Origin of the sequence: Brasilonema octagenarum UFV-OR1 (assembly GCF_963888615.1) — a bacterium.
In the GTDB taxonomy this organism is placed as follows: domain Bacteria; phylum Cyanobacteriota; class Cyanobacteriia; order Cyanobacteriales; family Nostocaceae; genus Brasilonema; species Brasilonema sennae.
This window is the reverse complement of record NZ_CAWPKW010000252.1, coordinates 1-50112: the sequence shown is the minus strand read 5'-3', so window position 1 is coordinate 50112 and position 50112 is coordinate 1. Positions and strand designations below refer to the sequence as shown.

40 protein-coding genes and 1 pseudogene are annotated in these 50112 nt (G+C 41.5%); 28 read left to right on the top strand and 13 right to left on the bottom strand.

The annotated features are described in order from the left end of the window. Positions 1 to 838: 838 nt before the first annotated feature. Positions 839 to 1522: an HAD family hydrolase gene (locus AC5590_RS20735; RefSeq protein WP_169265335.1), complete on the bottom strand. Its 684-nt coding sequence runs from the start codon at positions 1520 to 1522 to the stop codon at positions 839 to 841. 212 nt (positions 1523 to 1734) lie between these two features. Here AC5590_RS20735 and AC5590_RS20730 point away from each other — a divergent pair, with 212 nt between their 5' ends. Continuing rightward, a complete protein-coding gene (locus AC5590_RS20730; RefSeq protein ID WP_169265334.1) occupies positions 1735 to 2505 on the top strand; it encodes a glucosamine-6-phosphate deaminase in 771 nt (256 codons plus the stop codon). A 134-nt stretch (positions 2506 to 2639) separates the two neighbouring features. On the opposite strand, the gene AC5590_RS20725 is transcribed toward AC5590_RS20730, so the two are convergent. Both AC5590_RS20725 and AC5590_RS20720 read right to left on the bottom strand, forming a co-directional pair. Beyond that, positions 2640 to 2936 carry a GNAT family N-acetyltransferase gene (locus AC5590_RS20725; protein WP_216670027.1) on the bottom strand — a complete coding sequence of 99 codons (297 nt, stop codon included), beginning with the start codon at positions 2934 to 2936 and terminating at the stop codon, positions 2640 to 2642. Positions 2937 to 3101: 165 nt separating this feature from the next. After that, a complete protein-coding gene (locus AC5590_RS20720; protein WP_169265300.1) occupies positions 3102 to 3281 on the bottom strand; it encodes a hypothetical protein in 180 nt (59 codons plus the stop codon). A gap of 108 nt (positions 3282 to 3389) precedes the next feature. Between AC5590_RS20720 and AC5590_RS20715 the strand changes: the two genes are divergently transcribed. After that, positions 3390 to 5075 carry a peroxidase family protein gene (locus AC5590_RS20715; RefSeq protein ID WP_169265333.1) on the top strand — a complete coding sequence of 562 codons (1686 nt, stop codon included), beginning with the start codon at positions 3390 to 3392 and terminating at the stop codon, positions 5073 to 5075. Between the two features lie 453 nt (positions 5076 to 5528). On the opposite strand, the gene AC5590_RS20710 is transcribed toward AC5590_RS20715, so the two are convergent. From AC5590_RS20710 to AC5590_RS20700, 3 genes are read right to left on the bottom strand one after another with little or no spacing between them, the layout of a single operon-like run. Then, on the bottom strand, positions 5529 to 6536 hold the full coding sequence (locus AC5590_RS20710; RefSeq protein ID WP_169265332.1) for an LLM class flavin-dependent oxidoreductase: 1008 nt from the start codon (positions 6534 to 6536) through the stop codon (positions 5529 to 5531). 14 nt (positions 6537 to 6550) lie between these two features. Further along, positions 6551 to 6907, bottom strand: a complete 357-nt coding sequence (locus AC5590_RS20705) for a hypothetical protein (protein WP_169265331.1) — start codon at positions 6905 to 6907, stop codon at positions 6551 to 6553. Next, positions 6904 to 7821 (bottom strand): type I restriction endonuclease, encoded by a 918-nt coding sequence (locus AC5590_RS20700; protein ID WP_169265330.1) that lies wholly within the window; start codon positions 7819 to 7821, stop codon positions 6904 to 6906. Before AC5590_RS20700 ends, AC5590_RS20705 begins: the two co-directional genes overlap by 4 nt. 580 nt (positions 7822 to 8401) lie before the next feature. On the opposite strand from AC5590_RS20700, the gene AC5590_RS20695 reads away from it, so the two are divergent. The 5 genes from AC5590_RS20695 to AC5590_RS20675 all read left to right on the top strand — a co-directional run bounded on the left by AC5590_RS20695 (position 8402) and on the right by AC5590_RS20675 (position 13356). Next, positions 8402 to 9373: a molybdate ABC transporter substrate-binding protein gene (locus AC5590_RS20695; RefSeq protein WP_169265329.1), complete on the top strand. Its 972-nt coding sequence runs from the start codon at positions 8402 to 8404 to the stop codon at positions 9371 to 9373. A 114-nt stretch (positions 9374 to 9487) separates the two neighbouring features. After that, positions 9488 to 10177, top strand: a complete 690-nt coding sequence (locus AC5590_RS20690) for a hypothetical protein (RefSeq protein WP_169265328.1) — start codon at positions 9488 to 9490, stop codon at positions 10175 to 10177. 914 nt (positions 10178 to 11091) lie between these two features. Next, positions 11092 to 11283 (top strand): hypothetical protein, encoded by a 192-nt coding sequence (locus tag AC5590_RS20685; protein ID WP_169265327.1) that lies wholly within the window; start codon positions 11092 to 11094, stop codon positions 11281 to 11283. A 315-nt stretch (positions 11284 to 11598) separates the two neighbouring features. Then, entirely contained in the window at positions 11599 to 12522 is a 924-nt protein-coding gene (locus AC5590_RS20680) for an MbnB/TglH/ChrH family RiPP precursor modification enzyme (protein ID WP_169265326.1), read from the top strand. Positions 12523 to 12534: 12 nt separating this feature from the next. Beyond that, positions 12535 to 13356 (top strand): hypothetical protein, encoded by an 822-nt coding sequence (locus AC5590_RS20675; protein WP_169265325.1) that lies wholly within the window; start codon positions 12535 to 12537, stop codon positions 13354 to 13356. A 176-nt stretch (positions 13357 to 13532) separates the two neighbouring features. Here the strand turns inward: AC5590_RS20675 and dnaG are convergent, their stop codons facing one another. Beyond that, positions 13533 to 15491 (bottom strand): DNA primase, encoded by a 1959-nt coding sequence (gene dnaG, locus AC5590_RS20670; RefSeq protein WP_169265324.1) that lies wholly within the window; start codon positions 15489 to 15491, stop codon positions 13533 to 13535. A 157-nt stretch (positions 15492 to 15648) separates the two neighbouring features. Between dnaG and tftA the strand changes: the two genes are divergently transcribed. The 4 genes from tftA (at position 15649) to AC5590_RS20650 (ending at position 20879) form a co-directional block, all read left to right on the top strand. After that, positions 15649 to 17001, top strand: a complete 1353-nt coding sequence (gene tftA, locus AC5590_RS20665) for a hormogonium tapered terminus morphoprotein TftA (protein WP_169265323.1) — start codon at positions 15649 to 15651, stop codon at positions 16999 to 17001. Between the two features lie 716 nt (positions 17002 to 17717). Beyond that, on the top strand, positions 17718 to 17861 hold the full coding sequence (locus AC5590_RS20660; RefSeq protein WP_169157121.1) for a hypothetical protein: 144 nt from the start codon (positions 17718 to 17720) through the stop codon (positions 17859 to 17861). A 1082-nt stretch (positions 17862 to 18943) separates the two neighbouring features. Next, the gene (locus AC5590_RS20655) at positions 18944 to 20170 is read left to right on the top strand and encodes an acyltransferase family protein (RefSeq protein WP_169265322.1); all 1227 of its coding nucleotides are present in this window, start codon (positions 18944 to 18946) and stop codon (positions 20168 to 20170) included. Between the two features lie 178 nt (positions 20171 to 20348). Next, positions 20349 to 20879, top strand: a complete 531-nt coding sequence (locus AC5590_RS20650) for a GAF domain-containing protein (protein ID WP_169265321.1) — start codon at positions 20349 to 20351, stop codon at positions 20877 to 20879. 354 nt (positions 20880 to 21233) lie between these two features. Here the strand turns inward: AC5590_RS20650 and AC5590_RS20645 are convergent, their stop codons facing one another. Continuing rightward, the gene (locus tag AC5590_RS20645) at positions 21234 to 21962 is read right to left on the bottom strand and encodes a DUF3891 family protein (RefSeq protein ID WP_169265320.1); all 729 of its coding nucleotides are present in this window, start codon (positions 21960 to 21962) and stop codon (positions 21234 to 21236) included. Between the two features lie 100 nt (positions 21963 to 22062). Here AC5590_RS20645 and AC5590_RS20640 point away from each other — a divergent pair, with 100 nt between their 5' ends. Both AC5590_RS20640 and AC5590_RS20635 read left to right on the top strand, forming a co-directional pair. Continuing rightward, positions 22063 to 22968 (top strand): carbohydrate ABC transporter permease, encoded by a 906-nt coding sequence (locus AC5590_RS20640; RefSeq protein WP_169265319.1) that lies wholly within the window; start codon positions 22063 to 22065, stop codon positions 22966 to 22968. Positions 22969 to 23043: 75 nt separating this feature from the next. Then, the gene (locus AC5590_RS20635; RefSeq protein WP_169265318.1) at positions 23044 to 23742 is read left to right on the top strand and encodes a class I SAM-dependent methyltransferase; all 699 of its coding nucleotides are present in this window, start codon (positions 23044 to 23046) and stop codon (positions 23740 to 23742) included. 319 nt (positions 23743 to 24061) lie between these two features. Here the strand turns inward: AC5590_RS20635 and AC5590_RS20630 are convergent, their stop codons facing one another. The 4 genes from AC5590_RS20630 to AC5590_RS20615 all read right to left on the bottom strand — a co-directional run bounded on the left by AC5590_RS20630 (position 24062) and on the right by AC5590_RS20615 (position 26403). Further along, entirely contained in the window at positions 24062 to 24451 is a 390-nt protein-coding gene (locus AC5590_RS20630; protein ID WP_169265317.1) for a VOC family protein, read from the bottom strand. Continuing rightward, positions 24451 to 25221 (bottom strand): class I SAM-dependent methyltransferase, encoded by a 771-nt coding sequence (locus AC5590_RS20625; RefSeq protein ID WP_211178462.1) that lies wholly within the window; start codon positions 25219 to 25221, stop codon positions 24451 to 24453. The genes AC5590_RS20630 and AC5590_RS20625 overlap by 1 nt, the downstream gene beginning before the upstream one ends. Positions 25222 to 25302: 81 nt before the next feature. Continuing rightward, a complete protein-coding gene (locus AC5590_RS20620) occupies positions 25303 to 26034 on the bottom strand; it encodes an AraC family transcriptional regulator (protein WP_169265316.1) in 732 nt (243 codons plus the stop codon). A 9-nt stretch (positions 26035 to 26043) separates the two neighbouring features. After that, entirely contained in the window at positions 26044 to 26403 is a 360-nt protein-coding gene (locus AC5590_RS20615) for an ArsR/SmtB family transcription factor (protein WP_169265315.1), read from the bottom strand. A 78-nt stretch (positions 26404 to 26481) separates the two neighbouring features. On the opposite strand from AC5590_RS20615, the gene trxA reads away from it, so the two are divergent. The 15 genes and pseudogenes from trxA (at position 26482) to AC5590_RS20540 (ending at position 49095) form a co-directional block, all read left to right on the top strand. Beyond that, the gene (gene trxA, locus AC5590_RS20610; protein WP_169265314.1) at positions 26482 to 26805 is read left to right on the top strand and encodes a thioredoxin; all 324 of its coding nucleotides are present in this window, start codon (positions 26482 to 26484) and stop codon (positions 26803 to 26805) included. Positions 26806 to 26937: 132 nt separating this feature from the next. Next, positions 26938 to 27732, top strand: coding sequence for an SDR family NAD(P)-dependent oxidoreductase (locus AC5590_RS20605; protein WP_169265313.1), 795 nt, complete (start codon positions 26938 to 26940; stop codon positions 27730 to 27732). 160 nt (positions 27733 to 27892) lie between these two features. Further along, entirely contained in the window at positions 27893 to 29008 is a 1116-nt protein-coding gene (locus AC5590_RS20600) for an alkene reductase (protein WP_169265312.1), read from the top strand. Between the two features lie 82 nt (positions 29009 to 29090). Beyond that, positions 29091 to 29762 carry a nitroreductase family protein gene (locus AC5590_RS20595; protein WP_169265311.1) on the top strand — a complete coding sequence of 224 codons (672 nt, stop codon included), beginning with the start codon at positions 29091 to 29093 and terminating at the stop codon, positions 29760 to 29762. Between the two features lie 374 nt (positions 29763 to 30136). Continuing rightward, positions 30137 to 30886, top strand: a complete 750-nt coding sequence (locus AC5590_RS20590; RefSeq protein ID WP_169265310.1) for an SDR family oxidoreductase — start codon at positions 30137 to 30139, stop codon at positions 30884 to 30886. Positions 30887 to 30960: 74 nt separating this feature from the next. After that, positions 30961 to 31668 (top strand): glutathione S-transferase N-terminal domain-containing protein, encoded by a 708-nt coding sequence (locus tag AC5590_RS20585; protein ID WP_169265309.1) that lies wholly within the window; start codon positions 30961 to 30963, stop codon positions 31666 to 31668. 118 nt (positions 31669 to 31786) lie between these two features. Further along, entirely contained in the window at positions 31787 to 32488 is a 702-nt protein-coding gene (locus AC5590_RS20580) for an NAD(P)H-dependent oxidoreductase (protein WP_169265308.1), read from the top strand. Between the two features lie 737 nt (positions 32489 to 33225). Continuing rightward, positions 33226 to 35811 carry an AAA-like domain-containing protein gene (locus AC5590_RS20575; protein ID WP_169265307.1) on the top strand — a complete coding sequence of 862 codons (2586 nt, stop codon included), beginning with the start codon at positions 33226 to 33228 and terminating at the stop codon, positions 35809 to 35811. Between the two features lie 228 nt (positions 35812 to 36039). Continuing rightward, positions 36040 to 36921 (top strand): dioxygenase family protein, encoded by an 882-nt coding sequence (locus AC5590_RS20570; RefSeq protein WP_169265306.1) that lies wholly within the window; start codon positions 36040 to 36042, stop codon positions 36919 to 36921. Then, positions 36911 to 37096 (top strand): lipocalin-like domain-containing protein, encoded by a 186-nt coding sequence (locus tag AC5590_RS20565; protein ID WP_246162583.1) that lies wholly within the window; start codon positions 36911 to 36913, stop codon positions 37094 to 37096. The genes AC5590_RS20570 and AC5590_RS20565 overlap by 11 nt, the downstream gene beginning before the upstream one ends. Before the next feature lie 533 nt (positions 37097 to 37629). After that, complete coding sequence (locus AC5590_RS20560; RefSeq protein ID WP_169265305.1) at positions 37630 to 39486, top strand: alpha/beta hydrolase; 1857 nt, start codon at positions 37630 to 37632, stop codon at positions 39484 to 39486. A 77-nt stretch (positions 39487 to 39563) separates the two neighbouring features. Continuing rightward, a complete protein-coding gene (locus AC5590_RS20555; RefSeq protein WP_169265304.1) occupies positions 39564 to 40598 on the top strand; it encodes a carotenoid oxygenase family protein in 1035 nt (344 codons plus the stop codon). A gap of 411 nt (positions 40599 to 41009) precedes the next feature. Next, positions 41010 to 46472: a trifunctional serine/threonine-protein kinase/ATP-binding protein/sensor histidine kinase gene (locus AC5590_RS20550; RefSeq protein WP_169265303.1), complete on the top strand. Its 5463-nt coding sequence runs from the start codon at positions 41010 to 41012 to the stop codon at positions 46470 to 46472. A 91-nt stretch (positions 46473 to 46563) separates the two neighbouring features. Continuing rightward, positions 46564 to 46863: pseudogene (locus AC5590_RS20545) on the top strand (response regulator); the annotation flags it as partial. 24 nt (positions 46864 to 46887) lie between these two features. Then, positions 46888 to 49095: an AAA-like domain-containing protein gene (locus tag AC5590_RS20540; RefSeq protein WP_169265302.1), complete on the top strand. Its 2208-nt coding sequence runs from the start codon at positions 46888 to 46890 to the stop codon at positions 49093 to 49095. A 143-nt stretch (positions 49096 to 49238) separates the two neighbouring features. Here the strand turns inward: AC5590_RS20540 and AC5590_RS20535 are convergent, their stop codons facing one another. Further along, positions 49239 to 50021 carry a TrmH family RNA methyltransferase gene (locus tag AC5590_RS20535; protein ID WP_169265301.1) on the bottom strand — a complete coding sequence of 261 codons (783 nt, stop codon included), beginning with the start codon at positions 50019 to 50021 and terminating at the stop codon, positions 49239 to 49241. Positions 50022 to 50112: the final 91 nt, after the last annotated feature.

Genomic DNA, 50112 nt, shown 5'->3' with positions numbered 1-50112 from the left:
GCGGGGGTTCCCCCCGTTGTTCGCGCAGCGTCTCCGGAGGAGATAGGAACTGCGTTCGCGTAGCGTCTCCGCAGGAGATACCCGGAGGGTGAGCAATGCCCACCGGATTCTGAAAACTCCTGTAACCCAAGAACTGCACAGGCTATTTTCCTGTCTGTGCACAGATAGAATCATGTTTTACTATTCATCCTATATCGATAAATAATACAAAACTCATCTGCATAAGTTTTGATTATTTTCATGAATTCTACCCAACTGTTTAATAACTTATCCTCCAGAAATGTAGGGTGATGAAGTGGCGTTGCAAAAAGTTTGAAAACAGCTTCAAGGGTGTAAAAATAGCAACAGTTAAACTTAACTGCAATACTTGCTAGTTGAAGATGCCAACCACTAACTCTTTTTTCATCAAAAGATTTTGAGAAATTAAGAAGTTATCACAGAAGACAAGTTCTAACTAAATCTGTATATGAACGTACTGTTTTGTTTTATTCTATAATCAAAGGTTTTGTCAAGAGTGATTTCGTAAAAAATCAAATTTTTCACTAAAGTTTATATTTTTTTAAGTCATTCTTGGAATGATAGCGTTATGCACATTTTAGCATATAAGCATCTATCTAAAGGTTGAAAATAATATATTCTTGGCAAAAATCAGATTTTGGTCTATTTGCAACCCTAGTCGAGCGCTGGCTCCGCTTTGCATCTCTCAACAATATTTTCTTCTCCATTCTTGAAAGAAGAGGCACCAAACCTACATGGCAGTGTAATTTTTTTCTGTGTTGCTCCCTGTGCTTCCTGCCTCCTGCCTCTTCGAGAGGGTTTCCACACATCCCGCGAGGCTTTATGAATCTAAACAAGCCACATCTTCCTGTACCGATGAGTTGAGAAGTGTCCACAGTTGCAAATCAGTGAAGTCTGGAACTGTCATAAATGCCCCAAACGACTGAAGAACTATTGACTCCTGAGTCGTTGTCACGCCTATGGTGCGAATACCAGCACCCACAGCAGAACGAATTCCAGAGGGAGAATCTTCTAGTGCTATTGCTTGTTCTGCTGTGATACCTAACTTGTTTAGAGCAACTTGGTAGGGTGCAGGATTTGGTTTAGCAGCTATCTCATTTTCTGCTATGACAACTGTGTGAAAGACTTCTTTTATTTCCAAGACTTCTAGCACGAATTGGACATTTAATCTAGGAGCGTTGGTAACCAAAGCACGTTTTAGTTGATGCGTATCTGTCCATGCTATGAGTTCTAAAAATCCGCTTAGAGGTTTGAGAATAGTCTTGGCTTTTTCGCGGAAAAGAGCCTCTTTTTCGTCTGCAAACTTTGCACCTTCTTCTGGTGATAATTGTGGCAGGAAGTCTTCTAGAATTTGTGGATTGGTTCGCCCGCTAATGTGGAATTTATAAAATGTCTCATCAATGTCCATGTCGTAGGCTATCAGCATTTCCCGCCAAACTTGGTAGTGTATGGGGTCAGTGTTGGCGATCGTTCCATCTAGATCAAAGAGAATTGCAGCTAGCATGGTATTTAAGGTGTAAACTATTGTAAAGTTCCTTTACAGAGTTTACATTGTTTTGCCCTACTTTGTGATTCTGTCTGCATTCTTAAAAATAGGAACTTATAATTGAGCATTCACATGACAACCTATGGTAGCTGATACGAGTTAGGGCAGATCGGTAACTCTGTCCCTACTCATTTCCTTTGAGTTTGTCTGAAAATATTCTGTATACTCCGATGTCAACCCCCAAAAATTCTTTTTGCATCGATGTTCTACAGGTGCAAATTTTTAACTCTGAAGTTGAACTGGCGCAGGATGTAGCGGGAATTGTACAAAAACATTTACAGCGCACCCTTGAGCAAAAGGATACTGCGGCTATATTGCTAGCGACGGGCAACTCCCAAATGAAATTTCTTGATGCTTTGATAGCATTAGGTGGTGTAGATTGGTCACGGATTACCTGCTTTCATCTTGATGAATATTTGGGGATTTCTGCAGATAATTCGGCTAGTTTCCGGCGCTATCTACGGGAACGGGTTGAAATGAGGGTTAGTCCCAAGGAATTTCACTATATAGAAGGTGATGCTATGCAACCTTTGGCAGAATGCCATCGCTACACCAAACTCCTGCAAGCACAACCGATTGATTTATGCTGTCTTGGTGTTGGTGAAAACGGGCACTTGGCTTTTAATGATCCAGCAGTAGCAGATTTTAACGACCCCTATATATTGAAACTTGTGAAACTAGATACTATGAACCGTCAGCAACAAGTCAATACAGGGTATTTTTCCAGTTTGGAAAGTGTACCGCAATACGCTTTTACTGTTACTCTCCCAATGATTTGTTCGGCAAGAAAAATCATTTGTCTTGCACCAGGAAAACGCAAGGCGAAGATAGTGAAACAGATGTTGGAAGGGGATATTACCACAGATTGTCCGGCTTCTATTCTCCGCACGCAGCAGCAAGCGACGTTATTTTTGGATGTAGATTCTGCGGGTTTAATTTAGAGTAGTTCTACGCTACAACAATCGATAGTAAATTGCTGTTGTATGTAGTGAACCATCTGCACTTTTGGCATAATTCGGAATTTCGCCTACTTTAGTATATCCAATCTTTGTATACAGCTTCTCGGACAGGTCGCCTAGCGAGTATCCAGGACTAACGTCGTTCGCCCGATGATTCGTGCTTTAGATTCCACAGGTTCCATCAAGGAATGACCGATACCTCGGCGACGGTAAGCTTTATGCACTATCAGTTTTGTCACTTCAGTTCGATATAATCCATTCGCTTGCGTGCATAAATCCAGTTGAACAGTTCCTACAACAGTTAGTCCGTATCGTGCAACCAGAAGTAGGCGAGATTTGTTTTTGAGTGCATCAAAAACTTCTAACCAGTACTGTGTGCATGGGAATTCAAAGGCGGTAGAAAACCAACAGATGCGCTACTGTTAACAGCATTTTGTAGCAGACTTACTAATTGCACTTTGGACAAAAAAGTGGTTCGCGTAAATTATTAGCGAACTAAAAATCTAGGTATTATAAATCACCCCAGTTATTTTTCCAACTGAGTCAAACTGAGTTAAATGCCTAAAGCCTAAGAAAATTTATGCAGCTTTTTGTTTATTAGGTGTTGATTTTGACTGCTTCTTGACAACAGGATGCTTAGTTCGTTGTGTTTGAGCCTGACCTTGAACTCGACCGATGGAATTTCCTCGGGTTTTCGGAGAACGGGCAGGGGCAGACGTGGGGCTTCTACCGGAACTAGCTGCATAAGTTGACTTCACCGACAACTATTGAAAATATGGAAGTTTTAAAACTCAGGCAATGTAACTGCTCTGAGCGGCAAAGCCTTCTAACAAGGAAAAAAAGGAATAAACCTAAAGGAGCAAGTAATGCAAAATATCCCTTTTCAATTTAGTCACGGCGGATTTATCAAGCAGGAGGCTGTGGAAAGATCTTTGGAGACAACTAGCTTAGAGGCAATTGATGTAGAGACAGATTTCGATTACCTCTTCCCAGATCTCGCCAGAAACCCAAACAGCCTACTTCCGGCAGACAACACCACAGATGTTATTAACAAACTCAAAAAGCTGGGCGAGCTAATAATTGACCAAAACGGTCCTGAGCCTGAGGAAGCCAACTCAAATATACCTCCGGTTTATACCTACTGGGGACAGTTTATCGACCATGATATTACTGCCAACACAGATCGCACTGTCACAGACCTCAAAACTGACATTACCAAAGACGATTTCAAACCCCTCTCACCCGACTTCGTAAGGGATAAACTCAAGAATTTACGTCGCCCCACGTTCGATCTTGACAGTGTTTATGGCGATGGACCAACCCTAGATCCTCAAGCCCCCACAGAAGCAAGGGACTTTTATCAGGAAGAAGACCCAGTGAAACTGAAAGTTGGGCAAAACGCTCAACAGGATGTTAACGGGAACCCTCCGCCTGGAGTCGAAATTCCACCAGTAGAAGATTTACTACGCGACTTGCCACGCAATAACCCGCTCAATAAGAGACTAGCTGTAATTGGCGACAGTCGCAACGACGAGAATCTCATTGTGGCGCAGTTTCATACTGCTTTCTTGCGTTTCCACAACGCAGTAGTGGACTGGGTACGGGCAAATGAACCCGATAACGCCAAAGACAATAAAACTCTGTTTGTTCGGGCGCAAACTTTGGTTCGTTGGCATTACCAGTGGCTTGTTGTCAATGATTTCCTCAAAACAGTGACTGCAAACGGCACAGTAGACAGCATCCTCAGTGACGGGCTTAAATTCTACCAACCCCGGAATGGAGATCTTTTCATGCCTCTGGAATTCTCGGTTGCAGCTTACCGTTTTGGGCACAGCATGGTTCGCGGTGCTTATGACTTCAACCGCAATTTTGGACTCGAAGCCAATGTAATACCAACAGCACCGTTCAATTTGCTCTTTGGTTTTACAGGAAGAGGCAATATAGGCGGTAGTGTAGGTCAAGGACCGTTCGACACTCTCCCCTTTAACTGGATTATTGAATGGGACCGCTTTGTTGACAAACAGAAGGCTGCCGAAAGGAAGACGCTTTCTGCGCGAAAGATCGACACGCATCTTGCGTTTCCTTTGTCAGATCTGATTAATGAAGGCGAAGGAGAACAGTCTGATGCTATTAAACAGCTTCTCAAGCACCTCGCTAAACGGAACCTACTGCGCGGATATTTCCTCAGTATTCCGACTGGGCAGAGCTTAGCCGATAAACTAGGCGTCAAAAAATTGACAGCGGACGAGCTTAAACGGGGCAATTCAGCAGATATCAATCAAGCCCTCGAACCTTTCCTAGAAAAAACTCCAGCGTGGTACTACATCCTCAAGGAATCCGAAGTTCGTGCGAACGGGGATTCTCTGGGTGAAGTGGGCAGCCGCATTGTTGCTGAAACCATTATTGGTCTGATTAAGAACGATCCATCCTCCTATCTCAACGAGGGTGAGTACAATCGTGTTTGGGATCCTTCTAAAGGTGTCAAGTTGCCAAATGGTGGCGAAATTCGCGTGATTGGTGACTTTCTGAAGTTTGCGGGAGTATTGCTTTAATCGGTTATGTTGCAAAAATAGGGAGGGGTGTTAAGTGATTACTGATTACTGATAACTGTTTTAATGGCGTTGCTGAATTTGGTCATGAATTGCGTTTGTCAAGAGATTTTTAATTTTTCCCAACCCCTGTAGAACGACGGGATGCAATGTTAAGACAAAATCGTGATTTTCTCAATTCATATCAACATTTCAGCAACGGCGTTTTAATTAATATCCACTCAGCATTCCTCGCCGCTTAGCTGGCGACTAACTAACCAAGGATGGGTCGGTCACATTCCCTAAAGTACGCTGCCCCATTCTAACGCGGTATTGAGCAGAGATCTGACCAAAAACCTGCACTTCGGGTTTAAAATCCGAACGGAAACACCCGAACGCTTAACTCTTAACTCTGAAGAAGGAATAAAGGTGTACGAAGCTAAGCAACAATCTGCGGAGGAGTATTATAGTTAACTATTACACATAACCTTGTACCTCCTGGTTATAGAGCGTCAAACTCTCAAAATTCTTTTGCAAATTCAACGAAGCAGGTTTGAGTGCCAAAGTGCCCAAATTCAGCTCATCCTGAAACCGCTTAATTTTGTTCCTGCAAGTAACAACATCACCAATAATTGAATTTTCCAGCAATTGGTCTTCATCAAAAGTGCTTTTTTGACCATCATTTTGCTCGAGATGTTGACTGCTATTGCCATGCTTTTGTGCTTTAGCATTCAACCCCTTCATTCTTTGACTAAAAGTACGGATGAAAGGTAAAGCCTCACTCACCGCTTCATCATATGTACGAGCAACAAAAAAGAATCGTGACACCATGAACTTATCAGAACCACTGGAATTGATAGCACGGTATTTAGTCACATTACTCTTAAGTCTATCCAGAGTAAATGGTGCTCCACCCATCAAACCAAAAGAATTTAAAGCAGCAAACCCAATTGCTTCTTCATCACTCGTTGCTACATACACTGGAATTTGTTTTTGCAAAGGTTTTGGGTAAATTGAGACGCTATCGCACTGATAATACTTGCCAAGAAACGACACATCAGTGTGATACAGTAGCTTATGAATCAGCATTATTGCTTCTAGCGTTTTAGCACGGGATTCACTCATTGGAGTGTTAAAGTGCTTATTTTGTTCAGGAAATGGGCCACCCTTAGCAATACCTATAGCAAGTCGCCCATTGCAAAGATTATCCAGTGTGGTAATATCTTCTGCAACAAGAATTGGGTCATGAAATGCCAACAGCACAGCTGCTGAACCTAAGCGAATAGTTTTAGTCACGCCTGCTAAGTGTGCAATCAACACCAAAATTGACGGGCTAACACTGAAATCACTAAAATGATGCTCTGTCACCCAAGCTTCTTCAAAACCCAAACTTTCTGCGTGTTTGACTAGCGCCACTTGTTCCAAAATAGCGCGACGCGCATCAGAGTGATAATTCTCATAATTGCAGAAAAGTCCTGTTTTCATGGCACACTTCCTTTTTATTGTGTGACAATCCACTGCAATTCTAACCACAACTGGGGATTCTCTTGCTTGAGCTTTGACTGAGGATCATGCAGCAAGCATGTCGCATTTAGACAAACAACCTTACTTAATCCCAGAAAAAAAGCGACTTCTCTAAAGACATGGATTTCGGCTTTGACAGCAGCAATCGTGTTTTTAGAACAATAAATTGCAATGTAAGGCAGGAAGTGAAGACTCTGTTGTCCCCAGAAAGATTGAATGACTTTTAGATGACACTGGTTTAGTAATGTACCAAATTGTGGAAACGAGTGACTGACGATTCGTCTAAATTCTTGGACTATCTCTTGTTCGTTCCAACTTGTGTTCGTATTCATATCATCCTTGAACGACTTTTCGGGTTTTGTGTTGTACAAAAAGGGTGACGAAGCAATTTTTTGCTGATACTCGCTCCGTTTTTCTCAAATACTATGAAATGCTTGACTAATTCTAGGAAACGCCGCTTATCAAAAATGCCTTGAATTAATACTTCTAGTTCTGTTTCTCCTTGATGTGGAAAGTCTTCGCCATCAATTGAACACCAAGGTAAGAACTCTTTCCAGCCAGAGGTTAAAGTACCAACTCGTGCCTGATTTCTACAGGCAATGATAAGGAGGGCATTGTGGAAAAACAGAGTTGGAATTTGTTGTTTGTAGGACTGAAGTTGCTGATATGCTCCTTGGAGAGTAGCTTTTTTGTCCTGAAAGTCAGTATAAGCAATGACTGCTAAAGGTAATCCGTTGATGAAGACAATGGTATTGAGATAGTGAATATCACACTCCTCAACAATATTAAACCCATGAATCACTAACCAGTCATTAGAGAGCAAATTAGACAAGTCAATAAACCACACCTTGTCATGAACTATTTGATCACCGTTGTGGTAAACAACATCAACTCCTTCGGTTAGGAGTTTGTGAAAACGACGGTTATTTTCCAGTAAGTCAGAACTGTAGGTACTAATCAGCCCAGATATGACTGTTTCAATGACCTCACATGGAACTTTGGGGTTAATCTGCTTCAAAGCGTTGCTAAGGCGAGTCCACAAAACTACCTGATCATTGCCACTAAGCTGAGCCTTGTATCTACCTATGTTAATATCTGATTCCAGAAGAACAGTGTAACCGATAACCTCAAACAGGGTCAGTAAATCTGGCGCTGTTCTTGAAGGTTTGATATCAAAGCGTCGGCGAAGCCTTGTTGTCAGACGGCTCGCTTTTATAGTTGCTATTGTTGATAGTGCGGAATTCATGCTTACCAACAGACGTAGTTTTGAGTGACCGCAGAGTTTTCGCCTAACCCACCAAATTAATTGAAGATTTACAAAATTGGTTGGTATACCCTGAACAGGAGATACCGCCCCCTAGTAACATCAAAGCCTAGATGGATTAGCAAAACTGTATCAATTGCTGCTGTTTTCCAACATTGTTGGTAACAGAATGTAACAGTTTTAAGTAAGTCATTTACAAGAAAATCACTCTGCACTTGCCATGAAAATCTCTTATACCAATTTGAAAAAAGAATGCGACAGATACACACTCCCAAGCCCCTGTTACGTCTGGCTTTCTTCATTTTGAATGAGCGAATTTTGAATTGGTATTACCCTCACACCTTTACACCCACTGATCGGGTTCTCGCCATGACTTTTAACAAATCTTAAATGTAGCTAACTTGATTTTTACCAACCTTATTGGTACATTATCAAAACGTACAAAAACCGAAATATATATATCAGAGTTTATTCGTAGAGATTAATGGATGCGACAAAAGCTGAGATTTAGTAAATAGCCAGGAAACGATAACACTGTTTTGAAATTCTACCAATAAAAAATATGAGAAAATGTTTGCTTGCCGTCTCTCTCGTAAGCTGTGTTTCCTACATCATGCCGACTTCTGAGGCGATCGCAGCTTCATTGACAAATCAAAATCAGTCTGAACCGTCCACCGTCACCTTATACGCAGCTGGTAGTTTGAGAGGTGCGTTGTCAGAAGTAGCTGATGACTTCACCAAAGAGTACGGAAATCCTGTGAAAACAGAATTTGGTCCGTCTGGAACACTGCGGGGACGTCTGGAAAACGGGGAACAGGCTGATGTCTTTGCCAGTGCTGACATTGGAAATCCTCTCAAACTGTATCAAGAAGGTTTGAGTGGTCCTGTGGTAAACTTCACTAGCAATCGCATGACTCTTGTTGTGAAACCGGGGTTGTCTGTCACACCAGATAACCTTTTAAACATATTGCTAGATTCAAATATTAAACTAGGTACTTCAACCCCCATATCTGATCCTTCTGGAGATTATGCACAGGAGATATTTCGTAAAGCCGATACTTTGAGACCAGGTAGTTTTCAAACGCTAGATGCAAAAGCTTTGCGGTTGGTTGGTGGACCAAGTTCTCCACCAGTTCCCGATGGAAAAAATAATTTAGTGTACTTTTTGGAGGAGACTAAGCAGGCAGATGTCTTTTTGGCTTATTACACGAGTGCACTATCAGCCTTGAAAATTTCACCTGACTTACAAGTGGTGGAATTACCAGACAATCTGGCAGTCAAAGCCGATTATGGACTGACTGTACTCAAAGATGCCAGTCCTGACGGGAAGAAGCTTGCTGAATATATCCTTTCTCCTTTTGGACAAAAGATTCTGACGAAATATGGATTTAGTTCAGAATCCTTGGTTTCCGTTCCTGAATCCCAGAATTGGGGCGGTATGGTTCTTGGTGTTGGTATCGCCTTAGTTCTGAAGAAAACATCAGCATCTTCTAAAAAACGAAAACTCAAAAAAGTTGCTACTTGCCACGACTAGAGTCATTAGACTTCTTATCATCCGCCTTAGCATCTTCCAAAAAGCGAACACTCAGGAAAGTGGCTATTTACTGTCACTAGAAGCGAATTTTTAACAATTACAGAGGTATGTTTTATGCGTTTTACTCGTCGGATCGCAATTGTGTCTTTAACACTGTCCATATTGGGATTTTGGCAAGCGACTTTCGCTTCGCCAGGTAACCATTCTCTTTTAAAATCAGAGAAAACACCAGCACCGTGGGAAGAAAATGCGTGCCCAGGCGGTGTTTCTCAGACATTGCGCTTGGGTGGTGAAGTCAACAATCCGACAACCTTCGACTTGCAAAAGCTTATAAATTTGCAAGAAAATTTAAAAAACCAAAACCCAGCAGTCGTGACCGAAGTTACTGTGTCTTTCCAAACAGGATCAGGTCCGAGAACAGAAACATACTACGGAGTCCCTTTGTGGGAGTTAATTAATAATGAGATTTCTTCAGGGGGACTTAAAGCTGGTAATTCCGGTCAAAATCCTAAAAACGCTTTCCTGCGACAGTACGTTCTTGCTGAAGCCACTGACTGCTATGAGGCGATCGTAAGTATTGGTGAAATTCAACCCAACTTTGAAGGCAAACAAGTGCTAGTTGCATTTGCAAAAAAAGCAAGCGATGGTAGCATCCAATATTTGACAGATACAGATGAGGGATTTGCTCGTCTAGTGGTTCCTGGTGATAAAGCAGGAGGACGTTATGTCAGCAACGTTAGAAACATCCTAGTACTTTCTGGCCCTGCTTCCCCTTTAAAACCCAAATATTTCCGGCAGCCTTAATCCACTTTAATTTCTCTGAATAAAAGCAGACTTTATCTAAATCAAAAGAACCCCAGAATGTAGTGGTTCTATTTAATATGATGTCCGCTAAATAACCCATAAGAAAAATCTCTCTATTTCTTGGCGTCTGGTACGTTTTTGTGTGAGATTATATTCAGGGTATTTAAGCGGACATCATATCAGTAGTCAAGCCAGACTTCGGTAGAAAAAAAGTCGTCTAATCAACAGAAACCATCACATCTGATGCTTTGATGATGGCGTAAGCTTCTTTTCCTTCGTGAAGTGTCAACTAGTCTGAGACTATTGTTATATGTAGGTTTTCGGCTGTTTATAAGATACTGGGTGAATTCTTTTTTAGGCAAAGTTAGCCAAGCGCGTATGTTTTGGTTCGGTTGCTACTCAAGGGCGAGTGCTGTGTCCTAACGTGACGGATATCACAGTAAGTATCCATTTTCGTACGAAAAAGAGCACTCAGTGATACGTAACTTGTGCTGTATAACAAATTTGATTACTGTTTGGTGACTTGCTGCTTCAATTCTTCTAGCGATCCATGTTCTTTTATGGCGTTGCTGATTTGAAGTATGAATTCAGTTTTGTCATGCTGAATGTAGCGAGCGCGAAATGTAGACGCGAACGCGAACGCTTCACTTCGTTACGCTCAAAATGACAATTCATACCCTGATTCAGCAACGCCTCTTTTATGAAGTCCGTATCGCATGATTGCGTCACGCTCCGCGTATCGCATGATTGGGCAGCTTCTGCATCGTTGCCCGATAACCGCAGTGAATTCCACTCCTTTGATGCAAGACTCAAAAATTTAACCGGGTTCCTATATAATATGATAAGTTTATTTGGTTGGAGATTTAGCAATCTTTCACCGAATTTCACTTAATTTATATATGTGGAGAAAAATCATGATCGATCAGTCTTTGTTGAAAGATTTAGAGCAGTTTCAAGAATTATCTGAACAAGAAGCTAAGGAAGTGAGTGGTGGTAAAAGCTCTGTCATCGATGTTAAGTATACCAATGTCGGTGCCTGTCCTGCCTGTCGTTCCGGATTTGATCCAAAGGTGACTAATCAGTATGACGGTATCATTAAGAAGTGAATTAAATAAAGAGCAGCTTTTGTAGGATGAGTTACGAGTAGTGCTAACGCACTTTATCCAATAAAAGTTTTGCATTTTATTTCATGAATCATCCTTACTAGCCTATCTGTAATAGTTAGTGGGCAGATATTTTCAATAGTAGATAACTTCTACTAACAATTTGAACAGCGGTGACAGTAATAGGTGCATTTACTTGGAATGAGTGGTGAATAACGGAGTGGTTTTCAATTACATCTGAGTGAGATTATCACTTCGCTATCTTCATTTATTTGGCGATGCGCGACCACCTCATCTGATATTAGAGATAGCAATTTTATGCTTGCACTAGAACAGGAACCAAAGGACTACGCTAACACTTTGTCTGCTCTTCCCAAACTCGGCGTCGGTCTTTCATTTCAAGCACCGCTGCAAAGTTTTGTAGAAGCTCACTTGGACACCTTTGATTTCCTAGAGATTATTCCAGATACCCTCTGGAATGATTTGGGTTCTAGTGCGGCTCCTCGCTACCAAGAAAATCGAAAAACTCAGGGATTTTTAGAATTTCTTGCAAAACACAAGCCAATTATTGCTCATAGCATCGGACTGTCCATTGGCAGCGCAGATTGGTTTGATCGTGTACATGTAGCCCAGATTGCGAAATGGCAGCGACAGTATCACTTTCCTTGGCACAGCGATCATTTATCCTTTAGTCGCTTAGCGCAGGCATCTGGTCATCTTATCGATGTTGGCCTTACCATGCCAGTTCCCTATGATGCAGAAGTCCTGGATCTGCTTGTAGAGAGGGTAAATCATGTCCATAAAGAAATCTCAGTGCCTTTCCTGCTGGAGAACAATGTCTATTATTTTGAGATTCCCAGCCAAGAGATGAGTGAAGCAGAGTTCCTCAATCAACTTACAGCTCGAACTGGCTGTGGGCTTTTACTCGACCTTCATAACGTTTATGTCAATGCCTGCAACCATAGTTTTGATCCTTGGGATTTCCTTAGCAACCTTGACTTAACCAAAGTGGTAGAAATCCATCTCGCAGGCGGAATGATGATGGAAGGTTTCTATCTAGACGCTCACTCAGGAGTTTGTCCAGAAGCAGTTTGGCAACTACTGGAGGAACTTCTGCCCAAAGCCCCAAATGTAGCTGGTATTGTCTTTGAAGTCTTTGGGACACATTACCATCGCATGGGATCTGAACTGCTCAAACAAGAACTTAGTAGAGCTAAAACGATTTGGAAAGCCAGCCGATAAAGGAATGACTTTATGACACTTCTAGGTTTTCAACAGGCTTTATCCGAATTAGTGATGTCTTCAGAGTTTTGCTTGCAAGTTTTGACGAGTCCTGATTTAGCTCTAGGGGCATTTGATCTAACTCCCCTAGAACATCAGCGCCTAGTATCTTTGGCTCAGACGCCTGGGCTTGGCATCGGTAGAATGCTTCATCGTTCATTTCGTCTTAGCATGCTGGTAAATCTCTTGCCCAAAACCTGCACAGTGCTAAATACTCAGAATCTCAACCAGGTATTCAATATTTACTGGCAAACACAGCCGCCGCGCAATTTCTACTACCAGCAGGAAGCCGTCCGGTTCGGGGAGTTCTTGATCGCACAACTTGAGCAAGGCACCATCCAGAATGAATTTCTGGAAGAAATTTTGCGTTTCGAGATCTCCGTGCTTTTTCTAATGAGATTTATACCTGAACAGGTAGCTGGCAATAACAGCTTAAAACTAGGGGTTTCAGAGGATTTCTTTGCTAATTTGAATCCTCAATATCGCATTGTCCTTTTTCGGCATGAGCCTGATAGTCTGCTCACAACCTTGAATGAAGGTCGAGTGCCTGAATCTGGGCTTGAAGGTAATTACTATCTCCTTTTGACAATCTCTTCCACAAATCAGTTGCAAATCAAGCCAGTAGGATCTCGACTTGGTGAGATCCTATTGGCTTGTAATGGTCAGCGTAGCGTATCGCATCTATGTACACAATTATCTTTAACACTTCAAGACCTAGAGATATTAGCTGAAAGAGGCTTTCTCAGCTTCCATCACCAAGCATCGATACTGTCAGCATCTGACTTTTCCCGTTAAGTATCGCAACTCTTCCCTTCGGGGAAGACCTCCGGTCTCGCTGCGCTTTAGACCTCGCTTGCGTGCGCTTTGCGCATACGCCAGTCGCCTGGGCGTGGGAAACCCCTCCGTAGGCATGTGGCGTCCGGACTGCCTCACCCCGGTACTGGCTCCCCTACACGCCTTTGAAACTTGTGTCACAGCAATTCCGCAAGGGAAAATTGTCGCTGACGGTCTAATTCCTGAAGTTGCTGTTTTTCTTGGTAGAAAATTTTACAATAAGATTCCCATTTTTCCGGCTCAGCTTCTGGATCGATTTGCTCAAAGACTTCACATAAATGACGATAGCGCTTTTCACGTAGCACCAGTTCAATGCAAGCAGTGGCTGCTTGAATCAACTTATCATGACGTGAGATGATTTCCTTTTGTGTTTTCTCATTTAAATGAAATAAGTGAGATACCAAACTCATTTCTTCTGGAAACTCTAGACATCTATCTTGCACCATTGATATCAAATCATCGTCAATCCCAGAGGAAATCTCTAAAATTTGCCGCCACAAAAAGCGGTGATGAGAAAGACTAAATTGCAAATCTCGCTCGTCTAAAACATCAACTATAGCCCCACGATATACTGGATAGTGCAAGTAAATTTGCAACAATAAAGCCTCTGCTATTGGTAATAAATTGCTTTCACTCTTGTCGAGACTTTGCTGTCTTTCTACAGGTTGCTGTTTGATAACTGGTGTTGGCTTACGAAATGCCCTAGTAGGAGCAATTTGTGTCAGAAGATTTTCTACTCTTAGGGATATCAGTCTGGTATCTCCTAAACTGAGGATTTCATCGCAGTGGGAAATGTAATAGTTAAGTGTATCACTGTTAGCTATATTTTTCAATAGCTTTACCATCTGCCCAGACACTTGTTGGAAATCAGCAGCCTGTTTCAAGTCACGCTCTTTTGTCATTTGCTGAATTTGCCAATCTAACCAAAGTGGAGCCTTTGCTAATAATTGTCTATAATCTTCTGGTTCACGTCCTTGCAAGTATTCGTCAGCGTCTTTGCCATCAGGTAAATTGAGAATCTTAAGCTGGACTTCACCTTTATATGCGAGTTCGGCAATTTCTCCAATTGCTCTTTGTGCGGCGTTTGTCCCAGCTTTATCAGCATCAAAGTTGAGGACTAACTGTTTGGAGTCGGTGTAGCGTAGGACTTGCCGAACTTGTTCTATGCTAAGAGCAGTTCCAAGGGAGGCGATCGCATTATTTATCCCGGCTGCGTGGAGAGCGATCGCATCAAAATATCCCTCCACCACCACAGCTTGATCCTGTTGGGAAATCCCTGCTTTTGCTTTATCAAGGGCAAACAAAGTTTTCCCCTTGATAAAAACTTCTGTTTCCGGTGAATTCAAATATTTAGGTTGTTCATCACCTAAACTTCTGCCACCAAAGCCAATGACACGTCCGAGAACATCGTGGATGGGAATGATGACGCGATCGCGAAACACGTCATAATAACCACTCGCTTCCTTACGTGGCTTAATCAAACCCGCTTTTTCCACCAGTTGTACTGGGTAGCGTTTGTCCTCAACTAAATAACGGTAGAGTGTTTCCCAACCTGCGGGCGCATATCCAATACCGAATTGCTGTATTGTTTCTTCCTTCAGTTGGCGTACCGATTGCAAATATTGTAATGCCTTCTCTCCCGAACTCGCCTCAACCAGGGGAGCCTCCGAAGGACGCTTCTGTCCATTATACCTGAGAGCGTGTTGATAAAACTGTGCCGCCGCAGCGAGAACTTCATATAGTTGTTCGCGCAAAGACAACTGACGCTGCAACTCTTGCCTCTGTTCTGGTTCTAGCGTTCTCACTGAGACTTGGTAACGCCGCGCCAAATCTAATACCACTTCAGCAAAAGAGCGCTTCTCCAACTCCATGAGAAACTTGATAGCATTGCCACCAGCTTGACAGCCAAAGCAGTAGTACATCTGCTTAGTCTGGCTGACAGTGAAACTGGGACTTTTTTCTGAGTGAAAGGGACACAAACCTACATGGTCTTTTCCGCGCTTGCGTAAGACAACCTGTTCTGAGATGACATCGACAATGTCAGCTCGTTGTTTAACTTCTTCAATTGTGTCCGGATGCAGGCGGGGGATGTGCATACTAAATTAGGAGTCAACAGTCAAGAGTTACAAATGATTGATCATTGACTGTTGTCTATAGACTAACGGTTCTGATGAATATTATATTCTTGATGCCAATCCAAGTATGACGCCTCAGAATCGCTCATTGTTAATTGTATAACAGGAAATACTGAAAATGGGACGCATTTTTCTTTCAGCAGCTCACGGAGGCAAAGAAGCAGGAGGAATAGATCCAGGCTCAATTGCTGGTGGGACAACCGAAGCCAAGGAAATGATTCTGCTGCGGGATTTGATCATCACCGAACTCAGAGCGCGTAATTTTGAAGTTTTGGCAGTTCCAGATGACTTGAGCGCCCAACAAACTATCGCTTGGATAAATTCTCGCGCTCGTCAAAAAGATGTTGCCCTAGAAATTCATGCTGATGCTGCGAGCAATCCTTCGGTACGTGGGGCAAGCATTTTATACATTGCTAACAATGATGAACGCAGAAATCATGCCGAGCTGCTACTGGTGGCACTGTTGCGTCGTGTTCCTCAGTTACCAAATCGGGGAGTCAAGTCAGACTCAGCAACAGGTTTGGGGCGTTTGGCGTTTTGTCGTCAGACATCAGTTGCTTCTTTGTTGATGCAAGTTGGCTTTCTTACTAGCCCAGATGATCGCGCCTTGCTGCAAACTCGCCGCCGCGACTTTGCCTTAGGAATTGCCGATGGAGTTGCATCTTGGAGTCGTACTATTGATCCTGGTTCAGCTGTGGAAACAGACTCAACATATCCAGTATTTAGTATCAAAATTAATGGACAACTTTATCCAGAGAAAGGGATACTCATTAACGGTAATGCCTATATCCCCATTGACTTGGCGGATCGCTTGCGGATTGATTTATCCAAAGCGCCTAATGTCCGCCGCGTGACTTATCGCCGAGTTGTTTTCCTCAAAGCCGTTGAACTGCGCGACTTTCATCTTTCTGTCGTATGGGATAGTACAAGTCAAACTCTGAATTTACGCTCGATCGCCCAAATTCCCCTTGGTCAAATTGACAAGATTATGTCATATGGTCATACATCAGAAGTGCAGTTGCAGTTATTTGTGAGAAACAATAATGAAAATGCGATCGTGCAGTTTCCCGACTTGCCCAAACTCTACCGCGAAGAAGCGACAATAGAAGGAGTGAGTCATGACATTGCTTTCTGCCAAATGTGCTTAGAAACTGGATTTTTACACTTTGGTGACGATGTCAAATCAGAACAAAATAACTTTGCAGGTTTAGGGGCTATTGGTGGTGCACCAAACGCAGCGTCGTTTGAAAGTGCCAGACTTGGTGTTCGGGCGCACATCCAACACTTGAAAGCTTACGCCAGTTTGGAACCACTGGTGCAAGAACTCGAAGATCCAAGATTTCGCTTTGTGACTCGCGGTATTGCTCCATCAATCGAACAACTTTCGGGACGTTGGTCTGCCGATTTGGAATATGGTAACAAAATTATGGCAATGCTCAAACGGCTTTATGAGTCAGCAGGGCTATTCTAAGTGCTGAGATCCTAGCACCACAAACAAATTGTTCTCCGCAACCGTCGTACGTTTTCGGTTGAAGGAGATCACTTTGAGGAATTTTTGCACAGGAAAAAAGTAGTGGCGGGCGCTCTGCGCCATCGCGGTTGCTGGGAGTTGACACTCCCAACCGTCTACTTTCTTTGGGTTGGCTTGTTGCCCAAGGTGGCTCCCCAGTAAAAATAGAAGAAAATATGTTCACATATAAGAAGCTTTTTCTTGAAATCAAGATTTGGTGAAGATTATCTTTATTTCCGTAAATATCTATTAAAGAGTGGGCACAACATGACGATTTGTATTGTCATAGATGTTATGGTTTACTTGACTATAGAAACATTAATCTCTTAGCAAAACTAAGTATCTTTGGCTATGTTCAAAGTATACACAAATAACTACATATAGGTTGTTAGTATGTACTATTGTCTACTTGTTTCTATCACCTTTTTCTAGTCCTTTACAAGAGGAATAAAAGCTTCGACTTATCTCGACTTCCCTCGATACAAGTCGCTCAGCTTTAAGGAAATGGCTTATTAATGGCAACAGTAGAGAAACGTTTTTTACAATCATTTATCTGTAGTTATAAAAATAAAATCAATATTTTTGCTATAAGTCTAATGTAGAGAGCAGCTGTGCATTTACTACAGTATGTGCAGTGACGAGCAAACTGTACGATGGAAGCTCAGAGGTCATTTGTTATGTTTAAGCTAGATTTTCTTCGTGAAATCCTTCTGACTCACATCCAGCAACCACTGCTAAAAGGAACAGTTTTTGTAGGGTATGAGCTAGTAGTTCCAAGAGTTCATGCCGTCAGGGTTCCTGGTGGTGTTACTCCCCCCTGAATTTTATAGATTTCAAAAGCTTTCTTGGTCAAGGTTAGAGGCGTGACTTCTACTCTACACAGCCTTGCAAGATAAAGAATTTTCGTAATACACAACTTAGTATAGAACTGCATAAATTCGTAATAATTTTTAGTTGCGAATGTTCTAGGAATGCAGAGCTTCGCTGGATGATGAAAAATCACAATTTCACGCTACATATAGGTGTGAATGTGTAAACAACTGTACTTTGTTCAATACAAGAGTTTGTTCAGATACAGCAATACTAAATTATTCGTGAACAACGTCATTTTTTCTCATTGATCTAAATTCTTTGTGTCCTAATACAGTCAGGTGCCTGCATCAAAGGACGCGTGCTTTACGGTTAGTTCAACAAGATTATGTTCACAACCTAAATTAGGACGCCTGTAGAGCAAAAGTAGTAAGTTCGTCAACATTTAAAAATGTGAAAGAAAGTCTTTGTGATGACTTCATTTCACAGTGTTTGATGCTTCAAACAGAATGTAACTAGTTTCATACATGGCTTAATTTGCTTTTGCGACTTATTTACCATTGGGATCAACAAATCTAGTTTTATCCTAAAGCAAATATCTATACAAGTAGTTAATACTTATATATTTTGGTTGTCACCTACCATCGCACAAGTAATATTTCTAAGGACATCTCACCATAAAACGGGTTCGGAATTGGCTTAAAAGACAATTCATTTTCTTGCTTTGGCATAAATTTGATTTCCAAACTCTATTAATGATGAGTTGTACTAAACTGTTTTCTTACTTTAGAAAGACTTCTCGTATTCAAGGGTTTGTTAATATTAGGACAAAGCATTACTCTCTGTGAATAAAAAAATGAAAATTCCTTGATTTGGCTTTAGTTTTGTTACTGGTAGAGTTTGATGTCAAGACTGTCGTTTTAACTAGAAAAGTCATTCTCTGACACTAACTTACAGAAAAATTTTGTTTGAATACCTTGTTCCAAGGGTAGTTAAATACCTTCCTAATAGCATGAGTTTATTAAACAACTCGTGTTCATAATTTTTTGCGTCTAATTCTTAATCTTTAGCTCTTAATCATTTATCGTTACCAATGCAGCAAAATATCACTTACGAGTCTTCAAGTACTTATTCTGAAAAGCCTAGTAATCAGAGACTCCGTCTGCCTTACTTAGATGGTATACGTGGTTTGGCAGCTCTATATGTGGTTCTCGTTCATTGTTGGGAACCCAGCCTTGCAGAGGCTTTACAACCTGCTTTACTATGGTTACCCATAGCAAAGTTCCTCAGATATGGAATTTTTGCTGTTGTTGTTTTTATTGTTCTTTCGGGCTACTGTTTGATGCTTCCAGTAGTTCGTTCTGATAAAAAATATTTCTCCGGAGGCTTACTAGGTTTCTTTAAGCGACGGATTCGCCGAATTTTACCACCATATTATGCTGCTCTAATCTTATGTTCATTAATAGGTGTATTCGTACTCTGGATAGAGCAAACTGCTAATTTAGGCTGGGATGAAGAAAGATTAAGTAACCTCAAAGGTTTGTTCTCTCCTTCATATTCTTTCAAAGATATACTTTGTTATCTCTTACTTCTTCAAAATTTCGGCAGTTCATATATTAATAAGATAAATGGTCCAACATGGACTGTTGCTGTAGAGTGGCAAATCTATTTTGTGTTTGCCATCTTTTTAATACCAATATGGCGACGTTTGGGCTTATTGCCTACACTAACAATTGCCTTTGTTGTTGGAATTACACTTAACTATCTGATGGGTGAACTTTCTTCTACTGTTCATCCTTGGTTTTTAGGTCTTTTTGCTTTGGGAATGGCTGCAGCAGAGATTAACTTTTCACAAAAACCATTTTTGGTGCAGATGAAAAAATCATTACCTTGGGATAAACTTGCTGCTGTTTTTATTTGCTTTGGTTTTTTAACAGAGTGGATACGATTTAATTTGATACAAGAAATGCCGGAATGGGTGATCCATTACTTTATTGCTTTTGGCGCAGCTTGTTTTCTCATATACTGTACCAATTTCTTAATCAACGGTAAGCCACTTCCCCCTGCGGTGCGGTTCTTAGAATCACCACGGATTGTTGGACTGGGAGTATTTTCCTACAGCCTTTATATTATCCATGCTCCTATAGTTTGGCTTGTATTTCAAATTTTACTGAGTATGCACTTGTCTCCTTCAATGTTGGCCGTTAAATGGTTTGTGATCGGGGTTCCATTGTCAATACTTGTTGCTTACGTATTCTACCGATTCTGTGAGCGACCTTTTATGTCCCATCTTCCAGTTAAAGTGAAGTCTCAAATGTGAAGGACTCAGTCTATTTTACGTTTTTTAAGGTTGACCTACTTAACAGCGAATAATACTAAGCAGGAGATTGCCAAAAACTTGTAAATTTTGGGACAATAATATTGATTGGTTAAGATCAGCAATTCTTCTTCTAGGCTGATTCAAAAAATATCCAGTTATTCTATCATGAACGCCATCTATGACACCAGAGACAGTCCTACCGGAAGTTATAGAAAACGTGTTTGTAGGGAACAGTAAACCAAAGGATGTGTTTGCTGCATTACTACCAGCGGTGTGCGACGTGTTGCACACTGATCGCTGTTTTCTTCACCTGCGAAATCCACACACCAGGACGTATCAAAATTTATGTTGGCGGCGTAGCCCTGAGATTCCCGATACGAGTACGAATGGCTGGGAGGCAGAAATTGAGTGGGAGCGGGAAGATCCAATGTTTGCAGCAGCCCTCCGTGCGGCTTCCTCTATCTTTGTAGAAGATGTTGATCTAGCCAGTTCAGATGTATTAAACATTGATTTTGAGCGGAAATACTTTGGACATCGAGCATTGATTCACGCTCACCTGTGCCAGGATGGGTTACTGTGGGCAATTCTACAACCTTGTATTTTCGGGCATCCCCGAGTGTGGGACGAATTCGACCGATCTTTCATTCATCAGGTTCTAGAAAAGCTGAAACCATTTGTGCTTTCTTATGTGCGAGATGTTGAACTTTAACTTAACAGACCAGGGATCGGAAGAATTATCTTCCTACCAGTCCTCAAACCCTGGTGGAAGCGACTACAGAGGAGAGTTTGAAAAAAGAGATTCCGGTTTATTCCGTTTTTTCGCTACACAACTAATCATTTGAGTTTGATATAGCTTATATCAAGTTCGCCTAATCACTTATAAATCGCGCATTCACCCCACCCGCCCTATTGGCTACCCCTCTAGAGTCCCCTCACGAGAAAGTAAAATACCTACCCTTGTGAGTGAAAGGGGGATGGGAGGGTTAGGCAGGGGTAGTTTTTTTATAAGTGTTCATCCGAAGATGATATTACACATTTGGGATGTTCCCTGGATGATCACTAATCAGAGCCGAACAAACGTCCACTCCAAAGTTTTTATCGGTGCTGTTTGAAGTGCTTGCGTGAGTTCATCGTTACTATCAAATTTCAGTTGCTCTAGGTAGCAAGCTTCCACATTAACAGTAAACTTCTCTTCTAGGAAAAGCCACGGTTGTACTGTAACATTCCCATCGTCAGACTGTACCACATCATAGCGCTTGCCGTCTGGCAGAGTTGCAATTTCTAACGCACGTTCATTAGCAGGTAACACACGGTTGCAGAGGATGAGTGAGAGGCGATCGCACCACTGAAAAAACTCATAAGCTTCCACAGCTTCATCCTTTGTAATCTTCAACTCATGACGCCATTGCTCGTGATTCTGGAGTTGTTCGTCTAAAAAGCTATCCAATTCTGGTGATTCTCCACGCTCACCCTCATGAAGGAAGCTCATATGCATAGAAATCAGCATTGCAACCCATCGTCCGCGATATCGGGCATTTTGCATGTGTCGTCGTACACTATTTACATCAGTTCCCTTTCCTAAGGTAAAATCTAGCGGTGCACCAGCTTCAGTGAGGTGATTGCCTTCCCATTCCTTTTCCAAATCATCGTGATGGGAAATAGCAGCAATTGTCTCTAACCAACGCAACGGGCGCTTTTCTGGGTGCCAATGTCCCGCTATTTGAGCTGCAAGTAAAGCATGGGCGCGATGATAAATAACTTCCCAACCGTTCTGATCTAGATTAGCAATCATAAATTAGGTATAAAAGATCTCATAACATTAATTTACTTTTTCATTTTGCACTAATCCAAACTCGATATTCATCTCTCAATAGCACGATAAAAATCTTCCTATGAATAGATTGACAGCCAAAGATTGGATTCTCATTACACGGCGACTGACTCCTTACTTATTTTTGCTCCCTGCCCTGTTTATCTTGGGATTAACCGTCTTTTGGCCTGCACTACAAGCGTTTTACCTCAGCTTTACCCGCTACGAATATGATTTAACTCAGATGCCCCAATGGGTAGGTTTTGCTAACTTTCAGCGCTTGCGCAAAGATCCAGTTTTTTGGCAAACTTTATTTAACACCTTAATCTACCTTGTGGGTGTTGTACCTATCTTAGTCATCGCCCCCTTAGCACTGGCAATTTTAGTCAATCAGAAACTGCGCGGAATGAACTGGTTTAGAGCCGCATACTATACACCAGTCGTGATTTCAATGGTTGTTGCGGGGATTGCTTGGAAGTGGCTGTATGCAGAAAATGGCTTACTCAATCAATTACTAAAGGGTATTTTCCCAGAAGGAATCCCCTGGCTGACGAGTCCCCGCTTCGCTTTATTTAGCGTCATGGCTGTAACGGTATGGAAAGGGTTGGGTTACTACATGGTCATTTATTTAGCTGGGTTGCAATCCATCCCCAGTGACATCTACGAAGCTGCAGCAATTGACGGCTCAGACGGTATCCGTAAGCATTGGGATATTACTGTACCTTTGATGAAACCATACATAGCTCTAGTTACTGTGATTTCGGCCATTTCTGGCACCAAAGTGTTTGAAGAAATCTACATCATGACGCAAGGTGGACCACGCAATAGCTCTAAAACAATAGTTTACTATTTATATGAACAAGCATTTAGTAATTTGGAAATTAGCTATGCTTGCACAATTGGGTTAGTGCTGTTCCTCATCATTTTGGGGCTATCCGTTGTACGATTAGCGATTGATCGACAGGGCGGTGATAATATAACAGCATGATCAGGACTTACGCGACCTTAATGCCTTATCTGTCGCAAACATTTTTTAAATTGGTATAATTATTTACTCTACATAATGCCAAATCAAAAGCAAACTGTTGTCTTTAACGAAGAACGCGCCTCTACCTACGACGAAAGAGTGGCTAAGGTTGCTCCATTGCGCGACACACTTCATTTACTGACCCGCCTAATCCTTTGTGAGCTTCCTTTTGATGCGCGGATTCTTTGTGTAGGTGTAGGAACTGGCTTGGAATTGATTTATCTCGCCCGTGAATTTCCACAGTGGCAATTCACAGCGGTTGAGCCTGCGCCTGCAATGCTTAACATTTGTCGTCAGCAAGCCGAAGCGTGTGGAGTTGCATCACGTTGTACATGGCACCAAGGTTATCTCGATTCTTTGCCCGCCTCGGAGCCGTTCTATGCGGTGACTTGCCTGCTGGTTTCGCACTTCTTTATGCAGCAAGAAGAGCGGCGCAACTTTTTCAGTCAAATTGCTTCACGACTTCGCTCTCAGGGATACTTGGTTAGCGCGGACTCGGCTTGCGATATGTCCACTTCCTCATATCAAAGCCTTCGTGAGGTTTGGACTCGGATGTTGAAGTATGCCGAATACCCGGAGCAAGACATCGAAAAATTCCTTGACTCTCATGGTCGGGATGCTGCTGTGCTACCACCTCACGAAGTCGCGTCGATCATCGCATCCAGCGGCTTTGATGTTCCTGTATTATTTTTGCAAACTCTTTTTATTCATGCTTGGTATGCAAGGCGACTATGACAAGATTAAAAGTTTTCAACAGCAGCCTAACAATGCTTAATTTGATAGATTGTTTGACCAGTATATCGCGCTAAATCTTTGAGAGAGCGATCGCCCTGTACCAGTTGCGTCAGTCATAATAATACACGTGTACTATAAGAGAGCGATTCCTAGCCCCTAAGAGGGGCGGCACTCTCGGACGAAGAGCTAGCCCCTAAGGGGGCGCTACGCAAACGCTTAACGCCTGTGCCAGTTGCGTAAGTCCTGGGCAAGTCTCCTCGGTTGTAGCAACTGCGGAACAAATGGATGCAGATAATCCTGGTTTAAATTTTCCGGCTCCTCATGGGAGGGGCGAGCAAATTTCGACCAGAAAGCCGTTATTGTCGCGTAGATACCCGACAAGCTGTCCCCAAGGCTTGCGTTCCGGCTTTTTGACTTCCACCGCACCGGCGCTAATAGCTTTTTGAAACGCAGGCTCGACGTCTTCTGTCACCAGCGCGATTTCGATAGGCGGCGCGGGTTTGTGTGGTGCTGTGGCGTCAATTGGAACTGTGGTCAGGTTTTTCACAAAGTCATTGGCGGCAAACGTGAGTCTCGTCGCGCCGGTTTCTAGTTCAGCGTATTGATTCTCTTCCGTCACCATGCGGCGCTGCAAGCCGAAGGCGTGCTCGTAAAATTCCACAGTTTGCAACACGTTTTCTACGTATAAAATAATATAGCCGAGCTTCATTATAGATTTCCTTCTTTAGTTGCGGTGACAATCCACATGAGCGCATACGCTGCACGCAAATGGGATTTGGAGCTTTTCACGGCAAGCCCTGCGGCAGCAAGGGCTTTAGCATAGCCGCCGGTTGGAATGTAATCGGCGATTAATACTGTACCGCCCGGTTTCAGGATGCGCGCGATTTCATGGCAAGCAACATCACGTTCCTTCTCATCTTCGATATTATGCAAGCAAAGCAGCGACAGAATCACATCAAACGATTGATCAGCAAAGCTGGTAGAGCGAATGTCCTCTTTCTTGAGTTCTACCTTACCCTGCATACCCTCCAGCGCGACATTACGCAGCGTATTTTCCATCGTGTTGCCAGATAAATCCTGCGCTCTCCAAATATCGATGCCGATCGCTTTTCCGCTGCTCAAGCACTTCGCCGCACCGATGGCGAGCAGACCGCGTCCGGTACCGACATCGAGCACCTGCTCATCGCCACGCCAGGCGATCATGTTGAGCATCAGGTCACGGATATTAAACTTTCCGCGCAGACCATAGATAGCCATTGAGGTACCTAGGGCAAGCGGTATTAGCGCGGTAAAGCAAAGCAATGAACCAAGAAAAGCGACATGGATGCCAAAGAGATTAAAACTGGGGATAAAAAATCCGGCGAGAAACGCTGATATACCAACTAGAAAAAAGCCTTGGATGAACCCAGGCGCATCGATGCCATAACGCGGCTGGGCAGAAACATGATTTTGTAATGTCTGGTTACAACTATCGTTCATTGTCAATTATTTTGAATTGATTGCGTCTATCGTTTAATTACATTAAACGAGTGATATTTGAACGTATTGTAAAAAACGGACTTAGGAGGATCGCGCAAGATAACGTGTCGGGCTGGTTGCTGCAAACACTTGAAAATCATGAATCATATGCCCTTGATCAAAGTAACCGCATTCGGCAGCCAAAACTGCCATGCTCATCGCATTGTTATCGTCGAGCAAGCGTGTGACGCGGCGAAAGCGAAGGATACGGGCGAGCAGTTTCGGCGCAAGCCCCGTGCGCTCAAGGCAAAGACGGCGAAACTGACGCTCGCCCATTTCAGCAATATCGCATAGCTCATCCAGGGACATCTGGCCATCGTGCTCTACAAGCGTATCAATCGCCCTTTGTGCTGCCGATGGCGGATGAATCATTTCTAAAGCTTTTTCCAATGCATGTACCTGTTCTTCGCCGTTCTCCGCATGGATTAATTGTTTTGTAAGGCTGTTGGCGTCACCTTGCCAAAGCGATCGCAATGGTACAGTTTTATCGGTGAGCGTCGCACCGTGCACAGGCAATATCGAATACGCCATACCGGGCTTGAAGCGTATGCCGACAAAAGCAGCGCCTGCAAGCACTTCGACACGCTGCGGCTGTGTCATCGCCCCGACGATATCAAAATGCTGTTCTTGCTGTGTAAATCGTAACAATAGGTCTGTACATCCATCCGGCAATACCGACTGATAGTTATCTTCCGCAGCTTCGAGCATCCAAAAGCATTCGATCGTTGAAGCCAGACGCGCTGAAGGTTGAAATTCTCGATAATTTGAAGACATAGCAGAATTTTAGATTAGTTCTGTGCTACTTCCAATTACGTTTTCTTGGCGAATATTAGCAGACAAAGGCTTAGCTGAGCGCAACACAGCGTCCAGCAACCCTGGAAAAAGTGCTTCCAAATCCTCTTTGCGCAACATATTAATGTGCTGTGTTCCTTCTTTGCGAGTCAAAACGACGCCTGACTCTCGCAAAATCTTGAAGTGATTGGACATGGTGGATTTGGCAATGGCAAAATCAAAGTCAGCACAGCATTGCTCTTCCTTAACTGCCAGCCGCCGCACAATCTCCAGCCGCACCGGATCGCCCAAAGCGTAAAGCACTGCTGGTAAGGAAATATGTTTTCGGTCTGGGTGATACAAGAATCTCATACTTGTATTATCTCATCAAGTTGACTATATTTTAATTATTCGATATTATCGAATTAACGAATTAATGGAGAAAAAATTATGTCATCCATTGCAAATGTGACAGATGCCACGTTCAAGCAAGAAGTTCTTGACAGTGAAGTTCCAGTGTTAGTGGACTTTTGGGCACCGTGGTGTGGACCTTGTCGTATGGTTGGTCCGGTGGTAGATGACATTGCTGCTGAATATACAGGACAGGTAAAAGTAGTGAAGCTGAATACAGATGAAAATCCTACTATTGCCAGCAATTACGGAATTCGCAGCATTCCTACGCTCATAGTGTTCAAAGGTGGACGGCAAGTCGATACTGTAGTTGGTGCAGTGCCAAAGACAACGTTGAGTAAGACTTTAGCACAGTATCTGTAGTTCAATTCGTCATCAATAACTCACGAATGACGATTTGAACTGGTGTAGGACAGTCAGTCTTGGCTCTTTGATAATCAGTTTTAACAAGACTTGCATAATGCGTAAATCCGATCATTTGTTGGAGTTCAAGCAATGGACTTGAAGTTGCATGGTAAATCCGCGCTGGTAAGTGGTTCAACAGCAGGTATTGGTTTTGCAATTGCACAAGGACTCGCACAAGAAGGGGTATCAGTTATTATTACTGGACGATCTTCTGGACGAGTTGAGGAGGCAATCGCCAAAATTCAACACAGCAACCCACAAGCAAAAGTTTCCGGTGTGGTTGGTGATCTTGCAAAAAAAGAAGGAGCCTCGGAAGTCTTTCAACAAGTTCCTCACATTGATATCCTAATCAACAATCTTGGTGTTTACGAGCCAAAGCCATTTTCAGATATCACCGATGAAGACTGGTTCAACATCTTTGAAGCTAACGTTCTTAGTGGAGTCCGTTTGAGTCGCCACTACCTACCAAAGATGTTGGAACAAGACTGGGGACGTATTATTTTTATATCCAGTGAATCTGCGATACAAATTCCTGTTGAGATGATTCACTATGGTATGACAAAAACGGCTCAACTTGCCATTGCAAGAGGTTTAGCACAATCGACAATTGGGACTAAAGTCACAGTCAACTCTGTTCTAGCAGGACCAACTCGCTCAGAAGGCGTTGAGGATTTTGTCGCAAAAATGGCAAAAGACCGTGGTATTAGTTCTGAGGAAGTCGAAGCTGACTTTTTCAAAAATGTTCGCCCAACTTCGCTGATCAAACGCTTTGCAACAATTGATGAGGTTGCAGCAATGGTTGTTTATCTATCCAGTCCAATAGCCTCAGCCACTAACGGTGCAGCTGTGCGGGTGGATGGCGGGGTTGTGCAGTCAGTTGTTTAACAGTTATCAGTTATCAGTTACCAGTTATCACAGTTCACTGTTTACTGTTCACTGTTGAGTGTTACCAGTTACCTGTTATCAATTTCATCCGTCTGAGTGATGACTGAATTAACTAGGAGTTTTGATTTTTGGCTAAGCACAAAATTTGGAGATTCAATTTATGAACGCTAACATAAACTTACTCTCGCCATACAAACTAGGTGATCTAGAACTGCCCAACCGCATAGTGATGGCTCCCTTAACTCGTAATCGTGCAGGAGAGGGTAATGTACCGCACCAACTCAACGCCACCTACTATACTCAACGCGCTTCTGCAGGGCTGATTATCGCTGAAGCCACTCAGGTTTCTCCACAAGGGCAAGGGTATCCTTATACACCAGGAATTCACTCGCAAGAACAAGTAGAGGGTTGGAAGTTAGTCACGGATGCAGTGCATCAGCACGGAGGAAGAATTTACCTGCAACTATGGCATGTAGGACGCATTTCACATCCTGATTTTCAACCGAATGGTGAGTTACCGTTAGCACCTTCTGCGATCGCACCTAAAGGTGAGGTACTGACTTTTGAAGGTATGAAACCATATGTAACTCCTCGTGCTTTGGAAACGTCGGAGATTCCTGAAATTGTCGAACAATATCGTAAAGGGGCAGAAAATGCTCTGGCAGCTGGTTTTGATGGTGTAGAAGTTCACAGTGCTAATGGTTATTTACTTGACCAGTTCCTCCGGGATGGTACGAATAAACGTACAGATAAATATGGCGGTTCTGTAGAAAATCGTGCCCGACTGCTGTTGGAGGTAACCGAAGCAGTTGTTGGAGTGTGGGGTGCAAAACGGGTTGGGGTACGCCTTTCTCCCAGTGGGACGTTTAACGATATGCAAGACTCCAATCCACTGGAAACATTTGGTTATGCTGCCCAAGCCTTGAACCAGTTTGATTTAGCATATCTGCATATTTTTGAGGCGATAGATCGCGATATCCAACATGGAGCAATAGTGGTGCCAACCAGTCATCTACGCGATCGCTATCACGGTACACTTATCGTTAATGGGGCATACACTCGCGAAAAAGGCGATGCAGTCCTAGCGAAAGAAGAAGCAGAGCTCGTTGCTTTTGGCACACTATATATATCAAACCCCGATTTACCCCGGCGTTTTGCTCTCAATGCACCGCTGACTGAGGGAGATTCGACGACTTTTTATGGTGGTGGAGAAAAGGGTTACACCGATTATCCGACAGTAGAAGAGCAATATCCCTCTTTAGTAGGAGCCAAATAATTCGTTGTTCTTATAGATGTACGAATGATGAACAGCTGTGATCCAAGCTTATAATCTTTGTGAAAATTGACGGATAAATCTCATGGTTCAAGAACTCAACCTTCAAACTAAACCTCTAGATGTACCCAGCGCCATTATTCAGCGTCGTTCTATCAAGACTTTCAAATCAGATCCCATATCCCCGGAACTACTTAGGCAACTCGTTGAACTCACCGTAGCAGCGCCCAGTAGCTATAACATTCAAGATTGGCGGATAGTTCTTGTGCAAGATGAGGCACAAAAAGCGGCTCTTTCTGCAGCATCTTGGAATCAAAAACAAGTCGTTGAAGCGCCTGTGACATTTGTCTTTGCTGCTGATGCGACTGCTGGAGAACAAGACTTAACACCGATTTTGAATCAGGGACTCGAAACGGGTGCATGGAATGAGAAGACGGTAAACTACTTTAAAACCAATATCCCGCAGTATCAAGCAGGAGTTGGAGACAAGCGTCGGGAGTATGCCATCAAAGATGCCATAATCGCTGCAACTCATTTGGTGCTAGCAGCAGAAAGTCTGGGCTTGTCCACCTGCTTTATGAATGGTTGGATTGAAGAGAAAGTCAAGGAAGTGATTGGTGCTGCGGATAATCCAGATATTGCGATCGCAGTTCTTGTACCAGTTGGATATGCAGCAGAACCACGTCGCGATCCCGGACGTCTGCCATTTGCCCATAACGTTTTTGTGGATAGACTGGGAAACCCTTATGAGAGTTGAGATGAGAACTGTCCACGTATTCTCGCCAAAGTAAAAGACATCACGAGCAAACAATGGGTAGACAGCAAGTCACCAGAGTACTACTCATTTGATTGACTCATGAGCGATTGACTTTGCAGCAAAGTCAATCGCACCAAAATCATCTACCAAGTCAAACAATTTCAACCATGTCCTTTAACTGCTAACTCACATTTTGCACTTAGAAAAACTAGTGTATTTTAACACTCAACACTAAACCTGAAGCCCATATTTTACCGGTAAAAGCCAATAAAAGTTATGTAACTTTCTTGCGCTGCTTTTGACTCAGCCCAGGCTTATACGGTTAGGTGCAAGATATAAGCTAACCCCAATCAGCAATCACAGGACTCATCATCATGAAAAAACTAGAAGGAAAAGTCGCTCTTGTCACCGGCGGTACCAGTGGCATCGGTCTTGCCACTGCCAAGCGCTTTGTCGCCGAAGGTGCCTATGTCTTCATCACGGGTCGTCGCCAAACTGAACTTGATGCTGCCGTGAAAGTGATCGGTAAAAACGTCACGGGTATTCAGAGTGATGCCTCGAATCTTGCAGACCTCGATCGCCTGTTCGCCACGATCAAGCAAGAGCAAGGACACCTTGATGTGATCTTCGCCAATGCTGGCGGTGGAGAACTCGTCCCACTCGGCGAAATCACCGAAGAACACTTTGACAAAACGTTCAACACTAACGTCAAAGGTCTGCTGTTCACTGTGCAGAAGGCACTGCCACTGTTGCCAGAGGGCGCTTCTATTATCCTGAATGCTTCTCAGACTTCTATAAAAGGTACGCCAGCTTTCAGTGTTTACAGCGCCACCAAAGCCGCCGTGAGATCATTTGCTCGGAATTGGATACTCGACCTCAGAGAACGCAAGATCCGAGTGAATGCCATTAGCCCTGGTGTGGTTCCGACTCCTGCTTACGATCATTTGGGACTGAATGACCAGCAGTTGCAAGAATTCGTGGACAGTCAAGCCAGCGCCATCCCGTTGGGAAGAGTAGGCACGCCTGATGAGATTGCCAAAGCCGTTGTCTTTCTAGCTTCAGACGACAGCAGCTTTGTGAACGGCATCGAGTTGTTTGTCGATGGCGGTATGGCACAGATTTGAAGCGCCTTAAAAGCGATATATCAGATAAGCTACTCGTGACAAACAGTTCATTTAAACATCAGGAAATATAACTAATGATTTCGCTTTATTACTGGACAACACCAAACGGACATAAAATCACAATCTTCCTTGAAGAAGTGGGAATACCTTACACAATTGTTCCTGTCAACATTGGCGCGGGGGATCAATTTAAGCCTGAGTTTCTCAAAATTTCTCCTAACAATCGTATCCCCGCAATTGTGGATCATGAACCAGCAGGAGGTGGTGAACCGATTTCAGTTTTTGAGTCTGGTGCTATCTTGCTGTATTTGGCAGAAAAAACAGGGAAGTTGATTCCAGGAGATTTGCGCGAACGCGTTGAAGTCCTGCAATGGCTTTTTTGGCAAATGGGGGGTTTGGGACCGATGGCGGGACAGAACCACCACTTCAGCCAATACGCACCCGAAAAAATTGACTATGCTATTAACCGCTATGTCAATGAGACGGGACGCTTGTATGCTGTCCTAGATAAGCGGCTGTCTGATAGAGAGTTTATTGCTTTTGATTATTCCATCGCCGATATTGCTAGCTATCCGTGGATTGTGCCATATGAGCGCCAAGGTCAAAACTTAGAGAACTTTCCTCACCTCAAGCGCTGGTTTGAAACAATTCAGGCGCGTCCAGCAACAATTCGTGCTTACGAAAAGGCAGAAGCCTTCAAAAATCAGGCGCTTGATGTAGAAAAGTCAAGAGATTTGTTATTTAGCCAGTCGGCAAAAACAATTCAGAAGCCCACAACTTAAAAATTTTAGGGGAGTATCAGGACGCACAGCACTGACTCCCCTTATCCGTTTATCCATGTTTAGTATCTGTATTATAAGCAGCATATTAGACTCGGATAAGTGTTTAGGGGATGTCAAGATGAAATTCTTTATTGTTCACGCTCACCCAGAACCCAACAGTTTCAATAGTGCACTGACTCGCTATGCTAAGGAAGTACTGCAGACCATAGGACATGAGGTGATCATTTCTGACCTTTATGCCATGCAGTTCAACCCAGTTTCTGACCGCCGCAACTTTACTTCTCATAAAGAATTAAAGTACTACAATCAGCAAACTGAAGAAATGTATGCCACTGAAGTTGATGGCTTTGCCCCAGATATCAAGGCGGAGATGGAGAAACTTGACTGGTGCGATGTGCTGATTTTTCAGTTTCCACTTTGGTGGTTTGGACTTCCTGCGATCCTCAAGGGTTGGGTTGATAGAGTTTTTGCAATGGGAAAAATTTATGGTGGCGGGAGGTTTTATGACAATGGAGTTTTTCAAGGAAAAAAAGCCATGCTGTCTCTCACCACAGGTGGTGGATTAACCATGTACACCGAAATAGGGATCAATGGTGAGATTCGTACGATCCTCTATCCAATTAATCACGGAATTTTTCGCTTTGTAGGTTTCGATGTTTTGCCACCTTTCATTGTTTGGGGCGCAAGTCGCATCGGGGATGAGCGTCGCCAAGCTTATTTGGAAGAGTATAAGCAGCGGTTGTTAACGATTAATGCAACGCCTCCTATTGTGTATCCCTCACTGAAAGATTTTGATGAAAATTTCCAACTGAAGCAGTGATGATAAGCTGTTGCGCGATAACTTGCATATTTTCCCCTTGAACAGAGGCGTTAAATTTCTGGTAAATTATCAAGGACGATTGTCCATGTGCAAGCGCGTGCCTCTGGTTGCGATGCTCCCTCTGGGAGCAGCCGTGTTTTTGGGTAATACTTGATACAAAAAAGTGCAGTGGGTAAGAGCTTATGCCTAATCACTCTGGAAGCGAAACAACAGCTAGACCATTTGATTTTGTTTTACCAATAAGAGAAAAATAAGACAGATTAAAGAGAAACATTTTCATTCTTGCTGGTGTGCAAATGCTCATGGGGGGTATTTAGTCATTCTCCAGCTATGAATTGCGGGGGTTTCGCCTGAAAATCTTGATCGATCTTGTCGAAATTCAGTATACTACAAAAGAATATTTTCAATAGACTTAACGTTTCTATTTTCTACAATAATAAGAAATTATGAATTGTTATAATAAGCTTTCAAAACAATGTTACATTTCTATCAAAATTTTATTAAAATAACCAAGGTGCGTAACTGATTAGTAAAAATCGATTAGATTTGTTATTGTGAGCAAAAAAGGATAAAAAGTAAAGTACAAAAAATGTAAAAATGTTTACTTCATTATACAGATTTTTGTTCTATGCTAAAGGAAACCGTCCTAAAAGTTAAGATACTTGTACGCCGGATTATCTCCATCCTTGCCAATGATTCGTCACGTCTACAGTTGACCTTTATTTGATCAAACTCCTATGAGTAGGTTAGTTGTTTTAAGCCTAGGTCAAGGGAACCTACACGAAGGCTGTGCTACGGTGACGGCTCAGCTTGGAGAAGCAGACAACCCCTACCAGATGAAATTCACTGCCAGCTTACCAGCCGCACCAAAAATTTATGAACTATACCAAACTTGGCAGTCAGTTTATTATGCTTTTTATCAACGCTTGAGTTGGCGTCTGGATAACGAAGTAGATGATAATTTTGAAATTGCAGAAGATTGTATCACTAATATTTCTGAAGCTGATATTCATGGCTTGTGTAAGCTGTTGTCAAAAAAAATCAATACATGGCTTAACTCAACAAAGTTTCGCAAAATAGACCAGCAGTTACGTACACAATTAAAACCCTCTGAAGAAATTCGCTTCATTATTGAAACCAACGACCATTTACTGCGACGACTTCCTTGGCATCTGTGGAAATTTTTTGACGATTACCCATATGCAGAAGTGGCGTTGAGTGCGCCAGAGTATCAAAACACTAATAAATTGCTGGTAAATAATCGCACAGGTAAAGTGAGAATTTTGGCAATTTTTGGGAATAGTCAGGGAATTGATATTAGTCAGGATAAAACTCTTTTAGATAAACTATCAACTCAAGCAGAAGTTAGATTTTTAATAGAGCCAAATCTCGGTCATTTAAACGATCAGCTATGGCAACAAAATTGGGATATTCTCTTTTTTGCGGGTCATAGTTTTAGTCAAGAAAAAGGATTTTTGCAAATAAATAAAACAGATACAATTACCCTTGAGCAGTTAAGATATGGTCTAAGACAAGCTATTAGTCGTGGGTTGAAGCTAGCGATTTTCAACTCTTGTGATGGTTTAGGGTTGGCGCAGGAACTCCAAGATTTGCAAATTCCACAAGTGATTGTCATGCGTGAGCCTGTACCGGATGTCGTCGCTCAAGAATTTTTAAAGTATTTTCTGGCAGAATTTTCAACTGGAAAGTCTTTATACAATGCAGTGCGTTCTGCACGCGAAAGACTGCAAGGATTAGAGGTGGAATATCCCTGTGCCACTTGGCTACCAATGATTTTCCAGAATCCTGCTGAACCATCTATGATTTTGTCACAGCAAAATGTATGGACTAAACGCAAACAGAAGACAGATTTCTCAATGCTGGCTTCCACCCCAAATGCTAGAGGTGTGCAAACAAACATCCGATTGCCAGTAGTCACCTCAGTTTTTTCCAAAACAACGGCTCTCGATTCACTCATTGAGATGCTCAATGGCAAGTTCCTGGAATATCAAAATCGCCCCCTTAATCATACAGAAATTTTTGTTTTACGAGGTATTTGGCAAAGTCAAACTTACAACCAAATTGCTCAACAGGGAGGCTATAGTCCTAATTACTTTACTAAGAATGTCGCTCGAAAATTATGTCAAAAATTGTCTGAACTGATCGGCAACCGTGTGACTAAAAAAAACTGTCGGACGCTACTAGAGTCGTATGTGACTACACAAGCTTCTCCAAAAACAACCTTGGAACAACGTCCCTCTGTAAGAAATTCTCCCAATTTCCAGCAGGAAATGTCACCTCGTTTTCCTAGTGGTTTAGTCCCGCTTGGTTCTCCCTATTACATTGAACAACCAGAGATTACCACACAGGTTTATAAAGAAATTATCAACCCAGGAGCCTTAATTCGCATGAAAGCTCCTCAAGAAATGGGTAAAACCTCGCTGCTGATCAGGATTGTTGAGTATGCCAAGCAGATCGGCTACCATACAGTGAGCCTGAATTTGCAGGAGCAAGTTGATCAAACTATCTTGAGCGATTTGAACCGCTTTTTGCGTTGGTTATGTGCCAACATCTCTTGTCAGCTTGAGCTTGAACCAAGATTAGACGAGTTTTGGGATGAAGATATTGGCAGCAAAGTCAGCTGCTCGCTTTATTTACGAAATTATGTCTTAGAGCAGATTGATTCTCCTCTGGTTTTGGCGTTGGACGAAGTGAATCAGATTTTTGAGCATCCACAAGTGGCACAAGAATTTTTACCCTTGTTGCGTTCCTGGTACGAAGACGCCAAAAGGCAACCTATTTGGCAAAAGCTGCGCTTGATTGTGGCTCACTCAACTGAAGTTTATGTTCCCCTCCAGCTGAATCAGTCTCCATTTAATGTCGGACTACCGATTGAGTTAAACTATTTTAGTTTAGAGCAGGTGCAAGAGTTAGCCCAGCGCTTTGGACTCAATTGGACAGATGATGAAGCAAGGTTAGTAACGGACATCGTTGGCGGACATCCTTCATTAGTACACCTGACACTTTATCACCTTAGTCGTGGAGAGGTTGCTTTAGGGCAACTGCTGCAAACTGCTGCCACACCCACAAGCATTTATTACCGTCATATCCAACCTTATTGGGCAACTTTGAAGGTGCAACCAGAATTAGCATTTGCTGTTTCTACAGTGATGAGTGCTACTAAACCTGTAAAGTTAGAACCTGTTCTTGCTCATAAGTTAAAAAGTATGGGGTTGATTAAGTTGGATGACAATCTAGCTACACCTAGTTGTCGGTTGTATCAAGAGTATTTTCAATTGAAGTGTGATATAAATCCAAGCTAAAAACCCAAGTCAGCCGCGTGGTGAGGTTGTGCTGCACCGAAGGTAGGGAACTGGTATCCAGCAATGCCTAATATCGTGTCCGGTTAAAGACTTATCATTAAAATACAGCAGTAGGAAGTGAACACCAAACTAGTCTGTAAAATGAGTTGACCAATGCTAAAAGTAGTTGTAAAACAAGACTCTAACTAAAGTAGTCAACTATGGATAAGTTTCACGGAGCAGATAAAGATGAGAAACATTACTCTCGAAAATATCACTCAAGCCGTGATTGAGCACGGTGATCAAGGCAAGACTCATCCACGCCTTTATGAGATTTATGCCAGCCTGATTCGACATCTGCACGCCTTCGTGCAGGAGGTGAATCTGACGGAACAAGAGTTATCGCTCTTGCGCGATTTTATCATTCGGGCAGATCGCTACACAAAAGAGATACCGAATGGGGAAATTCATATGTTGCTCGACGTGCTGGGAATCTCAGAGCTAGTGGTTCTGTTGCATAACAACAGTAGCACAGCTACGGAAAGTAATGTGGAAGGTCCTGTCTATGTAGCGGATGCACCAGAGCGCAACATGGGCGATCGCCTCGGAATCGATCCCGACGGCAATACGCTCTTCCTATCAGGACGCGTCTTAGACCGGAACAACAAACCAATTGTTAATGCGCTTGTTGATGTCTGGCAGTCAAATTCAAAGGGACTCTATGACCTTCAAGATGCATCCCAGCCAAAGGGTAACTTCCGAGGTCGTTTCAGAACCAATTCCGACGGCTCCTACGCATTTGAAACGGTTGTGCCAATAGGGTACACTATCCCATCAAGCGGACCGTGCGGTGAGCTGCTGCAGCTTTTGGGACGACATACCCTGCGAGCAAGCCATATCCATTTTAAGTTGAGTGCTACAGGCTATATACCCCTGACTACACAAATTCATATTGATGGAGATCCGCACCTCGATTCAGATACAACGTTCGCAGTCAGATCTGCCATCCTCAAGCTGCAAAAACATGAAGCATCCGACAAACTCAACGCATACAATCAAAACAAACCTTTCTATACAGCCGAGTTTGACTTTGTGCTACAACCGAGCGACGAACAGACAGATGCGGCTTAGAGCTTGGACGGTTACTCATCACGTCGAGATAGCATCGATTCCCAATCGGGTTGGCAAAGATTTAGTCCGAACGTTCACATTGAATGGGAATCGAGTCACACTAAAAACGCCACCGACCGAAACTGATGGAGTCCTGAAGGTTTTTGAACTGGTGTGGGAACGTGTGGAGCTATGATGATATCGACTCGTATATAAAGCGATGGGACGCAGTGCCCGCCCTCCGTGCCATCGCTTGTCAATTGTCACAAGCATACATCATATCTTGTATCTATCCATAGAAAACCGTATAAGCTAATAAAGATGCAAGGGTAAGCTAGATAATTTTTCTTGGCTTTTCTCGCGCTCATAAAGGATTTTTGGTTTAATACTTAGTGATCCAATACAATAAATTTTTCTTGGTGCAAAATGTGAGATACCAAACTTTCAAGAGTCCAGATACGCTTAATTTTCTGCTCACGGCAAGCGCAGAAAGCTTTCCTGTGGAGAAGACCGTCAGCCCCTAAGCCCTGTGGACACACTACGTGTATGCCTACGGCACGCTTTGCGCTTACAAAGTTCACGCATTCAAGACCCCACGCTCCCGACCAAGAATTCAAAATCACGGAAGATTGGAGCCTCGCTCCGCGAGGAGCTATCGCTTACGGAGGAAACCTCCGCTCCAACTTCTCTCAAAATTTTTAAACCTTAACACAAAATTAGGTAGCAAATATGGATCTTTTGATAGATGACCTTGTAAAAAATCAGAAAATTGATGGCAAAAATCTAACTATTCCCGGTTACTTTATCCGCAGCACCGCACCTATCAATATAGAAGATGATAAGTTGAAAGTGGATGAAACTTTGCCGACAATTGATGATGTTATAGACCATCTTTATCAAAACAGTCAATCGCAGACAGAAGAGTTAGGATTGGTTATTCAAATTCATGGTTATAATACTGGTGTTAAGGATGGACAGAAAGACTATGTACGCGAAGATTGGGAACAAGTTTGCAAATATCTGAATCAACAAGACAATGCTCTGAAAGATAGAAAAAGTAGCTTTGTTTATTTAGGTTACCGATGGTCATCGGAAAGTGTTCCTTCTAGCCTGAAGAATGCATTTAATTCTTTACCGAGTTTACTACAATTTTTACTATATAGTGGGTTAGCAATTACTGCTATTGGTATTTTATTATTATTTTTATTCTCGTATTCTTGGTTTGGAATTTTGATTTTGGCAGGTCTGTGTGTAGCTTCTTTTGTTGGAAGTTTATTCTTTTTGAGAATTATTGTTTATTTCCGAGATGAATATCGCGCAAGATATTATGCCGTGCCAGATTTGATAGAATTTATTAGACAATTAGATCAAGGTTTAATAGAGCGTTATACCCAACATTTTCTTTCCAGCCAAGCTTTTTTATATGATGAAAAACAAGCAAAAAAACAAGCAAAAGAGGAGTGGGATAAAAAAAGAATTAAGTTGACATTTATTGGTCATAGTATGGGTGGATTCATCACAACAGAAGTCGTGCGAGTTCTCTCTGACGTCTTTGATCAAAAATCTATTGGTAATGTCAAGAATTTGAACAAACAACCATCATCTAATATTGGTCGTGTTTTCAGTTTAGGTCGGTTGATTTTGGTTTCTCCAGACATTCCAGTAAATACTATTCTTTCAGGACGGACTAATTTTTTACGCTCTTCTTTGCGTCGTTTTGAAGAAGCTTATCTCTTTAGTAGCGAGGGAGATGTAGCATTACGCCTTGCTTCAACAGCAGCTAGTTATTTCTCTTTTCCAGCTAGTACTCGTACTCAAGGATATCGACTTGGTAATGTGACAGTTAATTTACCAGACAAAAATGTTTATGGAATTGTGAATTTAGAGCAGATAAAGCAGAGATTGTCAGCAAATAATCAGCTATTTGTTTCTAAGAAAAAATTCGACCATCTACTTAAATATCTTGGGGTTAAGGTTTTAAACAAGCAGGAAGAGCGAAACCTTTTACAGAATAAGAAAGACCCGGAATCTTTAGTTCCTAAAAGTGAAGATCCAGAATCAATCGCTGATTTGTTTACCTATTTTGATTGTACAGAATATCAAGATAAAACTGACTACCCAGGTCGTGATGGCAAAACAATCAATGTTCTCATTTGTCCAAATCAAAAATCTCCGTTGAAACTTTGGCAGTACATAAGGCTTCTCAAGGCTTTTTTTGACTCTTTTAACAACAGTTCAACAGGGATAGATGTTCATGGCGGTTACTTTCATGGTTATTTTAGTAAATTGATAATTTACCGTCTGGCTTTTGTGGGATTTGAGGGTTTACTAGACTCTTTAATATTAGAACAACCCAAGGAATTTGATCTGATAGCACCTCCTGATTTACAGGAAAAGCTCAATATAAGTGGAGAATTGAATACAGTGGAAAAACATAAAATTGCTCTGGAATATTTTTCTTGGATATGTGAGCAAAAAACTATTCAAGTTGCAGCTTCTTCAGAACGTTACTATGTCGATGTTTTAAATGAACCTCGCAAGGAAGTTAGAGATGCATTCTTATCACAACAAAACAATGAGTCTTGATAAGCATCTATACTTAGAGATCGAAAGTCAAGCTGATTACCAAACCAATTATCAAGAATAAGAAGCTAGAAAATCTGGTGAGAGAAGTTCTAAATGAACCAGTATCATCTAATATTTCATTCTATGCAGACTTGAAAAACGGACAACGCCCCCAAGTGAGTCAGCAGGAAGTGAAAGTTGTCGCGCAGAAGATAGTTCTTCCAGAGGCTACAATCCATGTATCAGAGTACGAGAATCCAGACAACAAAATTACGCTTCACGTAACCCATAACAGTGCAGATGTCGCTGAGTGGGTGCGTCAGAGTGATAATTTCGCCTCTAACCCTGAAACTTCCGTACCCTCGAATCTAGTAGGTATGCTGACTAGCGTCACAGATGTTAGCCGTAATAGTCGCTATATTATAGATGGTGAAAGCGGAGAGATTGTTGAATCAAATGTGTTATCTCATTCGAGGTATACTTGGGGTGTAGGACTTTACACTTACTGCGATCGCTTATCAACAGGTCTACCATCAGGACAGCTAGAAAATATTTACTGGCAGTCTTCAGGTTTTTGGCAAGAACTATTCACAAAATTTATCTTCGATTTGTACAAAGATAATGAAAAGCGGATAGTGTCACCAAAGAAATTACTTCAAGCAAACAATCGACAAAACAAACCTTCGTGTCTATTCCGTCTAAATACAATAGACATGAAGATTGCTTACGCCTATGAGTTCCCTGTTACTTATGAAGATGGTAAATCGAACAATCACATGATTTTATCTCCGCAATTTGTACCCCGCGTTCATGGTGCTGGAAGTTCAACAGATGGTTACATTGTTTGTACCGTTGCTTCAGAAAACAGCGATGAAATCTGGATTTTTGATGCCAAGAATCTTGCTCAAGGATCTGTTTGCAAACTCGATCATCCCGAGCTAAATTTTAGTTATACAATACATACAACTTGGTTACCAAAAATTGCACCTCGTACAGCAACTTATAACTGTCCCGTGCGCGAAGATTATCAAGAGCAAGTCACTCGCCCTTCGGGCTCAAATTCAAAGTTCAAAGTTCAAAATTCAAAATTAAAGACAATTAGTAGGAGCTTGAACTCTCTACGCTATTGTTGACCACAAAATCAAAGATTATGGTGGGGGCTCTGACCCTCATTAATTAATTCAAAAAAATTCTTCCGGATTGAACTTTGTTCGCCTTTGGCGTGCCCTTTGGGCATATTTTGAATTTTGAATTCAAAAAAGGTCAAGAAAAATTCTCCAGATATTTAAGAGTTGTTTGAGACGGAAGTTTATCCGTATTTTGAGGGAAAATCAGTTAAGTGAACTGTTTAAATTGTTGGATAGTTATTAGACTTTTTGCAGAAGTAGGGAACGCTTAACAGGGAACAGAACGTCGTAAAATCTCATTTTTGCAAGAGGTCTATTATTGACAATACCATTTATCTCGTTTCCATGCTATGGATGGAAACGAGATAAATTTTGTAAAGATACAAGATACAGAATTAGATAAACACATCCTGGATTATGATTACAATTCCTGGCATTGAAGTTAGTACGCATATCTACGAAAGTGCTAATACCCTGGTTTATCGAGGTATGCGAACTCAGGATAAAAAACCTGTTATTCTCAAGGTTTTGAACAAGAAATATCCCACTCCTGAGGAACTGGCTAGGTACAAACAAGAATTTGAAATAATTAGTTCGTTAAATATATTTGGAGTGATAAATGCGTACACGTTAGTTAAATATCAGAGGACTTTAGTTATTATTTTGGAGGATTTTGGTGGCGAATCTTTAAGATCTTTCATTCAGACTAGAAAATTAACACTAGCAGAATTCATTTTAATAGGCATACAGAGTGTTGATAGTTTAGCTAGAATACACTCGGCTAACATTATCCACAAAGATATTAATCCTTCCAATATCGTTTATAACTCAGAAAACGGGGAACTCAAACTTATTGACTTTGGTATTTCGACAGTTTTTTATCAAAAAAGTTTCATAACTAAAAATGTCGATACTTTAGAAGGTACCCCAGCCTATACTTCGCCAGAGTTAACTGGTAGAATGAATCGTTCATTCGATTACCGTGCTGATTTTTACTCTTTAGGAGTAACCTTTTATGAACTGCTAACCAGTCAATTGCCTTTTGAAACAACTGATTTGATGGAGTTAGTACATTGTCATATTGCTAAACAACCTGTACCTCCTCATGAAGTCAATCCAGAGATTCCCCTGGTTATTTCCAATCTTGTGATGAAATTGTTGGCGAAAAATGCTGATGATAGATACCAAAGTGCCTGGGGAATCAAAGCAGATTTAGAAGAAAGTTTATTCCAACTCGTGACAAACGGTAAAATTTCAAATTTACCCATCGCTTGCCAAGATGTTTCTCAGAAATTTCAAATTATCCAAAAACTATATCACAGAGAACGAGAAATTGAAACTCTACTCACAGCATTTGGGAGAGTGAATGATATAAATCATGATACACCTCCTAGAAGTGAAATGATGTTGATATCTGGATATTCAGGAGTTGGAAAATCAGCTTTAGTCCAAGAATTTTATAAATTATTGACTCAACAGCAAGGTTATTTCATTTCTGGTAAGTTTGATGAATTCTCTCGCAATATTCCTTATTCAGGATTGATTCAAGCCTTTCAGCAATTAATCAAACAACTGTTAACCGAAAGTGAATCACAGATTAATTTATGGAGAAAAAAATTATTAGAAGCATTTGGCTCTAATGGTCAAATGCTTATTGATGTCATCCCGGAAGTAGAATTAATTGTTGGTAAGCAATCATCACTTCCTGTATTGTCATCGACAGAATTTCAAAATCGCTTTCATCTAATCTTTAAACATTTTATTCAAGTTTTTACCCAACCAGAACATCCACTAGTCATCTTTATAGATGATTTACAGTGGGTAGATAATGCTTCAATGCAATTGATACAACTGCTGATGACAGCAGAAAATAGTCAATATTTGTTTTTGATTGGTGCGTACCGTGATAATGAAGTGGATGGGAACCATCTATTGAAGCTAACATTAGATAAAATCCAAAAATCTGGGACGATTGTCAATTATCTTCACCTTGAGCCTTTGGATTTACAAAATGTTAATCAGTTAATCGTAGATACCTTCAATTGTTCTTTTGATAAAGGAAAATGTCTAGCAGAATTACTTGTTCGTAAAACGAATGGCAATCCTTTCTTTGTCAACCAGTTTTTGCAATCATTATATCAAGAAAGATTAGTAGACTTTGATTTATCTCCTGTTACCTATGAGAGAAGATGGCGATGGAATTTGGAGCAAATTCAAGCGAGAGACTTTACAGATAACGTCGTTGAACTAATGGTGAGCAAGATTCAGAAGTTATCTTCGGATACGCAAGAGGTGTTGAAGCTAGCAGCTTGCATAGGTCATCAGTTTGATATTCAAACAATAGCAAATATTTCTGAAAAATTACCAGAAGAAATATTGAAATCACTGTGTGAACCAATTGAAGAAGGTTTCATCTTACTCTTGAAAGATGCTTACAAGTCGATTGATCCAGATTCGTTACAAGAAACAGACTCTGTCAAGGGTGAATACAAGTTTGCCCATGACAGAATTCAGCAAGCAGCATATTTTTTGATTCCGCAAGAACACAGAAGCGCGGTTCATCAAAAAGTAGGTCAACTGCTGCTGAAAAATACTCCACAAGATAAGCGAGAACGGAAAAATTTTGATATTGTTAACCAATTAAACTTGAGCATTGAATTAATAAATCATCAATCATATCGAGATGAATTAGCTTCGCTTAATTTAATGGCTGCTAAAAGAGCGAAAGGATCAGTCGCGTATGAACCAGCATTGAGATATCTGCAAATTGCCATGGACTTGTTGGCAGAAAATAGCTGGGATAAGCAGTATGATTTAACACTGGCGTTGTATGTGGAAGCAACAGATGCAGCATATCTCAACACTAATTTTGAGGAGATGGAGAGATTGGCTGAGGTGGTACTGTGTAACGCTAAAACTTTGCTGGATACAATAAAAATATATGAAGTGAAAATCCAAGCTTATATGGCACAAAATCAGCCATTGCAGGCTTTAGAAATTGTGCTACCAGTCGTGAAATCTTTGGGAGTGAATTTTCCAGATAAACTGAGTCAATCGAATATTTGGATTGGTTTACTAAAGACAAAGATATCTTTGGTAGGACATCGAATTGAAGACTTGATTGACTTACCAACAATGACTAATTCCTACAAAATGGCAGCAATAGACTTATTATCTCAAGTAAGAGTAGCAGCATATTTGACTTCTCCACCGCTGTATTCTCTTATTGTGTTTGAAGAAATTAATTTATTAATTAAATATGGAAATACTTTTGACTCTGCTTTTGTCTATGCTGCTTACGGGATGATTCTTTGTGGAGTTGTGGGAGATATTGATTCTGGATATAGATTTGGTCAACTCGCTATGAAAACTTTAGATAAATTCAATATGACACGTAAAAAAAATAGAGCTATGCATGTTATTAATAGCTTTATTAAAAATTGGAAAGAACATGGAAACAGAACCTTAGAACCGCTGATAGAAGCCTATAAAAGAGGGAAAGAAAATGGGGATTTTGAATTTTGCGGTTATTCAGCATTTATGTATTCTTTTAATGCATATTGCGTTGGAGAAAATTTGAGAAAACTAGAACAGCAGATATGTTCATATAGTCAGACTATGAATCAGCTAAAACAACAAACGATATTCAATTATTTACAAATCTTACACCGAACTATCTCGCAATTAATGGATGAATCTGAGGATAAGTGTTCTTGTCAATTCCTGGGTGAGTTTTACAACGAAGAGAAAATGCTTCCACTTCATTTAGAAGCGAATGATAAAACCGCAATTTGCAATATCTATTTCCACAAAATGATTCTTTGTTATTTATTTCAGAATTACCATGAAGCTGTTAAAAATGCAGAACTCGCTCAAAAGTATTTAGGGAGTGCTACAGCCTCACTCCTTATTCCTCTATTCTATCTCTATGATTCTTTAGCACGACTCGCCGTTTTCAAGGATGTTGCTGAGTCAAAACAAAAATTTCTTTTAAAACAAGTTACTAATAACCAGAAGAAAATGAAAAAATGGGCAGATCATGCTCCCATGAATTATCTACACAAATTTTATCTAGTGGAGGCTGAACGTGATCGCGTGTTGGGCAAAAATAGAGAGGCTAGGGAATATTATGATCGCGCTATTGCTTTAGCACACGAACATGAATATCTTAATGAAGAAGCCCTCGCTTATGAATTAGCAGCAAAGTTTTATATAGATAGAAACCAAGATCATCTTGCTCGTCACTATTTGCAAGATGCTCACTACGCCTATCAACTCTGGGGGGCTACAGCCAAAGTAAAAGATTTGGAAGCCCAATACCCACAATTTCTGAGTCAAGCTCATAAAACTGATCTTAAGACGACTTTATCCACATCAACAACGGGGCAAAATATATCCCATGTATTAGATTTACTAAGTGTACTTAAAGGAACACAAACGATTTCTGGCGAAATCATTCTACACAACTTACTCGCAAAGTTGATGAAAATCGTGATTGAGAATGCAGGAGCACAAAAAGGCTTTCTGATTCTGCATTCCCAAACAAAGTCTCTTAACGAGGAGGATAACTGGGTGATCGAAGCTACAGGAAGTGCAGATTCGGATGAAGTTACAATTATGCAATCAATACCAATAAACTCAGTAAATACCGATAATTTACATCCTTTTTTATCAACCGCCATCATTAACTATGTCGCCCGCACTCGCGAAAATGTGGTCTTAAATGATGCTCTGCATGAAGGACAATTTACCCGCGATCGCTACATTCTCACCGCTCAATCCAAATCCATTCTCTGCACTCCTTTATTGTATAAAGCCAAACTCAGCGGCATTTTATATCTAGAAAATAATCTTACAACAGGTGCATTTACTCCAGAACGTGTTGAAGTGTTAAGAATCCTTTCTGCTCAAGCCGCCATCTCAATTGAAAATTCCCGTCTTTACGAGCAGTTAGAGGATCATAGCCGAACTCTGGAACAAAAAGTGAAACAGAGAACTCAGCAATTACAACAGAAGAATCAGGAATTAGCAAATCTCTTGCAAAAACTTAAAGCGACTCAATCTCAAATTATCGCACAAGAGAAATTGGCTTCTTTAGGAGCTTTGACAGCAGGTATTGCCCATGAAATCAAGAATCCCTTAAACTTTGTTAACAATTTTGCTGAACTTTCTGTAGAATTAACCCAGGAACTGCTTGAAGAGATTTCAAGTCAAAAAGACCGATTAGATCCAGAATCTAGGGAAAACATAGAAGAAATATTAAATGATTTGAAACAAAATGCTAAAAAAATCAATGAGCATGGCACAAGAGCAGATAATATAGTGCGTGGGATGCTCATGCATTCACGGGGGCAAACTGGCGATCGACAACTGACTGACATCAACGCCTTGCTAGCTGAGGCTATTAGTCTAACTTATCACGGAATGCGTGCCAAAAACCCTTCCTTTAACATGAACATAGAAACTGAATATGATGATAAGCTTGGTAAACTCAATGTTGTGCCGCAGAGCATGAGTCGTGCTTTTATAAATATCATTCATAACGCCTGCTATGCAGCGTGTAAAAAGAAAAAGCGTTTGTATGTGGATGTAGAGCACGAGGCTGAGGGTTTTTCGCCTATCCTTTTTGTCAGGACGAAAGATTTGGGTGAGGAGGTAGAGATACACATCCGAGATAATGGCGAAGGCATTCCTCAGAAAGCGCTAGATAAGATTTTTAATCCTTTTTTCACCACTAAACCACCTGGTGAGGGAACTGGTTTAGGTTTATCTATTACTCATGATATTATTGTCCAGCAGCATCAAGGAAATATCAGGGTGGAAACAGAAATGGGAAGTTATACAAAGTTTATCATCACTTTACCTAAAGTTGTTCCGTAAGAAAACAGATGAAAACATGAAAATAATGGTTGTAGATGATGAACAAGATGTTCAATTTTTATTCTAGCAAAAATTTAGAAGAGAACTAAAAAAAAACCTGATTAGTTTAGACTTTACCCTGTCTGCAGAGGAAGCATTGAAAAAAATACAAAGTCAAACTAAACTAATCGAATGCCTGTCCCTGATATTGGCGGATATCAATATGCCTGGGATGAATGGCTTACAGTTACTCAAAATTATCAAACAAAATTTTCCTAATTTAAAAGTCTTTATTATTACTGCTTATGACGATGAAGATAATTATCTAATAGCTAAAAAATACGGAGCTGATGAATATATTACTAAGCCAATTCAATTTGATAAACTGAAAGAGAAAATCTTTAGTGCATGAAGAGTCCCAATCAGAGAAAAAACTATGCCGCCAAAAATACTGGTTGTGGATGATGAGCCTGACTTAGAAATACTCCTTTGTCAGGCATTTAGAAAAAAAATTCGGCAAAAGCAATTCCAATTAATTTTTGCTCAAAATGGTTTAGAAGCACTAGAAAAGCTGCAAGCGGAACCGGATATAGATATCGTTTTAACTGATGTCTATATGCCAGAAATGGATGGGCTAACTTTGCTTACGAAACTTAATGAGTTATATCCGATCATTAAAGCAGTTATTATTTCTGCTTATGGTGATATAGAAAATATCAGAACGGCTATGAATCGGGGTGCTTTTGATTTCCTAACTAAGCCGATTAATTTTCAAGATTTAGAAATCACAACCAACAAAACTCTGCAGCATGTGCAACGAATAAAAGCAGCGCACGAACAAGAGCGTTTAGCACAGCACGCTCAAGCAGAATTATTAACTCGTTTACAACAAGAGGTGACTGAACGCCAGCGAGCAGAGGAAGCATTGCGCGAAAGTGAGCGAAAATTGACTCAATTTCTGGAAGCTGTCCCAGTAGGAATATTTGTCATTGATGCCAACGGTCAACGCTATTATACCAATAAGAAGGCACAGCAGATACTTGGAAAAAGTATCGTTCCTGAAGTTCAAGTAAGTGAATTTCCTAAGATTTATCAAGCTTATGTAGCGGGCACAAATCAGTTATATCCCTTTGAGGAGCAACCCATTTTACGAGCGTTTAACGGCGAAAGTGTAACCGTTGATGATATAGTGCTTCAGCAAGCTGACAAAATGGTTCCCATAGAGGTGTCAGCAACTCCAATTTATGATGATAAGGGAAAAATTATCTATGCCATAGCCGCCTTTACTGATATTACCCAACGCAAACACGCAGAAGACGAACGGATTCACTTTACCCAAGAATTAGCACACAAAAATACAGCCTTGCACCAGGCAAAAGATGCATTAGCCCAGTCCAACTCTACCTTGGAAGAAAAAGTCGAGGAACGTACTCGCCAACTGTCTCAAACATTAGAAATTCTGAAAGCGACTCAAGCTGAACTGGTTTTTGAAAACGCTTTGCTCAGAAGTGCAGAACAATCCTCAACCTTTGATTATCAAGTTGGCGGTAGTTTACCGATGAATGCTCCTACTTATGTGGTACGAGCCGCAGATCGTCTCCTGTATCAAGCACTCAAGCGCGGAGAGTTTTGTTACATTCTGAATGCACGCCAAATGGGTAAGTCAAGCCTCATGGTATGCATGATGCATCGTCTCCAGCAAGAGGGGTTTACTTGTGCAGCGATTGATATCACTCGCCTTGGTTCTGAAAACGTCACTCCTGCTCAATGGTACAAGGGATTTGCTGTGGAGTTATGGCAAAATTTTAATTTGTTTGGAAAGGTGAATCTGAAAGCGTGGTGGAACGAACAAAAAGATTTATCGTCTATTCAGTGCTTGAGTCGGTTTATAGAGGAAATCATACTAGCTCAGGTTGAGAGTGAAAAGATATTTATCTTTGTCGATGAAATTGATACTGTTTTGGGATTGAATTTTCCTGTTAATGACTTTTTTGCTTTGATTCGCTTCTGCTTTAATCAACGCGGTATTAATCCAGAGTATCAACGTTTAACTTTTGCTTTATTTGGAGTCGCAACACCTTCTGATTTGATAACTGATCTTCAAAGAACACCCTTCAATATTGGTCAAGCAATTCAACTCAATGGCTTTCAAATCCATGAAGCTCAACCTTTGCTTTATGGATTAACAGAGAAAGTCAGTAATCCACAAATCGTGCTCAAAGAAGTGTTAGCCTGGACAAACGGTCAACCTTTTCTGACTCAAAAGCTTTGTAAATTCATACGCCGTTGTTCATCTCCTATTCCGACAAACGGTGAAGCGCAATGGGTTGAGAATTTAGTGCGAAATTATGTGATCAAGAATTGGGAATCTCAGGATGAACCAGAGCATTTGAGAACCATACGCGATCGGCTTTGCCGCTGCGCAGAGCGCAATCGCATTCTCAACACCAAACTAAAATCATCTCATCTACTAAAACTATATCGACAAATTTTGTCTCAACAAGAAGTCGTCTCTGTTGATAGTCCAGAAGAAAAAGAGTTGCTATTGTCAGGTCTAGTCGTCAAGCAACAGGGTGTTTTAAAAGTGCAGAACCCGATTTATCAATCAATATTTGATCATACTTGGATAAGTGAGCACCTCTAAACAATCAGTTATCAGTTACCAGTTATCAGTTATCAGTTATCAGTTTTTACTGTTCACCCTTCGGGTTCGCCAGTTGCCTGCGGAGGGAAACCCTCCCGCAGCACTGGTCTCACTGTTCACTGTTCACTGTTCCCTATTCCCTCTTAACTTTTGAAAATTTGCCTTTGTGCTTCGTACAACATCAAAGCGGCAGTAATTGCCACGTTTACAGATTCTACCCCTGGACTCAGGGGAATTTTTACTTGTAAATCTGCTACTGCTGTCAATTCTTTTGACAAACCAGCACCTTCATTCCCTAACAAAATTAAACTGGGTTTGCGCCAGTCTACATCCCAATAAGTCAAAGTAGCACTGGGTAAGGTTGCAACAACCTGCATTCCTGCTTCCCTACTTTGCTGGACTGTCGTTTTCAAATCAGGACTCATCGCCATTGCTAGGCGAAACCACTGTCCAGCAGAAGCACGTAATACTTTTGGATTGTCTAAATCCACACTATCTTCACTCAGCCACAACCCAGAAGCCCCAGCAGCTGCTGCAGTCCGAATTATCGTACCCAAGTTGCCTGGATCTTGTACAGTTTCCAACCCTAGCATTATACCAGTAAACGGCACTTCCCCAAAGCGATCGCTTCTTTTTGCCGTCGCAACTACGCCATCTGGTTGTACTGTGGTGGCGATCGCCTTTAAAACCTCTTCACTTACAATTTCTGCTCGTTCGCAAAGATCACAAGCTTTTTGCCATAGCACACCATGGCTGTCTTGCCATTCTGGTGTACTGCACACTGCTTCCAATGGGTAATTCGCTGCACAAGCTTCCTCTAACAAGTGCGTCCCTTCTACCAAAAACAACTGCTGCTGGTGTCTTTCTTTTGAGGAGTGGAGTTTGCGAATTTGCTTGACTAGGGAATTTTGTAAACTTGTTAACATTAAAGTTCTGAGTCATGACTGGTAATTAACAGTTATCAGTTACCAGTTATCAGTTATCAGGTAGGAAACGGACTCGTCCACCCCTTGTTCA

Coding starts and splice junctions, on each gene's coding strand:
- AC5590_RS20715 (WP_169265333.1), top strand. CDS start 3,390: ATGCAAAATATCCCTTTTCAATTTAGTCACGGCGGATTTATCAAGCAG.
- AC5590_RS20620 (WP_169265316.1), bottom strand. CDS start 26,034: ATGTCTTCAAATTATCGAGAATTTCAACCTTCAGCGCGTCTGGCTTCA.
- trxA (WP_169265314.1), top strand. CDS start 26,482: ATGTCATCCATTGCAAATGTGACAGATGCCACGTTCAAGCAAGAAGTT.
- AC5590_RS20550 (WP_169265303.1), top strand. CDS start 41,010: ATGATTACAATTCCTGGCATTGAAGTTAGTACGCATATCTACGAAAGT.
- AC5590_RS20685 (WP_169265327.1), top strand. CDS start 11,092: ATGATCGATCAGTCTTTGTTGAAAGATTTAGAGCAGTTTCAAGAATTA.
- AC5590_RS20590 (WP_169265310.1), top strand. CDS start 30,137: ATGAAAAAACTAGAAGGAAAAGTCGCTCTTGTCACCGGCGGTACCAGT.
- AC5590_RS20615 (WP_169265315.1), bottom strand. CDS start 26,403: ATGAGATTCTTGTATCACCCAGACCGAAAACATATTTCCTTACCAGCA.
- AC5590_RS20640 (WP_169265319.1), top strand. CDS start 22,063: ATGAATAGATTGACAGCCAAAGATTGGATTCTCATTACACGGCGACTG.
- AC5590_RS20735 (WP_169265335.1), bottom strand. CDS start 1,522: ATGCTAGCTGCAATTCTCTTTGATCTAGATGGAACGATCGCCAACACT.
- AC5590_RS20535 (WP_169265301.1), bottom strand. CDS start 50,021: ATGTTAACAAGTTTACAAAATTCCCTAGTCAAGCAAATTCGCAAACTC.
- AC5590_RS20650 (WP_169265321.1), top strand. CDS start 20,349: ATGACACCAGAGACAGTCCTACCGGAAGTTATAGAAAACGTGTTTGTA.
- AC5590_RS20580 (WP_169265308.1), top strand. CDS start 31,787: ATGAAATTCTTTATTGTTCACGCTCACCCAGAACCCAACAGTTTCAAT.
- AC5590_RS20710 (WP_169265332.1), bottom strand. CDS start 6,536: ATGAAAACAGGACTTTTCTGCAATTATGAGAATTATCACTCTGATGCG.
- AC5590_RS20585 (WP_169265309.1), top strand. CDS start 30,961: ATGATTTCGCTTTATTACTGGACAACACCAAACGGACATAAAATCACA.
- AC5590_RS20570 (WP_169265306.1), top strand. CDS start 36,040: ATGAGAAACATTACTCTCGAAAATATCACTCAAGCCGTGATTGAGCAC.
- AC5590_RS20705 (WP_169265331.1), bottom strand. CDS start 6,907: ATGAATACGAACACAAGTTGGAACGAACAAGAGATAGTCCAAGAATTT.
- AC5590_RS20605 (WP_169265313.1), top strand. CDS start 26,938: ATGGACTTGAAGTTGCATGGTAAATCCGCGCTGGTAAGTGGTTCAACA.
- AC5590_RS20690 (WP_169265328.1), top strand. CDS start 9,488: ATGCGTTTTACTCGTCGGATCGCAATTGTGTCTTTAACACTGTCCATA.
- AC5590_RS20575 (WP_169265307.1), top strand. CDS start 33,226: ATGAGTAGGTTAGTTGTTTTAAGCCTAGGTCAAGGGAACCTACACGAA.
- tftA (WP_169265323.1), top strand. CDS start 15,649: ATGGGACGCATTTTTCTTTCAGCAGCTCACGGAGGCAAAGAAGCAGGA.
- AC5590_RS20680 (WP_169265326.1), top strand. CDS start 11,599: ATGCTTGCACTAGAACAGGAACCAAAGGACTACGCTAACACTTTGTCT.
- AC5590_RS20675 (WP_169265325.1), top strand. CDS start 12,535: ATGACACTTCTAGGTTTTCAACAGGCTTTATCCGAATTAGTGATGTCT.
- AC5590_RS20630 (WP_169265317.1), bottom strand. CDS start 24,451: ATGAAGCTCGGCTATATTATTTTATACGTAGAAAACGTGTTGCAAACT.
- AC5590_RS20655 (WP_169265322.1), top strand. CDS start 18,944: ATGCAGCAAAATATCACTTACGAGTCTTCAAGTACTTATTCTGAAAAG.
- AC5590_RS20730 (WP_169265334.1), top strand. CDS start 1,735: ATGTCAACCCCCAAAAATTCTTTTTGCATCGATGTTCTACAGGTGCAA.
- AC5590_RS20695 (WP_169265329.1), top strand. CDS start 8,402: ATGAGAAAATGTTTGCTTGCCGTCTCTCTCGTAAGCTGTGTTTCCTAC.
- AC5590_RS20600 (WP_169265312.1), top strand. CDS start 27,893: ATGAACGCTAACATAAACTTACTCTCGCCATACAAACTAGGTGATCTA.
- AC5590_RS20625 (WP_211178462.1), bottom strand. CDS start 25,221: ATGAACGATAGTTGTAACCAGACATTACAAAATCATGTTTCTGCCCAG.
- AC5590_RS20660 (WP_169157121.1), top strand. CDS start 17,718: ATGTTTAAGCTAGATTTTCTTCGTGAAATCCTTCTGACTCACATCCAG.
- AC5590_RS20700 (WP_169265330.1), bottom strand. CDS start 7,821: ATGAATTCCGCACTATCAACAATAGCAACTATAAAAGCGAGCCGTCTG.
- AC5590_RS20560 (WP_169265305.1), top strand. CDS start 37,630: ATGGATCTTTTGATAGATGACCTTGTAAAAAATCAGAAAATTGATGGC.
- AC5590_RS20565 (WP_246162583.1), top strand. CDS start 36,911: ATGCGGCTTAGAGCTTGGACGGTTACTCATCACGTCGAGATAGCATCG.
- AC5590_RS20595 (WP_169265311.1), top strand. CDS start 29,091: ATGGTTCAAGAACTCAACCTTCAAACTAAACCTCTAGATGTACCCAGC.
- AC5590_RS20645 (WP_169265320.1), bottom strand. CDS start 21,962: ATGATTGCTAATCTAGATCAGAACGGTTGGGAAGTTATTTATCATCGC.
- AC5590_RS20540 (WP_169265302.1), top strand. CDS start 46,888: ATGCCGCCAAAAATACTGGTTGTGGATGATGAGCCTGACTTAGAAATA.
- dnaG (WP_169265324.1), bottom strand. CDS start 15,491: ATGCACATCCCCCGCCTGCATCCGGACACAATTGAAGAAGTTAAACAA.
- AC5590_RS20635 (WP_169265318.1), top strand. CDS start 23,044: ATGCCAAATCAAAAGCAAACTGTTGTCTTTAACGAAGAACGCGCCTCT.